Annotated in this window: 55 protein-coding genes, 1 tRNA gene and 1 pseudogene (2 of these 57 only partly in view); 18 read left to right on the top strand and 39 right to left on the bottom strand. The window is 73.1% G+C overall.

Annotation, left to right across the window (positions count from 1 at the left end; genetic code table 11):
- The 4 genes from AB0J08_RS06095 to AB0J08_RS06110 all read right to left on the bottom strand — a co-directional run.
- Positions 1–295 carry the 5' portion of a hypothetical protein gene (locus AB0J08_RS06095; RefSeq protein ID WP_360627609.1) on the bottom strand. 446 nt of this gene lie to the left of the window's left edge, so the window shows 295 of its 741 coding nt (coding positions 1–295); its start codon is at positions 293–295; its stop codon lies off the left edge, out of view.
- A 277-nt stretch (positions 296–572) separates the two neighbouring features.
- Positions 573–1,763 carry a winged helix DNA-binding domain-containing protein gene (locus AB0J08_RS06100; RefSeq protein ID WP_360627612.1) on the bottom strand — a complete coding sequence of 397 codons (1,191 nt, stop codon included), beginning with the start codon at positions 1,761–1,763 and terminating at the stop codon, positions 573–575.
- Positions 1,764–1,865: 102 nt separating this feature from the next.
- Positions 1,866–2,168 carry a co-chaperone GroES gene (locus AB0J08_RS06105; protein ID WP_360627812.1) on the bottom strand — a complete coding sequence of 101 codons (303 nt, stop codon included), beginning with the start codon at positions 2,166–2,168 and terminating at the stop codon, positions 1,866–1,868.
- Positions 2,169–2,358: 190 nt separating this feature from the next.
- Positions 2,359–2,700, bottom strand: a complete 342-nt coding sequence (locus AB0J08_RS06110) for a DUF3618 domain-containing protein (protein WP_360627615.1) — start codon at positions 2,698–2,700, stop codon at positions 2,359–2,361.
- A gap of 142 nt (positions 2,701–2,842) precedes the next feature.
- Here AB0J08_RS06110 and bcp point away from each other — a divergent pair, with 142 nt between their 5' ends.
- Entirely contained in the window at positions 2,843–3,319 is a 477-nt protein-coding gene (gene bcp / locus AB0J08_RS06115) for a thioredoxin-dependent thiol peroxidase (RefSeq protein ID WP_360627618.1), read from the top strand.
- A 131-nt stretch (positions 3,320–3,450) separates the two neighbouring features.
- Here the strand turns inward: bcp and AB0J08_RS06120 are convergent, their stop codons facing one another.
- Entirely contained in the window at positions 3,451–5,814 is a 2,364-nt protein-coding gene (locus AB0J08_RS06120; RefSeq protein WP_360627815.1) for a glycosyl hydrolase family 18 protein, read from the bottom strand.
- Between the two features lie 385 nt (positions 5,815–6,199).
- On the opposite strand from AB0J08_RS06120, the gene AB0J08_RS06125 reads away from it, so the two are divergent.
- Positions 6,200–6,283 (top strand) — tRNA-Leu (locus AB0J08_RS06125).
- Between the two features lie 69 nt (positions 6,284–6,352).
- Here the strand turns inward: AB0J08_RS06125 and rdgB are convergent.
- The 4 genes from rdgB to AB0J08_RS06145 all read right to left on the bottom strand — a co-directional run bounded on the left by rdgB (position 6,353) and on the right by AB0J08_RS06145 (position 8,892).
- The gene (rdgB, locus tag AB0J08_RS06130; RefSeq protein WP_360627621.1) at positions 6,353–6,958 is read right to left on the bottom strand and encodes an RdgB/HAM1 family non-canonical purine NTP pyrophosphatase; all 606 of its coding nucleotides are present in this window, start codon (positions 6,956–6,958) and stop codon (positions 6,353–6,355) included.
- Between the two features lie 20 nt (positions 6,959–6,978).
- Entirely contained in the window at positions 6,979–7,368 is a 390-nt protein-coding gene (locus AB0J08_RS06135) for a hypothetical protein (protein ID WP_360627624.1), read from the bottom strand.
- A gap of 169 nt (positions 7,369–7,537) precedes the next feature.
- Complete coding sequence (gene rph / locus AB0J08_RS06140) at positions 7,538–8,263, bottom strand: ribonuclease PH (RefSeq protein ID WP_360627627.1); 726 nt, start codon at positions 8,261–8,263, stop codon at positions 7,538–7,540.
- 242 nt (positions 8,264–8,505) lie between these two features.
- Positions 8,506–8,892, bottom strand: coding sequence for a PTS glucose/sucrose transporter subunit IIB (locus tag AB0J08_RS06145; RefSeq protein ID WP_360627630.1), 387 nt, complete (start codon positions 8,890–8,892; stop codon positions 8,506–8,508).
- A 250-nt stretch (positions 8,893–9,142) separates the two neighbouring features.
- Here AB0J08_RS06145 and AB0J08_RS06150 point away from each other — a divergent pair, with 250 nt between their 5' ends.
- The 4 genes from AB0J08_RS06150 to AB0J08_RS06165 all read left to right on the top strand — a co-directional run bounded on the left by AB0J08_RS06150 (position 9,143) and on the right by AB0J08_RS06165 (position 15,327).
- Complete coding sequence (locus AB0J08_RS06150) at positions 9,143–10,432, top strand: PTS transporter subunit EIIC (RefSeq protein WP_360627633.1); 1,290 nt, start codon at positions 9,143–9,145, stop codon at positions 10,430–10,432.
- 868 nt (positions 10,433–11,300) lie between these two features.
- Positions 11,301–12,578 (top strand): PTS transporter subunit EIIC, encoded by a 1,278-nt coding sequence (locus AB0J08_RS06155; RefSeq protein ID WP_360627636.1) that lies wholly within the window; start codon positions 11,301–11,303, stop codon positions 12,576–12,578.
- A gap of 407 nt (positions 12,579–12,985) precedes the next feature.
- Positions 12,986–14,050 carry an LLM class flavin-dependent oxidoreductase gene (locus AB0J08_RS06160; protein ID WP_360627639.1) on the top strand — a complete coding sequence of 355 codons (1,065 nt, stop codon included), beginning with the start codon at positions 12,986–12,988 and terminating at the stop codon, positions 14,048–14,050.
- A complete protein-coding gene (locus AB0J08_RS06165) occupies positions 14,047–15,327 on the top strand; it encodes an LLM class flavin-dependent oxidoreductase (RefSeq protein ID WP_360627642.1) in 1,281 nt (426 codons plus the stop codon). The genes AB0J08_RS06160 and AB0J08_RS06165 overlap by 4 nt, the downstream gene beginning before the upstream one ends.
- A 68-nt stretch (positions 15,328–15,395) precedes the next feature.
- Here AB0J08_RS06165 and AB0J08_RS06170 read toward each other — a convergent pair whose 3' ends face one another.
- Complete coding sequence (locus AB0J08_RS06170; RefSeq protein WP_360627645.1) at positions 15,396–16,403, bottom strand: helix-turn-helix transcriptional regulator; 1,008 nt, start codon at positions 16,401–16,403, stop codon at positions 15,396–15,398.
- A gap of 142 nt (positions 16,404–16,545) precedes the next feature.
- Between AB0J08_RS06170 and AB0J08_RS06175 the strand changes: the two genes are divergently transcribed.
- Complete coding sequence (locus AB0J08_RS06175) at positions 16,546–17,460, top strand: branched-chain amino acid transaminase (RefSeq protein WP_360627648.1); 915 nt, start codon at positions 16,546–16,548, stop codon at positions 17,458–17,460.
- A 4-nt stretch (positions 17,461–17,464) separates the two neighbouring features.
- On the opposite strand, the gene AB0J08_RS06180 is transcribed toward AB0J08_RS06175, so the two are convergent.
- The gene (locus tag AB0J08_RS06180; RefSeq protein WP_360627651.1) at positions 17,465–18,211 is read right to left on the bottom strand and encodes an MBL fold metallo-hydrolase; all 747 of its coding nucleotides are present in this window, start codon (positions 18,209–18,211) and stop codon (positions 17,465–17,467) included.
- Between the two features lie 181 nt (positions 18,212–18,392).
- Positions 18,393–18,584, bottom strand: coding sequence for a MerR family transcriptional regulator (locus AB0J08_RS06185; protein ID WP_360627654.1), 192 nt, complete (start codon positions 18,582–18,584; stop codon positions 18,393–18,395).
- A gap of 182 nt (positions 18,585–18,766) precedes the next feature.
- Between AB0J08_RS06185 and AB0J08_RS06190 the strand changes: the two genes are divergently transcribed.
- Positions 18,767–19,219, top strand: coding sequence for a type II toxin-antitoxin system PemK/MazF family toxin (locus tag AB0J08_RS06190; protein ID WP_360627657.1), 453 nt, complete (start codon positions 18,767–18,769; stop codon positions 19,217–19,219).
- 46 nt (positions 19,220–19,265) lie between these two features.
- On the opposite strand, the gene AB0J08_RS06195 is transcribed toward AB0J08_RS06190, so the two are convergent.
- The 7 genes from AB0J08_RS06195 to clpS form a co-directional block, all read right to left on the bottom strand.
- A complete protein-coding gene (locus AB0J08_RS06195; RefSeq protein WP_360627660.1) occupies positions 19,266–20,234 on the bottom strand; it encodes a cysteine synthase in 969 nt (322 codons plus the stop codon).
- Positions 20,235–20,315: 81 nt separating this feature from the next.
- Positions 20,316–20,594, bottom strand: a complete 279-nt coding sequence (locus AB0J08_RS06200; protein ID WP_030394231.1) for a MoaD/ThiS family protein — start codon at positions 20,592–20,594, stop codon at positions 20,316–20,318.
- A 102-nt stretch (positions 20,595–20,696) separates the two neighbouring features.
- The gene (locus tag AB0J08_RS06205; RefSeq protein WP_327677307.1) at positions 20,697–20,816 is read right to left on the bottom strand and encodes a putative leader peptide; all 120 of its coding nucleotides are present in this window, start codon (positions 20,814–20,816) and stop codon (positions 20,697–20,699) included.
- Between the two features lie 138 nt (positions 20,817–20,954).
- Positions 20,955–21,386: a M67 family metallopeptidase gene (locus tag AB0J08_RS06210; RefSeq protein WP_360627663.1), complete on the bottom strand. Its 432-nt coding sequence runs from the start codon at positions 21,384–21,386 to the stop codon at positions 20,955–20,957.
- Between the two features lie 88 nt (positions 21,387–21,474).
- A complete protein-coding gene (locus AB0J08_RS06215; protein ID WP_360627666.1) occupies positions 21,475–22,929 on the bottom strand; it encodes an amino acid permease in 1,455 nt (484 codons plus the stop codon).
- A gap of 185 nt (positions 22,930–23,114) precedes the next feature.
- Positions 23,115–23,699: a DUF2017 domain-containing protein gene (locus AB0J08_RS06220; RefSeq protein WP_360627669.1), complete on the bottom strand. Its 585-nt coding sequence runs from the start codon at positions 23,697–23,699 to the stop codon at positions 23,115–23,117.
- Between the two features lie 58 nt (positions 23,700–23,757).
- Positions 23,758–24,051, bottom strand: coding sequence for an ATP-dependent Clp protease adapter ClpS (gene clpS, locus AB0J08_RS06225; protein WP_329487840.1), 294 nt, complete (start codon positions 24,049–24,051; stop codon positions 23,758–23,760).
- Positions 24,052–24,203: 152 nt separating this feature from the next.
- Between clpS and AB0J08_RS06230 the strand changes: the two genes are divergently transcribed.
- Positions 24,204–25,520: a nicotinate phosphoribosyltransferase gene (locus tag AB0J08_RS06230; RefSeq protein ID WP_360627672.1), complete on the top strand. Its 1,317-nt coding sequence runs from the start codon at positions 24,204–24,206 to the stop codon at positions 25,518–25,520.
- Positions 25,521–25,681: 161 nt separating this feature from the next.
- Positions 25,682–26,272, top strand: coding sequence for an isochorismatase family protein (locus tag AB0J08_RS06235; RefSeq protein WP_360627675.1), 591 nt, complete (start codon positions 25,682–25,684; stop codon positions 26,270–26,272).
- Between the two features lie 19 nt (positions 26,273–26,291).
- Here the strand turns inward: AB0J08_RS06235 and AB0J08_RS06240 are convergent, their stop codons facing one another.
- Positions 26,292–27,323, bottom strand: a complete 1,032-nt coding sequence (locus tag AB0J08_RS06240) for a hypothetical protein (RefSeq protein ID WP_360627678.1) — start codon at positions 27,321–27,323, stop codon at positions 26,292–26,294.
- Between the two features lie 255 nt (positions 27,324–27,578).
- On the opposite strand from AB0J08_RS06240, the gene AB0J08_RS06245 reads away from it, so the two are divergent.
- On the top strand, positions 27,579–28,103 hold the full coding sequence (locus AB0J08_RS06245; protein ID WP_360627681.1) for a hypothetical protein: 525 nt from the start codon (positions 27,579–27,581) through the stop codon (positions 28,101–28,103).
- Between the two features lie 555 nt (positions 28,104–28,658).
- Positions 28,659–29,102, top strand: a complete 444-nt coding sequence (locus tag AB0J08_RS06250; protein ID WP_360627684.1) for a hypothetical protein — start codon at positions 28,659–28,661, stop codon at positions 29,100–29,102.
- Positions 29,103–29,184: 82 nt separating this feature from the next.
- On the opposite strand, the gene AB0J08_RS06255 is transcribed toward AB0J08_RS06250, so the two are convergent.
- Positions 29,185–29,835, bottom strand: a complete 651-nt coding sequence (locus tag AB0J08_RS06255) for a DinB family protein (protein ID WP_360627687.1) — start codon at positions 29,833–29,835, stop codon at positions 29,185–29,187.
- 191 nt (positions 29,836–30,026) lie between these two features.
- On the opposite strand from AB0J08_RS06255, the gene AB0J08_RS06260 reads away from it, so the two are divergent.
- Complete coding sequence (locus AB0J08_RS06260; protein WP_360627690.1) at positions 30,027–30,515, top strand: GNAT family N-acetyltransferase; 489 nt, start codon at positions 30,027–30,029, stop codon at positions 30,513–30,515.
- A 22-nt stretch (positions 30,516–30,537) separates the two neighbouring features.
- Here the strand turns inward: AB0J08_RS06260 and mycP are convergent, their stop codons facing one another.
- From mycP to AB0J08_RS06280, 4 genes are all read right to left on the bottom strand, one after another.
- Positions 30,538–31,782, bottom strand: coding sequence for a type VII secretion-associated serine protease mycosin (gene mycP / locus AB0J08_RS06265; RefSeq protein ID WP_360627693.1), 1,245 nt, complete (start codon positions 31,780–31,782; stop codon positions 30,538–30,540).
- Positions 31,783–31,902: 120 nt separating this feature from the next.
- Positions 31,903–33,351, bottom strand: coding sequence for a hypothetical protein (locus tag AB0J08_RS06270; RefSeq protein WP_360627696.1), 1,449 nt, complete (start codon positions 33,349–33,351; stop codon positions 31,903–31,905).
- 43 nt (positions 33,352–33,394) lie between these two features.
- Entirely contained in the window at positions 33,395–33,841 is a 447-nt protein-coding gene (locus AB0J08_RS06275) for a hypothetical protein (protein WP_360627699.1), read from the bottom strand.
- A gap of 126 nt (positions 33,842–33,967) precedes the next feature.
- Positions 33,968–34,696, bottom strand: a complete 729-nt coding sequence (locus AB0J08_RS06280; protein WP_360627702.1) for an endonuclease V — start codon at positions 34,694–34,696, stop codon at positions 33,968–33,970.
- 233 nt (positions 34,697–34,929) lie between these two features.
- Here AB0J08_RS06280 and AB0J08_RS06285 point away from each other — a divergent pair, with 233 nt between their 5' ends.
- The gene (locus AB0J08_RS06285) at positions 34,930–35,220 is read left to right on the top strand and encodes a hypothetical protein (RefSeq protein ID WP_360627705.1); all 291 of its coding nucleotides are present in this window, start codon (positions 34,930–34,932) and stop codon (positions 35,218–35,220) included.
- 35 nt (positions 35,221–35,255) lie between these two features.
- Here AB0J08_RS06285 and AB0J08_RS06290 read toward each other — a convergent pair whose 3' ends face one another.
- Positions 35,256–35,996: an RDD family protein gene (locus tag AB0J08_RS06290; RefSeq protein ID WP_360627708.1), complete on the bottom strand. Its 741-nt coding sequence runs from the start codon at positions 35,994–35,996 to the stop codon at positions 35,256–35,258.
- Positions 35,997–36,075: 79 nt separating this feature from the next.
- A complete protein-coding gene (locus AB0J08_RS06295) occupies positions 36,076–37,638 on the bottom strand; it encodes an RDD family protein (protein ID WP_360627711.1) in 1,563 nt (520 codons plus the stop codon).
- Between the two features lie 397 nt (positions 37,639–38,035).
- On the opposite strand from AB0J08_RS06295, the gene AB0J08_RS06300 reads away from it, so the two are divergent.
- On the top strand, positions 38,036–38,452 hold the full coding sequence (locus tag AB0J08_RS06300) for an SsgA family sporulation/cell division regulator (RefSeq protein WP_360627714.1): 417 nt from the start codon (positions 38,036–38,038) through the stop codon (positions 38,450–38,452).
- Positions 38,453–38,655: 203 nt separating this feature from the next.
- Here the strand turns inward: AB0J08_RS06300 and AB0J08_RS06305 are convergent, their stop codons facing one another.
- The 4 genes from AB0J08_RS06305 to AB0J08_RS06320 form a co-directional block, all read right to left on the bottom strand.
- Complete coding sequence (locus tag AB0J08_RS06305) at positions 38,656–40,059, bottom strand: glycosyltransferase 87 family protein (protein WP_360627717.1); 1,404 nt, start codon at positions 40,057–40,059, stop codon at positions 38,656–38,658.
- 175 nt (positions 40,060–40,234) lie between these two features.
- Complete coding sequence (locus tag AB0J08_RS06310; protein WP_360627720.1) at positions 40,235–41,842, bottom strand: cellulose binding domain-containing protein; 1,608 nt, start codon at positions 41,840–41,842, stop codon at positions 40,235–40,237.
- Between the two features lie 273 nt (positions 41,843–42,115).
- Positions 42,116–43,663 carry a HAMP domain-containing sensor histidine kinase gene (locus AB0J08_RS06315; RefSeq protein WP_360627723.1) on the bottom strand — a complete coding sequence of 516 codons (1,548 nt, stop codon included), beginning with the start codon at positions 43,661–43,663 and terminating at the stop codon, positions 42,116–42,118.
- Complete coding sequence (locus AB0J08_RS06320; RefSeq protein WP_360627726.1) at positions 43,660–44,385, bottom strand: response regulator transcription factor; 726 nt, start codon at positions 44,383–44,385, stop codon at positions 43,660–43,662. Before AB0J08_RS06320 ends, AB0J08_RS06315 begins: the two co-directional genes overlap by 4 nt.
- 190 nt (positions 44,386–44,575) lie before the next feature.
- Here AB0J08_RS06320 and AB0J08_RS06325 point away from each other — a divergent pair, with 190 nt between their 5' ends.
- Positions 44,576–45,127, top strand: a complete 552-nt coding sequence (locus AB0J08_RS06325) for a hypothetical protein (RefSeq protein WP_360627729.1) — start codon at positions 44,576–44,578, stop codon at positions 45,125–45,127.
- A 39-nt stretch (positions 45,128–45,166) separates the two neighbouring features.
- On the opposite strand, the pseudogene AB0J08_RS06330 reads toward AB0J08_RS06325, so the two are convergent.
- A pseudogene (locus AB0J08_RS06330) lies at positions 45,167–45,613 on the bottom strand (VOC family protein); the annotation flags it as partial.
- 373 nt (positions 45,614–45,986) lie between these two features.
- Here AB0J08_RS06330 and AB0J08_RS06335 point away from each other — a divergent pair.
- Positions 45,987–46,469 carry an Lrp/AsnC family transcriptional regulator gene (locus AB0J08_RS06335; protein WP_360627732.1) on the top strand — a complete coding sequence of 161 codons (483 nt, stop codon included), beginning with the start codon at positions 45,987–45,989 and terminating at the stop codon, positions 46,467–46,469.
- Positions 46,470–46,567: 98 nt separating this feature from the next.
- Here AB0J08_RS06335 and AB0J08_RS06340 read toward each other — a convergent pair whose 3' ends face one another.
- The 5 genes from AB0J08_RS06340 to AB0J08_RS06360 form a co-directional block, all read right to left on the bottom strand.
- The gene (locus AB0J08_RS06340) at positions 46,568–47,374 is read right to left on the bottom strand and encodes a S16 family serine protease (protein ID WP_360627735.1); all 807 of its coding nucleotides are present in this window, start codon (positions 47,372–47,374) and stop codon (positions 46,568–46,570) included.
- A 24-nt stretch (positions 47,375–47,398) separates the two neighbouring features.
- A complete protein-coding gene (locus tag AB0J08_RS06345; RefSeq protein WP_209416099.1) occupies positions 47,399–48,049 on the bottom strand; it encodes a helix-turn-helix domain-containing protein in 651 nt (216 codons plus the stop codon).
- A 396-nt stretch (positions 48,050–48,445) separates the two neighbouring features.
- On the bottom strand, positions 48,446–48,838 hold the full coding sequence (locus AB0J08_RS06350) for a DUF2752 domain-containing protein (protein ID WP_360627818.1): 393 nt from the start codon (positions 48,836–48,838) through the stop codon (positions 48,446–48,448).
- Between the two features lie 86 nt (positions 48,839–48,924).
- Positions 48,925–49,164 carry a TM2 domain-containing protein gene (locus AB0J08_RS06355; protein WP_360627738.1) on the bottom strand — a complete coding sequence of 80 codons (240 nt, stop codon included), beginning with the start codon at positions 49,162–49,164 and terminating at the stop codon, positions 48,925–48,927.
- A gap of 259 nt (positions 49,165–49,423) precedes the next feature.
- Complete coding sequence (locus AB0J08_RS06360; protein WP_360627821.1) at positions 49,424–51,256, bottom strand: DEAD/DEAH box helicase; 1,833 nt, start codon at positions 51,254–51,256, stop codon at positions 49,424–49,426.
- Positions 51,257–51,577: 321 nt separating this feature from the next.
- On the opposite strand from AB0J08_RS06360, the gene AB0J08_RS06365 reads away from it, so the two are divergent.
- Positions 51,578–52,051: an SsgA family sporulation/cell division regulator gene (locus tag AB0J08_RS06365; protein WP_360627741.1), complete on the top strand. Its 474-nt coding sequence runs from the start codon at positions 51,578–51,580 to the stop codon at positions 52,049–52,051.
- Between the two features lie 91 nt (positions 52,052–52,142).
- Here AB0J08_RS06365 and AB0J08_RS06370 read toward each other — a convergent pair whose 3' ends face one another.
- Together AB0J08_RS06370 and AB0J08_RS06375 are read right to left on the bottom strand one after the other, a co-directional pair.
- Positions 52,143–54,689 (bottom strand): DUF2156 domain-containing protein, encoded by a 2,547-nt coding sequence (locus AB0J08_RS06370; RefSeq protein ID WP_360627743.1) that lies wholly within the window; start codon positions 54,687–54,689, stop codon positions 52,143–52,145.
- Positions 54,686–55,162: the final stretch of an alpha/beta hydrolase-fold protein gene (locus AB0J08_RS06375; RefSeq protein WP_360627746.1), read on the bottom strand. The gene runs 849 nt beyond the window's last position; the window shows 477 of its 1,326 coding nt (coding positions 850–1,326); the start codon falls outside the window, past its right edge; its stop codon occupies positions 54,686–54,688. The genes AB0J08_RS06370 and AB0J08_RS06375 overlap by 4 nt, the downstream gene beginning before the upstream one ends.

The raw sequence follows: 55,162 nt of genomic DNA on the forward strand, positions 1-55,162 counted from the left end.
CGGCCCGGGGTGAGGTGGGCGGGGCGGCCGGTGCGGTGGCGCCGGACGCGCCGGACGTGGCAGCCGGGGCGACCGGGGCGGTGGCGCCCTGCGTCGCAGAAGTGGTGGGCGCGGCCGGCACGGTGGCGGCCGGCGCGGTGGCGACGGGTACGGCGGGCGTGCTGGCCGCGGTGGTACCGCCCGCGGCGGACGTGGAGCTGCAAGCCGTCGCGGCGGGGACGAGCAGAGCGGCTGCCAGGACCGTACCGGCCAGCGAGCGGACGGTGGTCGCGCGACGGGTCGTCAAGGGCGACATGCTGGTTCTCCTGAACGAAGTACGGGTGAGGGCCCGCGCCTTGCCCGTCCCCTCTCGTGCGGGAACCGCGAGGCAGTGCGGCCGCTTGCACGATCGAACCTAGTGCGAACAATCGACGGAACCGCGCATTCCGTGTCACCGCACGGCAACGCCCCCGACAGCGCCGTACCGGCCCACGCCGCAAGCCCACCCCACCGCTTGAGGAACCGACGGCCGGACGAGCCGAGCGGCCCGACGCCGGCCCCCGACCCGCCCGGACGATCCCCAGGAGAACGTCCTAGGCCACCAGCTCCCGCTCCAACGGCGTCCGGATCCGCGGCGTCACCCGCACCTCCCCCAGCCAGAGCGACAACCGCGCCGCCTCCGCCTCGATCGCCGACCGCCCCTCCACCCCGACATCCGTGAACAACCGCCACACCAGCTCGCCGTCGGGGCGCTGCGCCCAACCGCCGACCACCCGGCCGCACCACCAGAGCGTCGGCCCGGCGTTTCCCGCCCGGTCGAACAGCGCCGGCACGTCCTGGGGCCGCAGGTACCAGTCACGCCCGCGCCAGCCCATCATCGTCGGATCCAGCGCCGGCAACAGCGCCGCCCACGGCTCGGGCTCCTCCACCGGCTCCGTGTCCCCCGGCAGGACCAGGCCCGCCGCGCCGCCGGACAGCACCACGTCCACCGCGCCGACGTCCGCCAGTGCCTTGCGGACGTCCCCCAGCGTCCAGCCCGTCCACCACTTCACGTCCTCGACCGTGGCCGGGCCGTACGCCGCCAGCCAGCGCCGGACCACCTCGGCCTTCGCCTCCCGCACCGGCACGTCCGGCCACTGCGGCACCGGCGCCCACGGATAGCTGCTGCTCAGCCAGGAGCCGCGCGGCCGGCAGCGCCGCACATGCCCGTCCGAGGCCAGCAGCCGCAGCAGCCGGCTGCCCACGCTCTGCCTGGCCTCGTAGGGCTTGCCCTGCGACATCAGCATCGTCTCGCGCAACGCCGGTACGTCCACCGCGAGTTCGGAGGTCGTCGCCTCGCCGCGCACGGCCAGCGCCGCCAGCACGGCCCGCTCCGTCTCGGCCAGCCTCGGCTCGTCCCACCCCTCGGCGAACTCCCGCAGGTGCTTGAGCAGCGTGGCCCGCTCCTTGACCGCGATCGCCCGCGCCGCCGCCGAGCTGACGTACGGGGCGAACTCCTCCGTCACCGCGAATATCGTGCGCCGCATCGACAGCAGCTTCACCAGCGAGACGTCCTCGTAGAGCGCCCGCTCCACCTCCGCCGCCGACGGCTCGGCCAGCCGCGCGCAGGCCGAGAGGTAGACCGTCGCCGCGTCCGTGGCGTGCAGCCCGACGAGCGCGTCCGCCACCTGCTCCACCCGCGCCACGCGTCGGGAGGGCGCCAGCAGGTGCCGCCGCCCGGCCCGGGCCCGGCGCTGGTCGTCGCTGATCGAACGGACCCCGTTCGAAGGCACACCGTTGCTCATGCCGGGACACTACTGCCGGCCACCGACAGCGGCGCCGTCCGGCGCGGCGCGTGGCCGGCGGTCGGACGGGCGGGCCAGGTCAGAGCCCCGCCCGTCGGAGGTTCAGAGGTACAGCCCGGTCGAGCCCTCCGCGTCGCCGAAGCGCATCGCGGCCACCGCGTGCAGGTCCCGCTCGCGCAGCAGCACGTAGGTGGCACCGCGGACCTCCACCTCCAGCTTGTCCTCGGGGTCGTACAGGACGCGGTCACCGGGCTCCACCGAGCGGACGCTCTGGCCCACCGCGACGGCCTCGGCCCAGGTGCAGCGCTTGGACAGCTCGGCGGTGGCCGGGATGAGGATGCCGCCGGTCGAGCGGCGCTCGCCCTCACCGCCCTCGGTCTTCACCAGGACGCGGTCGTGCAGCATCTTGATCGGCAGCTTCTCGCCCAGCCGGTCGTGGCGCGGCGGCTCCTGCTCGGCGGAGGTGGTTCGCAGGGTCGGTTCGTCGTTCTTGCTCACGATCCCGAAGGTACCGTTCCCGGGCGCCCCGCGTGACGCCGGACCGGTATGCGGAAGGCCGGGTGCGGTGGCACCCGGCCCCGGCGAACCCCGTCGCTCAGCCCTTGCGGCGCTTGCGGGCCGAGGCGACCAGCAGAACCACGCCGACGCCGACCAGCGCGGCGGGCACGACCCGCTCCTTGCGCGGCCGGCCCTGCTCGTCCACGAACTTCGCCTTCGCCTGCTCGACCAGCCCGCTGGCGGCCACGTACACCCGGCCGGCCTTCACCTCCACCGAGGCCACGGCCTTCGCCTTCACCTGGGCCGTGATGGTGCTCGGGTGGACGCGCATGGCGAGCTCGTCCAGGGTCGCCGCCAGCTGGGTGCGGGTACGGGAGATGTCCGCCTCGATCTGGGCGGTCGTCCGCGCCGAGTTGTCCTTAGTGCTCGCCTCGCCCACGCGGGCCACCCCAATTCACTGATGTTGTCCTGTGCGACTGACCCAGTTTGTCAGTTGCCGCCCCGGCCCGCGCGGCCCCACCCACCATCGGAGGTAAGTTGGCCGTGGTACGACCACCGTCCACGCACCAGGAGAGTCCCCCGTGAGTGAGCGTCTCCAGCCCGGCGACACCGCGCCCGCCTTCAGCCTGCCCGACGCCGACGGCAACCAGGTGTCCCTCGCCGGCCACCTCGGCCGCAAGGTGATCGTCTACTTCTACCCCGCCGCGCTCACCCCCGGCTGCACCAAGCAGGCCTGCGACTTCACCGACAGCCTGGAGGTCTTCGCCGGCGCCGGGTACGACGTCATCGGCATCTCGCCGGACAAGCCGGAGAAGCTCGGCAAGTTCCGCGAGGCCGAGGACCTCAAGGTCACCCTGCTCTCCGACCCGGAGAAGAAGGTGCTGGAGGCCTACGGCGCGTTCGGCGAGAAGAAGCTGTACGGCAAGACCGTCACCGGCGTGATCCGCTCCACCGTGATCGTCGACGAGCAGGGCAAGGTCGAGCACGCCCTGTACAACGTCAAGGCCACCGGGCACGTCGCCAAGCTGCTGCGCGACCTGAAGGTCGAGGCGGCCTGACCCCCGGCGCCGGGCGGCGGACCCGCCGGGCGCCGTAGGGCCACGACGAAGCGGTGGCGGCGCACCCCCCGACCGGGTGCACCGCCACCGCGTCTCTCACCTCACTGGGCCACGCTCATCGGATCTCCCGATCAGCAGGCCCCGAGGTCGCTCCAGACGCCCCACGAGCCACTGGCACTGGGGTCGTCGCCCTTGGTCCACCACTTGTTCTGGTAGTAGTGGCCCTTCCAGGACACCTTGGTGGTGGACGCGTAGGTGGCACCCGCGTCCCAGCTCGGCGCGCCCGTGCAGGCCCCCGAGGTCGGGGTCGCGGTCGGGGTCACGGTGGGCGTGACCGTCGGGGTCACGGTCGGCGTGACGGTCGGGGTGACCGTGGGCGTCGCGGTCGGCGACGCGGTGCCGCCGCCCGTGCTGCCGCGGGTCAGGTCGCCCTTCAGGCCGTACAGCGTGCCGGCGACGTTGACCGTCCAGTTCGACGGCGTCGAGACCGGCAGGTAGTAGACGAAGTCCATGTCGATCGACGCACCGGGCGCCAGCGACTGCCAGCCCGGCAGCTTCACCGAGACGCGGTTGTAGGTGCCCTTGAGGCCGCCCACGTTGCCCGGACCGGGGTTGTCCTGCTTGATGACGGTCAGCCCGAAGCCGGACTGGTCCTTGGCGTTGCCCGGAGCCGAGTTGCTGTAGTCGAACTGGAACTCGGTGCCGCCCGGCAGGGTCAGCGTCGAGTTGTTGACGATGTGGATCTTCGGGTTGATCGGGTAGTTCGAGTCACCCAGCGCGAAGTTGGTGAACGACACGTCGACCGGCAGGGTCTGCTGCGGCAGCGCGGTGGTCGAACGGACCGCACCGTACGGCGCGGCCGCCTTGAACCTGTCGTACATCAGCGAGGTCAGCGTCGAGCCCGGCACGTACTGGCCCTTGCCGCCGTTGGCGGCCGCGTCCCACTTGTAGTCGCCCGCGAGCTCCCAGATCATCGCGCCGCCGGCACCCTGGTTGACGATGTAGTCCGCCTTGGCGGCCACCGACTGCTCGTCCTCGGTGGAGAGGAACACCTTCTTGGTGTCGTTCCACAGCCACGGCGCCACCAGGGTGGAGCTGTAGTTGCGGGTGTAGGTGCCCTGCAGGGCGGTGTCGGTCACGCCGTACTTGGAGAGGTAGTCGGGCACGACGCCCTTCTCCAGGTTCTTCGCGTGCCACATCGGGTTCGAGCCCGCCGGGGACTCCTTGCCCGCGTCGTCCTTGTCGTTCCAGATGTTGTCGATGCCGACCGCGCCGTCACCGCACGCCGTCAGACCGGCGCCCACCGGGCAGGTGGTCGCGGACGCGGTGCCCCAGAGGCCGTTGGTGCCACCGGTGACGTTCTTGAACCCGCGCGTGTAGTACGGCAGGCCGACGTTGATCCGGCCGCCCGGCATCGAACCGCGGAAGTAGTGGTACGACCAGTCGGCGTTCAGGTAGCCGATGCCGCCGTACTGGCCCGTGCCGTACACGTTGGCGGCCGCCAGCTCGCCGTCCTTGCCGTCGTCGAACAGCGAGGCGTTCGGGCCGACGTACTTGTTCCAGGCGCCATGCAGGTCGTACGACATGATGTTGACGTAGTCCAGGTACTGCGCGATCTGGAAGGTCTCCATGCCGCGCAGCAGGTAACCGGACGACGGCGCCGCGACCGAGAGCAGGTAGTGCTTGCCGTCGGCGGCGCCGGCCCGGTCCAGCTTCTCGCGCAGCGTCTTCATCAGCGCCGCGTAGCCCTTGGCCAGCGAGGCGCGCTTGCCGTTGGCGAGCTGCCAGTCCAGCGGGTTGCCCGCGTCCTTCATCGAGGTCGGGTACTCGTAGTCGACGTCGACGCCGTTGAAGCCGTACTTCTTGATGAAGTCGACCGAGGAGTTGGCGAAGGTGTCGATGCCCGCCTGGTTGACGCTGCCGTCCGGGTTGACGGTCATCGAGTAGAAGCCGCCGGAGTTGACGCGCTTGCCGTCGTCCCCGAAGTACCCGCCGGTCTCGGTCCAACCGCCCACCGAGATCATGGTCTTGACGTTCGGGTACTGCTTCTTGAACTTCGTCAGCAGGTTGAAGTGGCCCTTGTACGGCAGCGACGGGTCCAGCTCGGCGCCGGGGACGCCCGGGAAGGAGATCCCGGTGGCCTCGTTCTTGTCGTTGTCGGTGCCGACGGAGATCTTGTTGTCGCCGCCGACGTGCCCGAACGCGTAGTTCAGGTGGGTGACCTTGTCCCAGGGGACGTCGCTCACCAGGTAAGCCGGGGTCCCGTCCTTGCCGGTGCGCCAGCCGGTGAAGTAGCCGATGATGCGGCGCTGGTGGTCCGCGCCCATCTTCTCGCGGCCCTCGGTGTCGTAGACGCTGCAGTACGGGACGTCCACCCCGGGAGTCTGGTGCATGCCGTCGGGCCGACAGGCCGCGTTGTCGACGGTGGCGGACGCCTGCGAGGGCGCCGCACCCAGCGTCGCCATCAGCAGACCGGCCAGGCTGGCGACCGCCAGCGAGGCCGTGCCCGCCCGGGCGGCCGGGTTCTTGGAGCGGCGGGCAGCGGTGGGACGCTGCCCGGCCGTGCTTCGGATCAACACTCGGTCCTCCGGGAGAGAGTGTCGGCGCGTACCTGTGGGGGAGCACGCACGTGGGGGAATGCAGATTGGCGCTGAAGCTATGTGGTCTGAACCACATAGGTCAATAGGTCTGTACCAATTGGCAATCAAATCCCCAAGAACACCGGCCGAACGGCCGATACCCGCCGGGCTCACCTCCCCCACCGGCGCGCTCACCAGATCCAGTTCGACAACCTGCCGCTCCACCCGGACGACCAGGACGGCACCACGACACGGAATTGCAGTGTTCCAGCGCCGGGCAAGCCCCTAGACTGGAGGCCATGCGGCCTTGGCGGAGCAGGCAGACGCGCGGGTTTTAGGTACCCGTGGGAGTAATCCCGTGAGGGTTCGAATCCCTCAGGCCGCACTAGCCTTAGAAACGAAGGCCCGCCCGGAGATGATCTCCGGGCGGGCCTTCGTCGTTCCCGATGGCCCGTCAGCTCAGCAGTTCCTTCACCACCGGCACCAGGGCGCGGAAGGCCTGGCCGCGGTGGCTGATGGCGTTCTTCTCCGCCGCCGTCAGTTCGGCGCACGTGCGGGTCTCCCCCAGCGGCTCCAGGATCGGGTCGTAGCCGAAGCCGCCCTCGCCGGCCGGGGCGGTGCGCAGGGTGCCGAGCAGCCGGCCCTCGACGACGCGCTCGGTGCCGTCGGGCAGGGCCAGGGCGGCGGCGCAGAAGAAGTGGGCACCGCGGTGGGGGGTGTCGATGTCGCCGAGCTGGGCCAGCAGCAGGTCCAGGTTGGCGCGGTCGTCGCCGTGCTTGCCGGCCCAGCGGGCGGAGAAGATGCCGGGGGCGCCGCCCAGCACGTCGACGCAGAGGCCGGAGTCGTCGGCGACGGCGGGCAGGCCGGTGGCCCGGGCGAGGGCGTGCGCCTTGAGGAGGGAGTTCTCGGCGAAGGTGACGCCGGTCTCGCGGACGTCCGGGATCTCCGGGTAGGCATCGGCGCCGACCAGTTCGACGTCGAGGCCGGCCTCGCCGAGGATGGCGCGGAGCTCGGCGACCTTGTTCTGGTTGCGGGTGGCGAGAATCAGACGGGTGGGCATGAACCCACCCTAACCGGACGTCAGCCGGTGCAGACCTGGGTGAGGTTGCCGGCGGCGTCGCCGAGCGGCTTGAGGTCGGGGGCCTGCTTGTTGTTGACGGCCTGCTGGACCTTGTCGACCTGGGTGTTGAGGTCGGTGATGGCCTTGGCGACGTCGGTGTTCTTGGAGTTCTTGCCGAGGTCGTCGAGGTCGTTCTTCAGCTTCTGCAGGGCTTGTCCGGCGGCGGCCGAGTCGTTGCTCGCGTTGTTGAAGGCGGTGGTGACGTCGCTGATGTCACCGGTGATGCGGACCGCCGTGTTGCCGCAGTCGAGTGCCTTCTGGGCGGCCGAGCAACTGACCGCGCTGAGCGGGAGGATGGCGATCAGGCCGGCCACGGCGAGGGTGGCGGGGCGGGCGATGCTCGGGGGCATCCGGTCCTCCTGGGTGCGCGGGTTCCGTAACGGAAGGACGCGCGCCGAGGGTGCGCGGTTCCCGCAACGGGGGTGCTGCGGGAACCGTAAGGGCTCCGGGCCCGGCCTGTACAGCGGCGGCGCCGCGGTTCGGCCGTGCGCCGGAGCCCTTCGGGCACCGACGAGGGGTTCAGCCCTCCAGGGCCTTGCGCTGGATCTCGTCCAACTCGGCGCAGCCGAGGGTGCCGAGGTCGAGGAGCTGGTCGAGCAGGGCGCGGTCGAAGGGGGCGCCTTCGGCGGTGCCCTGGACCTCGACGAAGCGGCCGTCGGAGGTGCAGACGATGTTCATGTCGGTCTCGGCGCGGACGTCCTCCTCGTACTGGAGGTCGAGCATGGGGACGCCGTCGATGATGCCGACGCTGACTGCGCTGACGCCGCCGGTGATGGGCTGGCCCTTGGCGCGGAGGATCTTCTTCTCGCGGGCCCAGGAGACGGCGTCGACGAGGGCGACGTAGGCGCCGGTGATGGCGGCGGTGCGGGTGCCGCCGTCGGCCTGGAGGACGTCGCAGTCGAGGACGATGGTGTTCTCGGCGAGGGCGCGGTGGTCGATGACGGCGCGCAGCGAGCGGCCGATGAGGCGGCTGATCTCGTGGGTGCGGCCACCGATGCGGCCCTTGACGGCCTCGCGGTCGCCGCGGGTGTTGGTGGCGCGGGGGAGCATGGAGTACTCGGCGGTGACCCAGCCTTCGCCGCTGCCCTTGCGCCAGCGCGGGACGCCTTCGGTGACGCTGGCGGTGCACAGCACCTTGGTGTCGCCGTAGGAGATGAGGACGGAGCCTTCGGCGTGCTTGCTCCAGCCCCGCTCGATGGTGATGGGGCGGAGCTGGTCGGGGGTGCGGCCGTCGATGCGTGACATAGGCACCGAGCGTAGCGGTTTCGGTGGGGTGGTCCCGGTACGCCCCGACGGACGCGTGGGCGGTGCCCGGTGGGTCGGTGGTGCTGCCCGGTCGGGCCGGTGCGGTGCCCGAAGGGGCGGGCCCGGCGGCGGGGTCCGGATCGGGAAGGGTTCGGGCCGGGAAGGGTTCGGGTCGAACGGGGCCGGCCCGCCGTCCCTTGGGGGGCGGCGGGCCGGCTGGTGGTGAGCCTGGTGGGCTCAGCTCACATCATGTCCTCGATGTCGGCGGCGATCGGGTCGGCGTCGGTGCCGATGACGACCTGGATCGCGGTGCCCATCTTGACGACGCCGTGGGCGCCGGCGGCCTTCAGCGCGGCCTCGTCGACGAGGGAGGCGTCCTTGACCTCGGTGCGCAGGCGGGTGATGCAGCCTTCGACCTCTTCGATGTTGTCGATGCCGCCCAGACCGGCGACGATCTTCTCAGCCTTGCTGGCCATCTGTTTCTCTCCCTCTGTCTCGGCCCGTCGGCTGCTCTGCCGGGTGCCGTCCTGCGCTGTGCCGGGGTGCCCCCGGCCGATGGCCGGGGAGGTCGCTGCCGGTGCTGACCCGGATTCAGCTGCCGTCGCGCTGCGCCACAGCGCGACCAGCATCACCCGGGTTGGACCGATCTGCCACGTTAGTCCACTTTTGGCCCATTCCGGCGCGCATGCTCTGGATCTTCGCCCGAGGATGACGATCAGCGGGGTCTCTGCCCCGGTGCGCGCGGCCTGCCTCCCAAGGTGGTCTACACCAATATATGTGTACTCCGATGAACGCGGGAAGCGCCCCGGGTGTTCCTGGCCCCCGTCCGAGGGTCCCCCGGGGGGCCACCGGTCGGCAACTGCTCCCGGAGGGCGAAGGATGAGTTCGGCAGGCGCCACAGCCCCGCAGACCACGTGGTGGCACACCTTCTACGGCGGACTCCAGAAGATGGGCCGCTCGCTCCAGCTGCCGGTCGCGGTGCTGCCGGCGGCGGGCATCCTCAACCGGCTCGGGCAACCCGACGTGTTCGGCAAGGACGGGCTCGGCTGGGACGACGTCGCCAAGGTGTTCGCGGCGGCGGGCGGCGCCCTGCTGGACTCCTCGCTGGGCCTGCCGATGCTGTTCTGCATCGGTGTCGCGATCGGCATGGCCAAGAAGGCGGACGGCTCCACGGCACTGGCGGCCGTGGTGGGCTTCCTGGTCTTCTACGCGGTCCTGCACGCCTTCCCGGAGGACTGCAAGCCGCCGACCGTCCTGGTCGGCTCACAGTGCGTGGACTTCACCTCGGCGAAATCGGCCGCCGCGACCTATCAGAACCCGGGCGTCCTGGGGGGCATCCTGATCGGCCTGCTGTCGGCCTGGCTCTGGGTGCGCTTCCACCGCACCCGGCTGGTCGACTGGCTGGGCTTCTTCAACGGCCGCCGCCTCGTCCCGATGATCACCGCCGTGGTGGGCATGCTGCTGGCGGTCCTCGCGGTCTGGGCCTGGCCGCCGATCGGCCGGGCCTTCAACGACGTGAGCCAGCAGTTGGCCGACCTGGGCGCGGGCGGCGCCGGCATCTTCGGCGTCGCCAACCGCGTGCTGCTGCTGATCGGCATGCACCAGTTGCTGAACACCTTCGTCTGGTTCCAGTTCGGCGACTACACCAAGGCGGACGGCGTCGTCGTCCACGGCGACATTCCGCGCTTCCTGGCCGGCGACCCGACGGCGGGCCAGTTCACCTCCGGCTTCTTCCCGATCATGATGTTCGCGCTCCCGGCCGCGGCTCTGGCCATGGCACACGCGGCCAAGCCGCACCGCCGCAAGGAGATCTACGGCCTGATGCTCTCGGTCGGCCTGACGTCCTTCGTGACCGGCGTCACCGAGCCGATCGAGTACTCCTTCGCCTATGTCGCCCCCGCGCTGTACGCGGTGCACGCGCTGCTGACCGGTGCGTCGATGGCGATCACCTGGGCGCTCGGGGTGCACGACGGCTTCAGCTTCTCGGCCGGCCTGATCGACTACGCGATCAACTGGAGTCTGGCCACCAAGCCCTGGCTGATCATCCTGATCGGGCTCTGCTTCGCCGCCGTGTACTACGTGCTCTTCCTGTTCATCATCGTGAAATTCAACATGAAAACTCCCGGGCGCGAGGACGACGAGGAGGTCGAGGACGTCACCAAGGCATAAACCGAGCGCCACCGGAGACTTTCCCGACAAAGGCCCTTGGACCATTGGTCCGAGGGCCTTCGTCATATCCCCGACAGGACATTCGCCCCGGCCGCATATCACTTCCCCGGCCGGCCCGGGAAATTCGACAGCCGGCCCGGGGCCCGGGATCCGGCGGCCCGGGCCCCGCCAGGACGGGGCTGCGGCGTTCTGCGGCCGCCGGGCCCGGCGGCCGTAGCGAAGGCGGCGCACCGGGTGGGGGGAAGATCACCGGCGCCGCGCGGATCACGGTCCGGCAATCCGCCGCCGCCGCCCACCGGCGCCGCCCTCGGTTTCTCCGGGCGGGCGGCAGCATCCGCCGAGTCGGGGCGCAATGAGCCGGCGAATACCCGGCGCCCGATCAGGGGGTCCGGAACATCCCGTCGGCCCGCCGCCGCGATCTCCGCGTCCGGCCGGCACAGCCCGCCCGCCCGGGCGCCCGGGGCAGCCGGCGGCGCCCCCGGGGCGGCGGCACCCGGCCACCCGCGGACCCCGCCGACCCACCGGTCGACCCACCCGTCGGCCGCCGACCGAGCGCCCACCGGCCCCTCGCCGACCCCTCGCCGACCGCCCGCCCGGGGGCCGCCGGCCCTGCCGTCGAAGGCCCCGGGCCTTTTTGTTGCGCAAATAGCCAAAATCCCAATCGCGGCGGGTAATCATGATCGTCGATCCGCAAGTAGGTTTCGATTTCATAGCGCTTCTCACCAGCGGCGCTTTCAGGGCTTCCCCCCCTTCTCCACCCGTGCTACAAAACTGGTCTACACCACGTGTGGTGTAGACCAGTTCGCGGTTCGGCCCCTCTGTGCACCTACCCCCGACCGACCCGCCCTGCCGTTAGGAACCCACCCCCATGAGTCAGTCTGCGCAGGCACCGGCGCCCGCTGCGGCTCCGGCCACGCCAAGCCCCACCAAGAAGTTCGGCCAGAACCTGCTGCAGGGTCTGCAGAAGATCGGCCGCAGCCTCCAGCTGCCCATCGCCGTTCTCCCGGCCGCCGGTCTGCTGCTGCGCCTCGGCCAGGACGATGTGTTCGGCAAGGACGGCCTCGGCTGGGACAAGGTCGCCGCGGTGTTCAACACCGCCGGTGGCGCCGTCTTCGACAACCTGCCGCTGCTGTTCGCCGTGGGCATCGCGATCGGCTTCGCCAAGAAGGCCGACGGCTCCACCGCCCTCGCGGCCCTCGTCGGCTTCCTGGTGTACAAGAACGTGCTGACCGCGTTCCCGGTCACCGACGCCGTGGTCGCCGACGGCAAGTACACCGCCGCCACCTACCAGAACCCGGGCGTGCTCGGCGGTATCGTGATCGGCCTGCTCTCCGCCGTGCTGTGGCAGAAGTACCACCGCACCAAGCTGGTCGACTGGCTGGGCTTCTTCAACGGCCGGCGTCTCGTCCCGATCCTCATGGCCTTCGTCGGCACCGCCGTCGGTGTCGTGTTCGCCCTGACCTGGGGCCCGATCGGCGACGCCATCAAGAGCCTGAACGACACCCTGATCGGTGCGGGCGCCGTCGGCGCGGGCGCGTTCGGCCTGGTCAACCGCGGTCTGCTGCCGGTCGGCATGCACCAGTTCGTGAACTCCTACGCCTGGTTCCAGACCGGAGACTTCACCAAGCCCGACGGCACCGTCGTGCACGGCGACCTGACCCGCTTCTTCGCCGGCGACCCGACCGCCGGACAGTTCATGTCGGGCTTCTTCCCGATCATGATGTTCGCGCTGCCGGCCGCCGCGTTCGCCATCGCCCACACCGCCAGGCCGCACCGCCGCAAGGCCGTCACCGGCATGATGCTCTCGCTGGCGCTGACCTCCTTCGTCACGGGTGTCACCGAGCCGATCGAGTTCTCCTTCGTCTTCATCGCCCCGCTGCTGTACGTGATCCACGCGCTGCTGACCGCCGTCTCGATGGCCGTCACCTGGGCACTCGGCGTGCACGACGGCTTCACGTTCTCCGGTGGCCTGATCGACTACCTGCTGGCGTGGAACAAGGCCACCGACCCGTGGATGATCATCCCGCTGGGTCTCGCCTTCGCCGCCCTGTACTACTTCCTCTTCCGCTTCGCGATCGTCAAGTTCGACCTCAAGACCCCCGGTCGTGAGGACGACGAGGAGATCGAGGACGTCACCAAGGCCTGACGCCGAGGAACGACCCGCAGCACCCCCGGCCCCGCCCCGCCGCCCGCTCCCCCGAGCGGCGGGGCGGGGCCGTCGCGCGTCCCGGCGCGGCCGCGCGATCACGGACCGCCCGGTGGGACGACGGTTGACGAACCGGCGACATCGCTGGTCAACTGAAGCGGTGAACGCGCCGCGCATCCTGGTCAGCCGCTGCCACATCGACTTCGGTCGTGTGTGGTCGGCCGCGTGTTGCGCCTGAGCCGTCCGTTCCCCGCGCCGCCGCCCGGCTGACCCCCCGCCGCGCCCCGGCCCCCGCTTCCCCGCCTCCCGTGTCAGCCCGTACCCGGGCCACCGCCACGTAGCCAGCTGCGTTCCGCGCGCGACGACCTGAAGAAGCGCGCACGCACGAGGAAAGTCCAGGCCCCGCCATGCCGCGCCAGTTGCACCTGTCCGCCGCCCTCGACAGTCCCGGCCGTTTCGACGCCGGGCACTTCACCGCCCTCGCCCGCCTCGCCGAGCGGGCCACGCTCGACTTCGTCACCCTCGACGACTCCTACGCGCCCGAGCCGCGCCGGCTCGACGCCCTCGCCACCTTCGCCCGGCTCGCGCCGCGGACCCGGGGGCTCGGCCTGGTCCCGACCGTCACCACCACGCACACCGAGCCGTTCCACACCTCGACCTCGGTCAACACCCTGGACTGGGTGAGCGAGGGCAGGGCCGGCTGGCTGATCGGGATCTCCGACACCGAGGCGCAGGCCCGCGCCTTCGGCCGCAAGGGCGTCGCCCCGGCCGACGAACTCTGGGCCGAGGCCGCCGACGCCGCCGAGGTCGCCGCGCGGCTCTGGGACAGCTGGGAGGACGACGCGGAGATCCGCGACGTGGCCACCGGCCGGTTCATCGACCGGGACAAACTGCACTACATCGACTTCGAGGGCCCGCACTTCTCGGTGCGCGGCCCCTCCATCACCCCGCGCCCGCCCCAGGGCCGGCCGGTCATCGCGGTGCCGGTCGCCGCCGCGGACCTCGCTCCGGGCGCCCCGGCCGGCAGCCGGGCCCGGGTGGAGACCGCCTCCCGGTACGCGGACGTCGTCCTGCTGGACGCCCCCGGCCCGGCCGCCCGGCTGACCGCCGCCACCGAGCTGAGGCTGCGCGCGGGCGAGAGCCTGCGGATCCTCGCCCGGCTCACCGCGGACCTCCCCGACAGTGCCGCGATCGAGGCCCTGACCAGGGAGATCACCGAGGGCGGCGGCGGCGTCGACGGCTTCCACCTGGTACCCGCGGAGCCGGCCCGGGACCTCGCCGCGGTGGCCGACCGGGTCGTCCCCGCCCTGCGCGAGCGCGGCCTGTTCCGCGTCGGCTACACCGGCGCCACCCTGCGCGACCACCTCGGCCTGGCCCGCCCGGCCAGTCGCTACACCCCCGCCGCCGCCGTTCCCCGCCCGGCTGCCGCTCCCGCCGCGACCACCACCGCCCATGCCGAGGTGACCCGATGACGGACCGACCGCTGAAGCAGATCCACCTGGCCGCGCACTTCCCGGGCGTCAACAACACCACGGTCTGGACCGACCCGGCGTCCCGCAGCCAGATCGAGTTCGCCTCCTTCCGCCACCTCGCCCAGACCGCCGAACGCGGCCGGTTCGACTTCTTCTTCCTCGCCGAGGGCCTGCGCCTGCGCGAGGTCAACGGCCTGATCCACGACCTGGACGTGGTCGGCCGACCCGAGTCGATCACCGTCCTCGGCGCGCTGGCCGCCGTCACCACCCACCTCGGGCTGGCCGCCACCGTCAACGCCACCTTCAACGAACCGTACGAACTGGCCCGGCGGTTCGCGTCGCTCGACCACCTCTCCGGGGGCCGGGCCGCCTGGAACGTGGTCACCTCCTCGGACGCCTTCACCGGTGCGAACTTCCGCCGCGGCGGCTATCTCGACCACGCCGACCGGTACACCCGCGCCGCCGAATTCGTCCAGCTGACCAGGGAGTTCTGGGACGGCGAGGACGTCCGGCACCGCGGCCCGCAGTTCGACGTCGAGGGTCGGCTCCCGCTGCCGCGCCCACCCCAGGGCCACCCGGTGGTGATCCAGGCCGGGGACTCCGACGAGGGCCGGGAGTTCGCCGCCGCCGCGGCCGACATCATCTTCAGCCGGCACTCGACCCTCGCCTCCGGCCAGGCCTTCCACGCCGACGTCAAGCGCCGACTGGCCGCGTACGGGCGCAAGCCGGACGAGCTGAAGATCATGCCCGGCGTCACCTACGTCCTGGGTGACACCGAGGACGAGGCGACCGAGCGCGCCGCCGAGATCCGCCGCGCCCAGGTCGGGCCGCAGACCGCCATCGCCTTCCTGGAGCAGGTCTGGGGCATCGACCTGTCCGGCCACGACCCGGACGGCCCGCTGCCCGCGGCCGACCCGGTGGCCGACAGCACCCTCGTGCAGGGCCGGACCAAGCTCGGGGACCCGCTGGAGATCGCCGCCCGGTGGCGGGCGGTGGCCGCCGAGAAGCAGCTCACCAGCCGTGAACTGGTGATCGAGGTGACCGGCCGGCAGTCCTTCATCGGCACTCCGGCGACGGTCGCCGCGCAGCTCGACGCCTATGTGCAGAACGATGCGGCGGACGGCTTCATCCTCGTCCCGCACCTCACCCCGGGCGGTCTGGACGACTTCGTCGACCAGGTGGTGCCACTGCTCCAGGAGCGCGGGGTGTTCCGTACCGAGTACACCGGGACGACGCTGCGCGACCACCTCGGCCTGCCCGTGCCCGGGCGGCGCTGACCGGCCGGCAAGCGCCGCCCGGCGGTGCCGAGTGGCCCGGCGCCGCCCGGCACGGCCCGGGAGCGGCCTCAGATCCAGCCGAGGAGGGCCGCGTGGACGCCGGCCTGGAAGCGGCTCTCCGCACCCAGGCCGGCGGTCAGCTCGGCGACCAGCCGACGCACCGTCCGCTCGGAGACCTCCAGCTTCCGGGCGATCGCCGCATCGGTCAGACCGGCCGCGAGCAGCCGCAGCACCAGATCGTGACGTTCCGTCATCCTGCCGCTACCGGCGAGGAGTTCCGGCGGCGTCCGGGCCGCCGACCAGAAGTACTCGAACAGCTCCGCCACCAGGGCGACCAGAGCCGGCTCGCGGACCACCACGGCCGCCTCGGCGACCGGGGCGTCCCCGCCGGGGCCGGCGCCCGGCGCGGGCAGGATCGCCAGCCGGGCGTCGACCACGATCAGCCACAGCGGCAGCGAGTGCGCGGTCCTGATCCGGGCGCCGGCCGCGGTCAGTTCGCGGACGTGCGCGAGCACGGCGGGCCGGCGCAGCGCGGCGGCCGGGTAGATGGTGCGCAGGGTGGCGCCGTGGGCGAGGGCGAGCCGTTCGCGGGCGAGTTTGCCGGCCAGGGCGGGGCCGGAGAGGTCCTGGCCGGGCCGCAGGGAGAGTGCCTCGGTGCGGGCGCCGCGGGCGGCGTCCTCCAGCAGGGCGGCGATCCGGTCGGCGCCGCGGACGAGTTCGAGGGCGGCGTCGGTGTGGTCGCGGTGCTGGATCGGCAGGTAGTCGGTGTGCAGGCGGTCGACGGCGTCGCGGGCGCGGCCCAGGGCGGCGACGAGGTCGGTGACGTGGGCGTCCGTGTCGAGCAGGAGCTGGCGGACGGCGGTGTCGACGGAGACGGCGGCGTGTCCGCCGGCCTCGGCGGCGGTGGGCTGGAGCAGGCCGAGGGTGCGGAGTTCGGTGGTGGCGGCGGCCAGGCGGTGCTCGTCCCAGTCGGGACCGGGTGCGGCGGGCGGGTTCCCGGGGTCGGCGAGCAGGCGGGCGTAGAGCCGGGTGGCGTCGCTCCCGGCGGGGTTCCCCGCGTTCTCCGTGCGCTCCATCGGCGCAGCGTAGTGAGGCCGGGCGCGGGCGGGGCGGGGCTTCCGAGGGGCGAGACGGCGTCGCTTCCGCTCCCGGTCATGGCCGGTTCCGGCAGTGCCGGGGTGGCTGACCGGCGGCGCGGCGGTGGTCAGGATGGGCGGCATGGCTCTTCCCGAGGCTTCGACGATCTGGTTGGACGGCGCGCTGGTGCCCTGGCAGCAGGCGCGGACGCACGTGCTGACGCACGGCCTGCACTACGGCACGGGGGTGCTGGAGGGCACCCGGGTGTTCGCGACGGCGGACGGTCCGGCGGTGTTCCGGCTGCCGGAGCACCTGCGCCGACTGGAGCGCAGTGCGCGCATGCTGCGGATGGAACTTTCCTACAGTGTGGAGGATTTGACCAAGGCGACGGTGGCCCTGGTGCGGGTGAACGGTCACCGGTCGTGCTATCTGCGGCACTTCGCGTTCCTGGGGTACGGCTCGATGGGTCTGGACATGCGCTTCTCGCCCACCACGACGGCGATCGCGAGCTGGGAGTGGCATTCCCAACTGCCGGACGGAGGTGGGGGGATCAGGGTGAAGACGAGCAGTTGGCGGCGGAACGACCCGAACGCGGTGCCCCCGGCGGCGAAGGCGACGGGGCCGTATCTGAACTCGGTGCTGGCCCGCCGGGAGGCGACCGACGCGGGGTACGACGAGGCGCTGCTGCTGGGCCCGGACGGTTCGGTGAGCGAGTGCACCGGCGAGAACGTGTTCATGGTGCGCGACGGGGTGCTGCGGACACCGCCGGCGAGTGCGGGGGCGCTGGAGGGGATCACCCAGGACACGGTGCTGGAGCTGGCCGCCGGCCTGGGGGTGCCGGCGCGGGTGGAGGGTCTGCTGCGCTCGGACCTGTACGCGGCGGACGAGGTGTTCCTGTGCGGGACGGCGGCGGGTGTCGTCCCGGTCCGCTCGCTGGACGACCGTGAGTTGCCGGCCGCGCCCGGTCCGGTCACCGGCCGGTTGCGGGAGGCGTACGAGGCGGCGGTCTCGGGTGCCGATGCCCGCTACCGGCGCTGGTTGACGCCGGTCTGCTGAGTGTTCAGAGCTCGTAGACGGCGCCGGCCCGGGCGATGTCGACCGGGCCGGTGAAGGCGGCGGCGGCGTCCCGGCGGTTGTGTTCGGCGTCGGTCCACGGCGGGATGTGGGTGAGGACGAGGTGGCGGGCGCGGGCGGCGGTGGCGTGTTCGCCGGCCTCGCGGCCGTTGAGATGGACGGCCCGGTAGGTGTCGCGGCCGTCGACGTAGGCGGCTTCGCAGAGGAAGAGGTCGCTGTCGCGGGCGAGTTCGACGAGTGCGGCGCTCTCGCCGGTGTCGCCGGAGTAGACGAGGCTGCGGCCGGCGTGTTCGAGCCGGAAGGCGAAGGCGTCGACGGGGTGGTTGACCTGGGCGACCTCGATCCGGAACGGGCCGAGGTCGAAGGTGCCGGGGGTGAGGGTGCGGAAGTCGAAGACCTCCTTCATGCCGGGGTTCTCGGGCATGTCGTAGGCGCGGGCCATCCGTTCGGCGGTGCCGGCCGGTCCGTAGACGGGCATCGGGTCAGGGCAGCCCTCGGCCCGGTAGTTGCGGGCGACCCAGTAGGCGCAGAGGTCGACGCAGTGGTCGGCGTGCAGGTGGCTGAGCAGCACGGCGTCGACCTCGTAGAGGCTGACGTACTTCTGGAGGGCGCCGAGCGCGCCGTTGCCGAGGTCGAGTACGACGCGGTAGCCGTCGGCCTCCACGAGGTAGCTGGAGCACGGCGAGTCGGCGGACGGGAAGCTCCCCGAGCACCCCACCACGGTCAGTTTCATCCGAGCCCCTCCGCCCCGACACGTCCTGGCTGCTGGTCAATGGCAGTACCGGCCGGTGAACCGGCGGGTAGCACTGCGTTCGCGTGTCGAGAGTAAGGGCGGAGGGGCACTTTGCCCCCGTCTCCGTGCCGCGCTGTGGCTGGAATCACCAGAACGCCGGGAGCGGGGGCGGTGCGGTGGTTCAGCGGTGGCCGGGGCGCCGGCGGGCCCAGGCCTTGATCGTGTCGGGGTACCAGCGGGGGTGTCCGCTGCCGTCGATGACGTCGGGGTCGGGGAGCAGGCCGTGTCGGCGGTAGTTGCGGACGGTCTCCGGCTGGACGTTGATGTGGCGGGCGATCTCGGCGTAGGACCACAGGTCGGTGCTGCGGCTCACGGGTCACCTCCGGCTGCAGGGGGACGTGCGTGATCAGCTTTCCGGGCTCCGGGACGGGCTTGAGCGCGGAACGGACTCTGTGGTCATACCGTGACGAACCGGGAGCAGGGAACGGATAAATGCTCAACGGTCACAGCCGTCACGGTGGTGGGGGCGGCCGCGTGCCGGGTACGGTCTGGCGCATGACTGGCTTCTGGGTGTTCCTGGCCGTGGCGGGTGTCGCGGTCCTGGCCTTCGTCGCGTCGGTGCTGGTCCGGCGGGCGCGCGGCGCGTCGGCGCCGGCCGTTCCGGAGCCCGGGCGGCGCCCGGCGAAGGGACGTTCGGGCCCGGCGGCGCAGGAGATCTGGTGGGCGGAGGTGCCGTTCGAGGACGGCCCGGGGGCGAAGGACCGCCCCTGCCTGGTGCTGCGGGTGAACGGGCGCACCGCGACCGTCGCGAAGATCACCAGCAAGCACCACGCGGAGCGGCCGGGTGTGCTGCCGCTGCCGCCCGGCTCGGTGGGTGACCGCCGGGGCCGGACCAGCTGGCTGGAGACCGACGAGCTGCGCGAGGTACCGCTGTCGGCGTTCCGCCGCCGGGCCGGTGTGGTGGACCGGCAGATCTGGACGCGGGCCCGGCAGGCGGTCCGGGGTTAGCCGGTAGGGGCGGAGCCGGCCCGGCGGGCGGTCGCGGGGCTGCGGGTCAGGCCCAGAGCTGGCCCTGCAGGGCCTCGACCGCGGCCTCGGTCGACTCGGCGGTGTAGATGCCGGTGGAGAGGTACTTCCAGCCTCCGTCCGCGACGACGAAGACGATGTCGGCGCGCTCCGCGGCCGCGGCGGCCTTGCGGCCGACGCCGATGGCGGCGTGCAGGATGGCGCCGGTGGAGACGCCGGCGAAGATGCCCTCCTGCTGCAGGAGTTCGCGGGTACGGCGGACGGCGTCGGCGGAGCCGACCGAGAAGCGGGTGGTGAGCACCCCGGCGTCGTACAGCTCGGGGACGAAGCCCTCGTCGAGGTTGCGCAGGCCGTAGACCAGGTCGTCGTAGCGGGGTTCGGCGGCGACGATCCGCACGCCGGGCACCTTCTCGCGCAGGAACCGGCCGACGCCCATCAGGGTGCCGGTGGTGCCGAGGCCGGCCACGAAGTGGGTGACGGAGGGCAGGTCGGCGAGGATCTCGGGGCCGGTGGTGGCGTAGTGGGCGCCGGCGTTGTCGGGGTTGCCGTACTGGTAGAGCATCACCCAGTCGGGGTGCTCGGCGGCGATCTCCTTGGCGATCCGCACCGCGGTGTTGGAGCCGCCGGCGGCCGGTGAGGGGATGATCTCCGCGCCCCACATGCGCAGCAGTTCGCGGCGCTCCTCGCTGGTGTTCTCGGGCATCACGCAGACCATGCGGTAGCCCTTGAGCTTGGCGGCCATGGCGAGCGAGATGCCGGTGTTGCCGCTGGTGGGCTCCAGGATGGTGCAGCCGGGGGTGAGCAGCCCGGCGGCCTCGGCGCGCTCGATCATGTGCAGCGCGGGGCGGTCCTTGATGGAGCCGGTGGGGTTGCGGTCCTCCAGCTTGGCCCAGAGGGTGACCAGGCCGTCGGTGTTGCCGGGGACGGCGGCGGAGAGTCGGGGCAGGCGGACCAGCGGGGTGTTGCCGACGGCTTCGAGCGGGCTGTCGTAACGCAAGGGGTGCCTCCGGCAACGGCGGTGAGGGTCGGGTGCGGCGGCCCTCCCGCCCGCGCGGCCGGCGGGCGGGAGGGCCGGAGGTCAGCGGGCGCCGCCGGCGACGGCGGGCAGGATGGTGACGCTGTCGCCGTCGGCGAGGGCGGTGGAGATGCCCTCCAGGAAGCGGACGTCCTCGTCGTTGAGGTAGACGTTGACGAAGCGGCGCAGCTCGCCGCCGTCCAGCAGGCGGGCGGCGATGCCCGGGTGCCGGGCATCGAGGTCCTGGAAGAGTTCCCCGAGGTTGCTGCCGGTGCCCTCGACGGCCTTGGCGCCGTCGGTGTAGGTGCGGAGGATGGTCGGGATGCGGACCTCGATGGCCATGGGTGCGCTCCTGTGCGAGTCGTGAGTGGGTGGGCCGCAGCGGGCGCGGCAGGGCGGGTCGGGCCCGGTGCGCAGGGCGTGCGGCGGGCCTGGTCGGGCGGCTCAGCGCGAGCGCGCCGGCGTGCCGGGACAGATCGCGCTGGCGAGCCGGCACAGGTCGACGTGCAGGCGCGCCACGAGGCGGGTGCCCGGGGCCTGGGTGCTCACATCGACGGAACGCATGGGCTCATCGTATAGATTCCCGGGCTCGCTCCGACATGCCTGTCTCGGGATCCGGATGTTTGCGTTTCTGCTGTTGAGACGACACCGGCCCGCCGCCGTCTCCGGGACGGTGGCGGGCCGCGCCCAGGGGGGTGCGGGTCAGGGCTGGTGGGCCTCGACGACCTGGACGTCTTCTTCTGTGATCGCGCCGTCCACGATGCGGAACGAGCGGAACTGGTACGGGTCGTCCGGGCCGTTGCCGTCGGCGGTGGAGACCAGGACGTAGTGGGCGAACGGCTCGGAGGCGTAGCTCACGTCGGTGCGTGACGGGTAGGCCTCGGTGGCGGTGTGCGAGTGGTAGACGATGACGGGCTCCTCGTCCCGGTCGTCCATCTCGCGGTAGAGCTTCAGCAGGTCGCCCGAGTCGAACTCGTAGAAGGTGGGCGAGCGGGCGGCGTTGAGCATCGGGACGAACCGCTCGGGCCGTCCGCTGCCGGCCGGTCCGGCGACCACGCCACAGGCCTCGTCCGGGTGGTCGGCGCGGGCGTGGGCGACGATGGCGTCGCGCAGTTCTCGGGTGATGGTCAGCATGCGGTCAGGATAGCCACGCCCCGGCGGGTGTCCGCCGGGGCGTCCGGGGCGTGGTCGGCGCCGGCGGGCGGCGCGTCCGGTGGGCGGCTCAGTGGGCGTCGCCCGCACCGTTGCGGGCGTGCAGGTGGTCGTGGGCGACGGCGTGGACGGCCTGCGGGCGGCGGCGCTTGAGCACCTGGTAGCCGACCACGAGCACGACGGCCCAGCCGGGGAAGACGTACAGCGAGATCCGGTTGTCCTTGTCGAGCGCGATCAGCACGATCACCAGGGCGAGGAAGCCGAGCGCGGCCCAGCTGCTCCAGGTGCCGCCGGGTGCCTTGAAGCTCGGCGGCGGCAGGTGCCCGCCCCGCCAGGCCTTCCGGTAGCGGATCTGGCAGATCAGGATCATCGACCAGGTCCAGAGGCCGCAGACGGTGGCCACCGAGGTGATGTACTCGAACGCCTTGGCCGGGACGAGGTAGTTGAGCACCACGCCGACGCCCATCAGCAGGGCGGAGAGGGTGATCGCGACGGCGGGGCTGCGGTGGGAGTTGAGCTTGGTGAGCCGCCCGGGGGCCTGACCGCGCAGGGCGAGGTCGCGCAGCATCCGGCCGGTGGAGTACATGCCGGAGTTGCAGGAGGAGAGCGCGGCGGTGAGCACCACGAAGTTGATGATGCCGGCCGCGGCGGGGATGCCGATCTTGCCGAAGGCGGCGACGAACGGGCTGACGCCGGGCTGGAATTCGGTCCACGGGACGAGCGAGAGGATGATCACCAGGGCGCCGATGTAGAAGAGCGCGATCCGCCAGGGCAGCGTGTTGATGGCGCGCGGCAGGGTCTTCTGGGGGTTCTCGCTCTCGCCGGCGGTGACGCCGACCAGTTCGACGCCGAGGTAGGCGAACATCACGATCTGCAGTGTCATCACGGTGGCGCCGATCCCCTTGGGGAAGAAGCCGCCGTCGTCCCAGAGGTTGGTGATCGACGCGGTGTCACCGGCGTCGCTGAAGCCGAGGGTGAGCACGCCGATGCCGATCAGGATCATGCCGATGATGGCGGTGACCTTGACCATCGAGAACCAGAACTCGATCTCGCCGAACAGCTTCACCGAGATCAGGTTGGCCCCGTAGAGGATGACCAGGAAGGTGAGCGCGCTGAGCCACTGCGGGATGTCGGGCTCCCAGAACTTCACGTAGACGGCGGCGGCGGTGGTCTCGGCCATGCCGGTGACCACCCAGAACAGCCAGTACGTCCAGCCGGTGACGAAGCCGGCGAAGGGGCCGAGGAACTCGCGGGCGTACTCGGCGAAGCTTCCGGAGACCGGACGGTAGGTGAGCAGCTCGCCGAGGGCCCGCATGATCACGAAGATCACCACGCCGGCCACGGCGTAGGAGAGGATCAGGCTCGGCCCGGACTTGGAGATCGCGGTACCGGCGCCGAGGAAGAGCCCGGTGCCGATGGCGCCGCCGATGGCGATCATCTGGATCTGGCGACTACCCAGACCCCGTTCGTAGCCCTCCTCGTCCGGTTTGGTGTCGACCACTTCGTCGTAGATCTGCTCGGCCATGATGCACCGTCCTGGGTGGGCTCGTGGGGTGGAGAAGTCGTACCACGCAGGTTCCGGATATCGGTGTTCATCTGAGCGATATTTGAGCATGTCCTCATATGATTCCGCCCGTTTTGAGCGGAAAAGCCGTGACCCCCCGTCCAGCATGCGGACGGGGGGTCACGGTGGCCCGGGAGCGGGCGGGATCAGTCCGCGATCGCCTCCAGCAGCGACTCCTGCAGGGCACCCAGCCACAGGTAGGCCATCACCAGCGGCTTGCGCTCGTCGGTGTCCGGCAGGTCGTACAGGCCCTGCTCGTCCTCCTCGGCGACCTCCAGCCGCACGCCCAGGGTCAGCCGCAGGTCGTTGAGCGCACCCAGCCAGCGCAGGCAGTCGGCGGCGGCCAGCTTGAGCACGCCGCCCTCGCCGCCGAGCCCGTCCAGCGCCCGGACCACCTGCAGCGCGTCCTCGCGCTTGCGGGCCCGCAGGTCCAGTTCGGTGTAGCGGCGGAACTCCCGGGCGGCCTCCCTGGTCTCGGCGGTCTCGGCGTCGTCCGGCTTCTCCGGGTCCCCGTAGGCGTCGGGGAAGAGCCGGGCCAGCGCCGGGTCGGCGGGGGCCTCGCTCGGCCCTTCCGCGAACAGCGCGGCGAGCGGGTCGCTCGTGTCCCCGCCCGGGCCCGGTCCGATCAGCTCCAGCATCTGCACCTCCAGGGAGCGCAGGATGGAGGCCTCCAGCTCGTCCAGCGCGATCGCCGCGCTCCCGCCGCCGGCACTCTCGAACAACCCAGCCATCTGTATCGGTCAGCCCGTCTTCGTCGTCTTCGGTGGGGTGCGGGGCGCGGTTCGCGGGTCAGTCGTGCTGCAGCGTGGCCCAGAGGCCGTAGCCGTGCATCGCCTGCACGTCGCGCTCCATCTCCTCGCGGGATCCGCTGGAGACCACCGCCCGGCCCTTACTGTGCACCTCCATCATGAGCTTCCGGGCCTTGTCCTTCGGGTAGCCGAAGTAGGCCTGGAACACGTACTGGACGTAGCTCATCAGGTTGACCGGGTCGTTGTGCACGATGGTCACCCAGGGCGTGTCCGGCTCCGCCACCGGCAGGCCTTCGACCTCCGGGCGCTCGATCTCCACGGGCGCGACACTCAACGCTGGGTCCTCCTCGCCGTTCTTCCCGCACATACCCCTTCAGCCCCCATGCTGCCATCCGGGGGACCTCCGGGCGATTCCGACCCGGGGGGCGCGAAGGCCCGCGACGAGAAATCGTCAATCTGACGCTAAGTGGTAGTAGCATCATCCCCATGGACGCCACTTCAGTGCGCGCGGCCGGTTCGACCGCGCTCCTCACCGACCGCTACGAGCTCACCATGTTGCAGGCCGCCCTGCGCAGCGGAGCCGCGCACCGCCGCTCCGTCTTCGAGGTGTTCACCCGCCGCCTGCCGAGCGGCCGCCGCTACGGCGTGATGGCCGGCACGGGGCGGGTCCTGGACGCCGTCGAGAACTTCCGCTTCACCAGCGCGCAGCTCGACTGGCTGGCCGGCCAGGGCGTGGTCGAGGACGACACCCTGCGCTACCTGGCCGACTACCGGTTCACCGGCGACATCCACGGCTACCCGGAGGGCGAGGTCTACTTCCCCGGTTCGCCGCTGCTCACCGTCGAGGGCAGCTTCGCCGAGGGGGTGATCCTGGAGACGGTGATCCTCTCGATCCTCAACCACGACTCGGCGATCGCCGCCGCCGCCTCCCGGATGACCGCCGCCGCCGGCGGACGCCCGTGCATCGAGATGGGCGCCCGGCGCGCCCACGAGCAGGCCGCCGTGGCCGCCGCCCGCGCCGCGTACGTGGCCGGCTTCACGGCCACCTCCGACCTGGAGGCCGGCTTCACCCACGACATCCCGACCACCGGCACCGCCGCGCACGCCTTCACCCTGGTGCACGACACCGAGCGGGACGCCTTCCGGGCCCAGATCGCCTCGATGGGCCGGGGCACCACCCTGCTGGTCGACACCTTCGACCTGCGCGAGGCCGTCCGCACCGCCGTCGAGGTGGCAGGCCCCGAGCTCGGCGCGGTACGGATCGACTCCGGCGACCTCACCCTGCTGGCCCACCGGGTCCGGCGCCAGCTGGACGAGCTCGGCGCCCACAAGACGAAGATCATCGTCACCTCGGACCTGGACGAGTACGCGATCGCCGCGCTGGCCGCCGCCCCGGTGGACGGCTACGGCGTCGGCACCAGCCTGGTCACCGGCAGCGGCCACCCGACCTGCGCGATGGTCTACAAGCTGGTCGCCCGCGCCGAGGTGCCGCAGGGCCCGCTGGTGCCGGTCGCCAAGCGCGCGGCGGGCGGCAAGACCAGCGTCGGCGGCCGCAAGTGGGCGGCCCGCCGGCCCGACCAGGACGGCGTCGCCGAGGCCGAGGTGGTCGGCACCGGACCGGTCCCGGCCGAGCTGGAGCCGCACCTCCTGCAGGTCCCGCTGGTGCGGGCCGGCGAGCTGGTCGGCCGGGAGCCGCTGGCCTCGGCGCGCGAGCGGCACGTCCGGGCCCGCGCGGGGCTGCCGCTGTCGGCCACCCAGCTGTCCAAGGGCGACCCGGTCCTGCCGACCGAACTGATCGTCTGACCGCCGCTCGGCGCGGGCCCACCGGGCCCGGGGCACAAGGCCCGGGGACGCCCCGGGCCTTCCGCCTCCGGGTGCCACTGCCTACAGTCGACCGTAGAGTTCCCACCGGACGCGCGGAGCACCAGCGCACCGCCCCCACCAGACAACCGAGGATGCGAGCCATGCACCGGGCACTGATCGTCGTCGACGTGCAGAACGACTTCTGCGAGGGCGGCAGCCTGGCCGTCGCCGGCGGGGCCGAGGTGGCCGCCGCGATCACCGACCTGATCGCCGAGTCCCACGCCGGCTACCAGCACGTCCTCGCCACCCGCGACAACCACATCGATCCGGGCGACCACTTCTCCGACACCCCGGACTACGTCAACAGCTGGCCGGTGCACTGCGTGGCGGGCACCGAGGGCGTCGGCTTCCACCCCAACTTCGCGCCCTCCGTCACCTCCGGCGCGATCGAGGCGGTCTTCGACAAGGGCGCCTACGCGGCGGCGTACAGCGGCTTCGAGGGCTTCGACGAGAACAACCGGGGCCCGATCGAGTGGCTTCGCGAGCGTCAGGTCACCGAGGTCGACGTGGTCGGGCTCGCCACCGACCACTGCGTCAGGGCCACCGCGCTGGACGCCGTCCGGGCCGGCTTCTCCACCCGCGTCCTGCTCGACCTGACGGCCGGTGTGGCGCCGCAGACCACCGCCGCCGCGCTGGAGGAGCTGCGGGCGGCCGGCGTCGAACTGGTCGGGACGCCGATGGTGCGGGGCTGAACCCCGGGCCGGGGCCGGCTCACCGCTCGGTGACCACCAGCTCCACCACGTCGGTGCCGCCCAGTCGGAAGGCCTCGCGCAGCTCGGCGCCGACCACCTCCGGCTCGGCGGCCAGCCGCGCACCGCTGACGTGGACCAGCCGCACCCCGAGGTACTCCATCCGGTGCTGGCCGCCGCGCACCCAGGCGGCCTCCCCCTCGCTGACGCAGCGCAGCTCCGAGTCGACCTCCACCGCCACCCCCACCGTCGGCCAGTAGAGGTCCGGGACGGCGATGTAGGTGCCGCCGCGCATCCGCAGCTCGGGTCCGGTCAGCGGGACGGGCAGCAGCCACTCGTCCAGCAGGGCGCCGAGCCGCTCCAGCGCGGCGTCCCGCTCGGCGGCCAGCAGCTCGTCCAGGGCGGCCCGCACCCGCAGGTCGGCGGCCAGCCCGGACTCGGTCAGCTCGGCGACCAACTCCCGGACGGTGCACGGGATGTCGGGGCGCTCCACGGCCTCCCGCAGCACCGCGCGGACCGGCAGCGCGGCACCCTCGCCGAAGGCCGGCGCGGCACCCTCGGCCGCCCACTCGCGCAGCGCGTCGGCCACCGCCCGGGCGACCGGGGCGCAGGCCAGGCCGTGCACCGAACTGGCCACCAACTCCCGCTCGGTGCGCCGGATCCGGACCTCACCGGCGTCCTTCAGCCGGCGCTGACGGGGCACCAGGACGTCCACCCCGGTGACGGCGGGCAGCCGCGGCACGGCGGCGAAGCCGTAGAGCGCGAGCGCGGCCGTACCGGTGATCACGGCGCCTTCCCCGCGGCCCTCCTCGCACCCGTTCTGCGCGGCGTAGAGCAGGGCCGCCCACATCCGCTGCTCCGGGGTCGGCTCGCCGGACTGCAGGAGGTAGACCCTGGGCAGCAGCCGCTGCCAGGGGCCGCCACGGCGGCAGTACCCGGTGACCACCCGGGCCGGCACGCCCCGGGCGCGCAGCTGACTGGCGGTGATGACGTTCTGCTGACGCTTCGCCAGCTCCTCCAGGGAAGGTGGCGGCGAGGGAATCCGGTAGCTCATGCCGACACCATCCCCAACAGCCCGGACCGACCATCGGCCACCTGACGCACTGTTACCCAACCGTCGTGAAACCGGGACCAGTCCGCACTAAAGTCCTCATACCCTCACTCATTCGGCGTAATGGGTGATCATATGCTTGTCACAATTGATCGAAGCCGAGCGGCCACCAGGGTGTCTGACCGTGAGTGACCAAGGGCATACGCCGAAGCTCCTCCGGAAGTCACTCCCACTCGCCGGATTGCCTACCCTTGGTGCATGTCACGTGACGAGACCGCCGGCCTCCGCGCGGCCCAGCTCCGCCTTGGCCGCCTGCCCGGATACGTCCGCCGGCCGGACCCGGCCCGCCGCAGCGGCGAACAGGGCCATACGTACAAAAAAGGCTGGGAGGTTCGCTTCACCGCCCGCAGCGAGGCGGAGATAGCCGAGATCCGCGACCTCGTGGTCGCGGCCGGATTCGCCCCGGCCCGGCCCTTCTTCAAGGGGCACCAGCTGATCCAGCCCGTGTACGGGATGGCCGCCGTCCAGGCCTACCTGGCCGCGAGACAGGCGGCCGAGGACCAGGCCGCCCGCACCGCCGTCGGCCGCGAACGACGGACCGGCGACCCCACCGGACCGGAAGGGGCCGCCGCCGTGAGCGCCGCGGAGGCCGCTGCCACTGCCGCGGCCTCGGCGGCCGAGCTGGCCCGGCGGCGGGCCGTCGACGCCTTCCCCGCCCAGCTCGAACGGACCACCGCGGCGGACGACCGGATCACCTCCACGGAGGCCCGGCCCACCGGCTGACGCTCGAACAGGCGGGATACCGCGTCGCGCAGTCGCCCACCCGTCGGGCGCCCGGGCGCGACCGGCACGGACAGGGGCGGCCGGAGGGGGCCGGACCGACCCCGGCCCACCGGCCCGGCTCCCGCCCCGCCGCCCCGGCGGCGCGAGCGCACCACCCCTCCGCAGACCACCGCCGGGACCGTCCGAACACCTGCCCCGACCCTCCGCGCGCGCGACCGGTAGCGCGGGCGCGGCTTCACGCCGAGGGCGTGGACGCGAGCCGCCGAACCGCCTACGGTGGCTCATCAACTGTCCTGCGAACCCGCAGTCCCACTCCGCTGACCGGCCACGACGCACTCGCCTCCGCGCCTACGGCTCCACCGTGTCCCACTCCACCACCGGCCCGCGCCACCCCGCCGCCCGCCTGCCCACCGCCGGCCACCGCCGGAACCGGCCGAGCGACGGTGCCTTCCGGGCATTCAATCCGATTGGTAACCCAGCGCACCGAGCGCCTACCGTAGAGTGAGCGCAGATGATCGACCGTCAGAAGCCCATCTCACTCGCCGAGAAGCCGAGATGACCAACCGTCATGACAGCACCGCCGAGCCTCCCCTGGGGCCCGGCGAACCGCCTGCCGTACCGCTGGAGTTCGCGGCGTTCTGCGAGCTGCACCGACCGCGGTACCTCAGCTACGCCCGGGTGTGGCTGCCGGACCAGACCGAGGCGGCCGGCGCCGTCCACCAAGCCTTCGCCGAAATCGCCGTCCACTGGCGCGAGTTGCTGGGCAGCTCCAATCCCACCGCACACGCCTGGCAGATCCTGCGCGACACCGTCAGCGACCACACCCGACAGGCCGGACCGCCGGCCCTGCCCCACCACCCCGCCGAAGACGACCTCGCGATCCTGCACTACGTCGTCGGCCTCGCCGCACCCGAGATCGCCGATGTCATCGGCACCGACACCGCCAGCGTGGCCGGCCGACTCCGCCGCACCATGCTGCGCGAGGCCTCCGGCTGGTGACCCCGGCGAAGCCCTCGCGCCACCCCGGGGACCGGGACCCACGCCCGCGTCGGCGTCCGCGTCCGCGTCCGCGTCCGGTGGATCAGACCCGCTCGCCCGTCACGTCGTACAGGTGGTGGACCGGGTCGTGGACCAGGTAGCGGGAGAACGACTCCACCGTGAAGCGCGCACCGTCGCTGCGGTTGCCGGTGCGCTGCCACTGCTCGCCCGCGACCCGCTCGAAGGCGTCCGCCAGGATCCGCCCGGCCTCGGCCAGCTCCACCGCGACGGCCGACGGCTGCTGATCCCCGTAGCGTTCGGCGACGGCGGTCTCGTCCTGGTCCCAGTTCGGGAAGTCCGGGCCGTCCTGGTCGAGCATGAGGTTCAGCCGGACGTGGAACAGCCGGAAGACGTCCCGGACATGGCAGGCGTACTCCAGGGCCGACCAGACCTCCGGGCGGGGCCGGCGGCGCAGCGCGCCCTCGTCGCCGCCCAGCACCGCCACCCAGGCGTCCGCGTTGGCCCGGATCAGCCCGGGGACGGACCCGCGGTCCACGGCCGCGGAGTCCAGGCCGCAGTCCGGGCAGGCCCGCTCCAGCACCCAGGTCCAGTCCTTGGTGTCCGGGACGATGGCCTCGGCGGGGTCCGTGACGGCGGTGAGGTCGGTGGCCCCGGCGGGGGCGCCGGCGGCGGCCGGGGCGCCGGCGGCGGGCTTAGAGGCGGGCGTGGCGACGACGTTCTCAGGACTGGTCATGCGTCCAGGATGGCCGCGGCCCGGCCGCTCCCACCAGCGGCCCGAGCGCCAGCGGCCGCCGAAATACTGCCAGGACCGGCCGGTCCTCGGCGAGCGGATCGCCGGCGCCGCGTAGCCGGGGCGGCGCCGCAGCGCCGGGGCCGACCGAAATCCCTGGCCGGGGCAGGGGGCCTCGGTCCATGCTGGGCACCATGCTCATCCGCGAAGCCACCTCCGCCGACTGGCCGGCCATCTGGCCCTTCCTCCGCGAGATCGTCGCCGCCGGCGAGACCTACAGCTGGGACCGCGACACCACCGAGGACCGGGCCCGCGCACTCTGGTTCAAACCCGCCCCCGGCCGCACCTTCGTCGCCGTCGACGAGGACGGCACCGTCCTGGGCACCGCCGAAAGCCACCCCAACCAGTCCGGCGGCGGCGCCCACGTCGCCAACGCGGGCTTCATGGTCGACCCCCGCCACAGCGGCCGGGGCGTCGCCCGCGCCCTCGGCGCCCACGTCCTCGACCAGGCCCGCGCCGACGGCTACCGCGCGATGCAGTTCAACGCCGTCGTCGAGACCAACGACCGCGCGGTGGCCCTCTGGAAATCCCTCGGCTTCGAGATCCTCACCACCGTCCCCGAAGCCTTCCGCCACCCGCGGAAGGGCTACGTGGGCCTGCACATCATGCACCGCCGGCTCTGACGACGGCCCCCGCGCGACCGGCTCACCGGTAGGGCGGCTGCTGCGGCGGCGGACCGTACCCCGGCGGGTACGGGGACGCACCCGCCACGGCTGCCCGCCGCCGCTTCCGCGCCCGCGCCATCAGCCCCGCTCCCACCCCGGCGACCACCAGCACCAGCAGACCGCCGGCCCCCAGCAGGGTGTACGTGACCCCCGCGTTCCCGCCCGCCCCGGCCACCGGCGCCGCCATCGGCGGCACGGAGGCGTCGTCGGTGGGCTCCGCCGCGGAGCCGGCCGAAGCCCCCTGCGACTCCGCCCGCCCGAGCAACGGGTTCGCCTTCGCCCCGCCGTCCACCGCGGCGTTCGGCTCCAGCGCCCTGGCGGGGTCAACGACCCCGTACCCGTAGTGGGCGTTCGGCACCGCCGACCCGTCCCCCGGCGGAGTCGCACTCTTGATCATCCGATTGATGACCTGCCCGGCCGAGAGAGCGGGGTACTTGGAGCGGATCAACGCAGCGGTGGCGGAGACGTAGGCGGTGGCGTCCGAGGTGCCGTTGCCGACGTTGTAGCTCGAAGTAGAGGTGACTGACGCGTGGTAGATCCCGACGCCCGGCGCGGCGATCGTGGTCTCGGGTCCGAACGTGGACTTCTCCCACACCCTGTTCTGCTCATCGACCGCCGCAACGGCCACTACTCCCGGAAAGGCTGCTGGGTACTCGACAGGAGAGGACTTGTTTCCGCTGTTCCCGGCTGACGCCACAACGACGATGTCCTTGGAGGCCGCGTACTTGATGGCATCCCGCGTCAGGGCGTCCGCGCCCGAATACCCCCCGAGGGAGACATTGATGACCTTCACCCCCTGATCGGCGGCGAATCGGACGGCCTGTGCGAGGTCGGACTGCTGGGCCTCCGGCAAGCCGTCGACACTCCTGACTCTGACCGGAAGAATCTTCGCCTTCGGCGCGAGGCCGATGACCCCCGCCGAAGCCCCGTGTCCGGTGCCGGCGATCAGGCTCGCCATCGCGGTTCCGTGGCCGTCGCTGTCCACCCGCCCGTCCGTCCTCCCTCCGGAGAAGTCGGCGCCGGGCAGCACCTGGCCGACGAGGTCCTGGTGCTCCTGGCTGACGCCACCGTCCACCACGGCAACAACCACACCGTCGCCTTGGCTGATCGGCCAGACTCTCGCCTCAGCGGCGAACTTCTTCAACGGCCACTGGGCATCCCTGATCTGGTCCGCCATCGCCGGCGTGTGGACCGTCCCCCACACCAGGGCTCCAACAGCGAGCACGGCTGCTCCACGCCCCACCCGACCGCCCGTCACGCCTGGTCACCTCACTCAGCGATTCGTCCCCTGGGCCAGCGACCCAGGGGACGACCGATCATCGGCCTGTCCGCCTACGGACAGGGGTCATTCCACCACGTTCGGGTTGGCCGGCTTGTCCGACGCCCAGGTCTCCTCATCCTCGACGAGGTAGTCAGGGCGCTTGCCCTCCTTCTCCCCGTCCTTCTTGCGCCGGTGTGCATCACCGAGTGGAACGCCCGGCGCCATCCCGCCGCCGACGCTGGCGCTCGGCTCCCCTCTGCCGCGGCTCCGAGCGCCGAGGCCTGACCCGCCTTCGGTGAAGGCCTCCTTCGCCCCGGGGCCCGATCGCCCACCCTTGCCGACGAGGCCGCCGGTGCCCCCTGGTAGACCGCTGCTCGGTCGGGACCCTCCGGTGCCCCGACCACCACTGCCGAACCCGCCCTCGAACACCTCGCCCGTGCCGAACGCCTTACCCCTGCGGGCCGCGGCCTCGCCGGGAGCGGTGGTCCGGCCCGGGACGTCCCTGTTCGGTGTTCCCACCTTGTCCCGGCTGCTGGCCGACGCTCCCGGCCCTTCCCCAACCGGCCCGGCACTGGTGCGAGCCCTCTCGTAGCCGCCACCCGTCGGCCCGCTCGGGAGCCCCGTCTGAGGTCCGGGGTTGGTGCCGGAGCTGCCGGAGTTCGGGAGCGACGTGCTGGTCGCGGATGTCGTGGGAACACTGGCCTTCGTACCGTCGATCCCAGTGCCCGGCCCGTAGTTGGTGACAGCCGGCGGCTTCGGCGCTGCCTGCGCGGTGCCTCCCTTGATACCCGAGTCGACCGGTGGGGCCGGTACGGCCGGTGCCGCTGTCGCCGGGCGATTCCGCGCGGGCTCGCCGGTCGTTCGCTGAGGAGGCGGCGTGGAGCTGCCAGGGGTCGGCGACGTTGTCACGCTGCTGTAGCTGGCACCGGCCATAACGGCGCTGATCGTCGAAGCCCCCGACGACTCATCAGGCGAAGGAACATCCTGATAGTCGTCGCCGCGACGCTTGTTCGGCCCCGGCTGCAACGGCGGTGGCGGCTTCAGCATCGGGGCGGCGACGCGGTAGTGCATGGCGAGGGTCTGCATGACGGCGGCGGCTTCGAGTTTGCGCTGTTCGGCGATGGCGGTCTTGGTGTCCTCGTCGTCGCCGCCGAACAGGGACGAGACGGTGTCCCCGACGCCGTCCTTGAGCTGGTCCCAGCCGCTGGGCTCCTCGGGCATGTCGTGTTTGGCCTTGGCGATGGCCTCGGACATGGCTTTGAGGGTGTTGGCGGCGTCGTTGGCGTAGGAGGCCGCGTTGTTGATGGTGGCGGCGAGGTTGAGCATGCGACTGTGGAAGGCGTCGCTGGTGGTGCCCTCCCAGCTGACGGCGGCCTCGGTGCTGGCCCGGGTGAGGGTGGCGCGGATGGCTTTGAGGGTGTCGGCCGCGCGGCGCCAGGGGTCGCCGGCGGCCATCACCTCGCCGGGGTTCAGGGCCTGGGCCATCTTGCGGAGCTCGGCGTGGCTGTAGTCGTTGAAGTTGGTGTACGTCATCGGCGGCCGCCTCCGTTCCGGTGGGACTGTGCCCGTTCGGTGGTCATCGTTCGGACTTCCCGCCCGGCTGCCGGGGCGGGGCCACCGTCCGGGTGTACGCGGCGGTGCTGGTGGCGGACGGCGCGGCCACCGACCAGCCGTCGTCGCCGAGCTTCAGCTTGCCGGCGGTGCGGTGTTCCTGCTCCTGGTAGTTGGTGGCGGTGAGTTCGGCCTTCTTCTGGGCCTCGTCGACGGCGTCCTGGAGCTGGTTGAGCACGTCGCGCAGCCCGTCGCGCATCGTCTGGTACCGGCCGTGCAGTTCGGTGGCCTCGGCGAAGGTGCCGAAGGAGGTCTTGCCGACGGCGCTCTGTCCGTGTGTCCGGGTGCCGTCGGCGTGGCGTTCGAACTCGGCCAGCAGGAGCCTCACCTGGGCTGCGAAGGCCCGTAGTTGCTCGACTTCGACGCGGTAGCCGCCGCCGGCTCCGCCCGTCGATCCGGTCCCCGTTGCCACGTCCGGCGCCTCCCCCGTGCGTCCGCCCCGTGCTGCCGTGCACAGCCTCGGGAGACTCATGTCTAACACATGGGCCGGGCGAGCAGAACGGCGCTCACGGCGAACCGTCGACTACCTGCCGGGCCGTCAGTTCACGGGTGTCTCCCGCTGGAGTGCGGCGAGGGCGCGGCGGCAGAGCGAGTCGGCGTGGCGGGTGGTTTCGGGCAGCCGGTAGTGCGGGGCGAGGGCCAGGGTCGTGTCGACCGCCTCGGACAGGCCGATGCGGTGGCCGACGGAGACGAACACCGGCTTGACGCCGGGCCGGGTACGGACGGCGCGGCCGACCTCCTCCCCGGTGGCGGGGTCGGTGAGCGGGGTCCAGGCGCCGCGGGCGGCGTCGGGCTCGTGGTGGTCGAAGACGAACGGGGTCTTGGCGACGCCGAGCGTGCGCAGGCCGGTGAGCACGCCGAGGTGGCTGGCCAGGCCCAGGCGGCGCGGGTGGGCGAGGCCGTAGCCGTCGCAGACCACGGTGCCGGGGGTGCGGGTGAGCGCGGCCAGGGCGTCGAGGACGGCGGGGAGTTCACGAAAGGCGAGCAGGCCGGGTACGTAGGGGAAGGCGATCCGGCCGACGGCGGTCGACTCCTCGACGACGGCCAGGGTGTCGCGGTCCAGGACGACCGCGGCGGCGACCACGAGGTCCCGCTCGTCGTCGTAGGCGACGTCCACACCGGCGATCAGCGTGTCGGCCTCGGTGTCGCCGTCGGTGTCGGAGCCGGCGCCCGGGCCCGGGCCGTGGGGCTGGACGAGCGGGCGCAACCGTTCCTGTTCGGCGAGGGCCTCGGCCTCGGTGGCGGGCCAGTCGGCGGGGATGGGCACGGAGGTTCCCTTGGGCGTCGAGCGTCGATGGATGAGTCCCGACCACCGTACCGAGTCGGGCGGACGACCCCGCAGTGAGCCCGTGCGCCCCCCGTGCCCCGGGCCCGGCGGCTTAGGCTGCACTTACCGAACTCCTGTACCGGGTAGGAGTCCTGGACAGGAATCCCAGCCCCGGCACCGCCCCACCCCGCTTCGCCCCGCCCGTTCCCCCGACGTGCGAAGGACCGATCGCCATGCCGCGCCCGACCACCGCTCAGTTCTGCCTCGGCACCTGCACCGTCGTCGCCGCCACCGTGGCGCTGCTGGCCGTCTCGGGCGCCACGGGCGTCCTGCAGGTCGCCGTACTGGTGGGCTTCGCGCTCGCCCTCGGGACGCTGGTGACGCTGCTGTCGCTGTCCACCGCCGCCCAGCGCCGCGCCGCCGCCACCGCCACCGCGCCGAGCCCGGCGGCAGCCCCGGCCGACGCGCCCGCGCCCGCGCCCGCGCCCGCGCCCGCCGGGCACGCGTACGCCCGGCAGCGCTGACGCGCCACCGGGCGGGACCGCGCACGGGGCCGGAGTCAGACCGTGGAGACCACTACGGTCTTCACGGCCTTGTCGTGGATGCACTGGCGGTACGGCTTGTCGAAGACGCCGAACAGGCCGTCGATCAGCCACCAGAGCGCGGCGCAGCAGATGACCGCCGGAAGGATGAAGACGGCGGACCTCGTCCAGGCGGCGGCCGGCGTCGGCGTGGTGCCGTCGATCAGCATCGCGACCCTGACCTTCATGGCCTTCTTGCCGAGGGTCTGGCCGTCCCGGCTGAGCATCACGCCGTCGTAGATCAGGAGCAGGCCGCAGGCCAGCCAGAAGGCGCCGGCCGAACCCGAGCGGTCGCCGAGGCTGGCGAAGGGCAGCACCACGATGATCGCCACGATCTGCACGAGCACGTAGTCGATCACCTGCGCGAGGATCCGGTTCGGCCAACTGCCGAGCGGCGGCATCCCGGGGATCGGTCCGGCACCGGGTGTGCCGTGCCCCGTGGGTCCGTATCCGGGCGGTGGCTGGCCGGGCGGCGGCCCGCCGTAGGGGCCCTGCCCGTACGGCGAACCGCCGGGGGTGCCGCCGTAGGTGCCGCCGTACGCGCCGGGCCGGTCGTCGTAGGGGCTGCCGGCCGGTGGCGGGGTCGACGGCGGCGGGTTGCCGGACGGGTCCGACGGCGCACCTTCCGGCGTGCCGCCACCCGGGTACGGGGGCTGCTTGTCGAAGGAGGGCTGGCCGCCCCCCTCCGGCTCGGAGCCTGAGGGGTCGTGGGTGCTCATTCCCCGAGTAGAACATCACATATTCGCTAAGTTCCGGATATTTAGTCCGTTTCGCCCCACGCCCCCCGTGTGACCGCGGTCAGTCCCGGACGACCCTGGTGCCCGCCATCCGGTCGTGCCAGCCGCGCCGGGCGGGGCGGTCGAACAGCGGCCAGACCAGGCCGAGCAGCAGAACCGCCGAGGCGTTGCGGACCAGCCAACGGGCCAGCGAGCGGGCGAAGCTCAGCCGGAGGCGGGCGGCCGACGGGGACGCGTCCACCACCCGGATCCGGGCCAGGCGCTTGCCGAAGGTCTGGCCGGTACGCGCGGTCGGCAGGACTTCGTAGAGCACGCCGACGAAGGCGAGGACGGCGAGCAGGACGGCGGCCTTGCCCACCACCACACCGTCGACCAGCCAGACGTCGACCTGCCGGCGGGTGAGGGCGCTGGCCATCCTGGCCTGGGCGAGCTTCTGCTGGAGGTGGGACAGCGCGGAGTTGCCGAGCGGGATGGCGGCCGCGGCGGCGACCACGGCCAGGACGGCGGTGTCCACCAGCCGGGCGGCCAGCCGGCGTCCCAGCCCGGCGGCCACGGGTGCGGGCGGACGGCGGCGGACGGCCGGCCGCGGTGCGGGTCCGGCCTTCGCCGCAGCAGCGACGGGTGCGGGCGTCACGGCGGACACGGCGGTGGCGGACGGCGCGGCAGCAGTGGACGGCGCGGTAGCGGCGGCCGGCTCCGGCGCGACCTCCGGCTCCGGCCCCGGTACAGGCCCCGGTCCAGGCGCGGACTCCGGTGCGGGCGCAGGTACCGATGCGGGCGCAGGTACCGATGCGGGCGCAGGCACCGGCACCGAACCGGGAGCACGCACGCCCACGGGCGCCGCGGACACCGCAGCCGCCACGACGGGCCCCACTCGCTCTGCGGGCTCCCGCTCCACGACCGCCCGCTCCACGGGTTCCCGCTCCACGACCACCGGCCGGACGTCCGCGGGCTCGACCGTGCCCGGCAGCGGCTCCGCCCCCGGGAGCACTCCCCAGGAGACCCAGCGCGGCGCCCCGCCCGTCTCCATCAAGCCGCGTTGCGCCCGCGGGTCGACCTGCCAACCGGAGGCGTCCGACTCACCCCCGGCCTCCTGCGCCACATCTCCCGCGCGCCCCCGCCCGGTCTGCCCCGACTGCCTGGCCCGCTCTGCCCGCTCTGCCTGCTCTGCCCCGAGGTCCGGCCGCGACCCGGGCCGGCGGAAGGCCGGCCCGGCCGCCAGGTGCGGCCCGACGCTGAACGACGCCCCGCCCGCCGTCTGGTCGAGGTACACCGGCCCGGTCTCCCCGGAGGTCTCGGCGGGCGACGGCGCGACGGTCTGCGGTACTACGGTCGGCGGCACCACGGTCGGCGGCACGACTTCCTCCGGTACGGCCGGCGGCGGCACGGAGCGCACCCGCGCCCCCGGCCCGGCTCCCGCGCCGCCCGCACCACCGCTGCGACGGGCCACGAACCGGGGCGGCTCCAGCACCTCGCCCTCCGCCGGGGCCGGACGGCTGGTGCCGGGCACCCAGGCGGTGCCGCCCCAGTAGCGGACGAAGCCGGGCACCGAGGGGTCGGGGTAGTACCCGGGGGTGGGGCCGACGGCCGTCTCCGCGCCGCCGGCGAAGGGCCGGTCCGTCATGGGGTCTTCTTTCCTGGCAGGGCCGATGCGGCGCACCCGGCGGCAGACCACGCGACGGCGACTCGGGCGGCACAGCCGGCTTCGCCGTCGGCGCGCGCGAGGACACCGCCTCACTGGCGGACAGTCGCGGGGCAGTCACAAAGGGTAGTACCTCGGAGGGTCGACGGAGGCAAGTTGCGCAATCGCCGGACAACCCGGGTCCGCCCGGGATAGGGAGGACGGCGCGCAACGCGTCGACACGCGCCCGCTCCCCCGCGTACCACCACTGCTCGTCCGCGCCTGCGGGAACTCCGGCGAGAAATCCCGGAAACGTGTGTAAGAGCGCCTGCGGCCCGTGCTCTCCAAGGTGACAGGGCCCGGAACCGGGCACCACGCGGAGGCAGAGAGGAACCCGATCATGGAGCGCGCGACGAGCGTGGTCGAGCACGAGCTGGAGCTCAACCTGGTGCTCTCCCCCGATCACAGCATCCCCGTCCCGGCCCGGCTGTCCTACGGCAGCCACGACCCGTACGCGGTGCACATCACCTTCCACCTGGACACCGGCTCGCCGGTCACCTGGGTGTTCGCCCGCGAGCTGCTGGTGGAGGGCACCTTCCGGCCCTGCGGCCAGGGGGATGTGCGGATCTGGCCGACCCGGTCGGGCCGGCGCAGCGTGCTCTGCCTGGCGCTGAGCTCGCCCGCCGGGGACGCACTGCTGGAGGCTCCGCTGCCGGTGGTGGCCGCCTGGCTGGAGCGGGCGCACCGGCTGGTGCCGCCGGGCAGCGAGCTGGCCGCGCTGGACATGGACGGTTCGCTCGCCGAACTGCTCGCGTGAGCGACCGCGCCGCTCGGCGCAGCCCCCCACCGAGCACACCCGAACGCCCCGGCCCGGGACGCCCAGGCCCCGGGCGTGACGGCCTCCGGCAGCACACCCCCGGACAGCCCGCGCCCGAGCGGAGCACCCCGGGCGGAGCACCCCTGAGCGGAGCACCCCCGGCCCGTCCATCCCCGGGCTCCCGGCCAGGGAGCCCCGGCGACTCAGCGGGCCGCGGGGGCCTGCTGACGGTCGCGCGCGGGGCCCGGACGGCCGCCGCCGCTGCGCTGCCCGGGCAGCGCGGCGAGGGGGGCGCCGGCGGCCCGCCGCCGAGCCCTTATGCGTAGCGCCGCGGCCAGCAGGAAGCAGATCCCGACGAGCGGGTAGACCGAAGCCGGGATCTGGCTGACCGCCGACAGGTGCAGGTCGAGGTCGCCGTGGTGCGGCACGACCCACATCCCGAACGAGAAGAAGGCGACCAGCGTGGCCCCGAACGCGGCGCGCCAGCGCATCCGGCGGACGGCGGCCGGACGGGCCTGCTCGACCGCCGCCTCGCAGGCGAGCAGGGCGAGCACGGGCACGCACCAGACCCAGTGGTGGGTCCAGCTGATCGGCGAGATCAGCACCGCGGTGACTGCGGTGCAGCAGACGCCCCACGCCTCGGCGCGCGGCAGCCAGCGGGAGCTGGAGGCCGCCCAGGCGGCGACGGCGAGTCCGGCCACCGCGACCAGTCCGGCGGCCAGGGTCGCGAGGAGCCCGGGGTCGGCGCTGTGCAGCAGCCGGGCGACGGCGCCGCGCACCGACTGGTTGTCGACGATCTCGGTCTTGCCGACCCGCGAGGAGTCGTAGAGGTACTTGGTCCAGAAGCCCCAGGTGGCGTCGGGCAGGACGAGGCCGCCGAGCAGGAAGGTCCCCAGGAAGGTGAAGCCGGCCACGAAGGCGGCCCGGATCCGGCCGGTGAGCAGCAGGTAGACGGCGAAGAGCCCGGGGGTGAGCTTGATGCCCGCGGCGATGCCGATCGCGACGCCCTTGCTGCGGCGGCCGTCGGGGCGGGTGAGGTCCCAGAGGATCAGGCAGGCCAGGGCGAGGTTGATCTGGCCGTAACGCAGCGTGGTGAAGACCGGTTCGAGCCAGACGCCGCCGCCGGTGACCAGGATCACGCCGAGCGGGCGCAGTTCGCGGCGCGGCCAGCCGACCAGCTTGAACGACAGATGGGTGAAGAGCGCGAGCAGCCCGAGGTTGCCGAGCGTGATCGCCACCCGGAGGAACGGCACCGGGAACCAGGTCGTCGGCACGAACAGCATCGCGGCGAACGGCGGGTAGGTGGCGGGCAGGTTCCACTCGGTGACCCGCAGGCCGTAGAGGTCGGTGCCGTCGGCGACGGCCCCGCCCTCCGCCCGGTAGACGATCATGTCGACCATCGAGGTGTGGACGAAGTGCCGCACGACGGCGTAGACCACCAGGGACAGCAGCGCCACGGCGGAGACGGCCAGCAGCGGGCGGCGCGGCGCCTCGCGCAGGGCCCGGACGGGCGCGCCGAGGGCGTCCTTCAGGCGGTTCGACAGGGGCCCGGGCGCCGGGTCCGGTGCGGTTGGCACCGCGCTGCGCTCGTCTTGCACCGCTGTCACTGTTCGCTCCGTCCACCGTTCGGCCAACCAGCGACGATACCGGATGCCCGCCGACCGGGCCCGATCAGAACGGTCACGGAGCGTGACCGGTCGGATCGGAGAACACTCCGGCCGGCCGTACTCCGTTGCGGGCGGAGCACGGACGGCCGGGGTCCCGGGGAGGGGTCGAGGGGGCTCAGCCGGTGTAGGCGCCGAGGGCCCGGGTGAAGTCCAGCGGCTGCTGGAGGATGCTGCTGCAACTGGCGTCGGCGTACGCCTTGGCGCCGCCCTCACACGCCTTGTCGCGGGTGCCGGACCACATCGCCAGCCAGGCCAGGTGCTTGGTCCCGGCGAAGTCGGCGAGCTGCTTGGCGTCGGCGACGGTGAAGATCTCGCTGGCCACGTCGTTGACCCCGATCATCGGGGTGACCGCGACCTTGCGCCAGGCGGCGGCGTCGTCCAGGCCGAGCACGCTCTTGACCTGGGCCTGGGTGGCGGTGGCCGCGGCGATGGCGTACTTGCCCATCTGGCCCTGCGGGTTCGGGGCGACGCCGTCACCGAAGTCCATCGCCATGATGTTGACCGCGCCGATCGCGACGCCGTTCTTCTTGGCGTCCGCGACCAGGTCGACGCCCTCCTGGGTCAGGCCGGAGGGCAGCGCCGGCAGGGTGAAGGAGACGTCCAGGGCCCGGCCCTTGGCGGCCGCGTTCTTCTGCAGCTGGGCGACGGCCTGGGCACGGCGGGTGTTGGCGGCGGTGTCGGCGATCGCGCCGCCCTCGACGTCGAAGTCGACCTTGGTCAGCCCGAAGGTGTCGACGGTCTTCTGGTAGACGGCGGTCAGGTCGGCCGTCGTGGTGCAGGCGAGCGCCAGTTCGCTGCCGTTGGCACCGCCGAAGGAGACCCGGACGTCGCCGCCGACCGCCCGCAGCGCGCCGATCTGGGCGGCCACCGCGTCGGCGGACAGGTCACTGACACCGCCCCACTTCGGGGTGCAGCCGCCGCCGGAGACCACGAAGGCGAGGGTGAAGTTCTTGACACCGGTGGCCTTCGCGGTGGCGACGAGGTCGTACGGCGGGTAGAGCGAGGTGTCCACGTACGGCGCGAAGCCGGCGCCGGTGACCGGGGCGGGAGTGGCGGTGGCGGTGGCAGTGGGCGTCGGGGTGGCGCTCGCGGTCGGCGCCGGGGTGGTCGGCCTGGTCGTGACGGTGGGGCTCGGCGACGCGCCGGTGGGCTTGGCGGTGGCCGTGGCGGTCGGCGACGTGGTGGGTGCGGTGGGCGCCGTGGTCGCGGTGGGCGAGGCGGTCGGCGCCGTGGTCGGGCGGCCCGAGGGAGTCGGCACGGTGCCGTCGCCCGCCCGGCAGGAGGCGTTGTTGATCAGGCAGTTGCCGGGCTCCGCCTGGGCCGCGCCCGAGCCCTGGGCGACGAAGCCGACCACCAGGCTCCGGCCGGGCTCCAGTCGCTTGCTCCAGGGCTCGGGCTTGACGGTGACGTGCTGGCCGTCGGCGCTGAAGGTGGCGTTCCAGAGCGAGTCGATCCTCGCTCCGGCCGGCAGGTCGAAGCTCAGCGTCCAGTCCTCGATCGCGCTGCCGTCCGGGTTGGTGACCAGGTACTGGCCGGTGTAGCCGGACTCCCAGGTGCTGGTGCGGGTGTAGACCGCGCCGAGCGAGGCGGCGCTCGCCGAGGAGGCGAGGACGACGACACCGCCGGCGACCAGCGCGGCGGCGACGGCCGAAGCCCCGAGGACGACTCCCTTGCGGCTGCGCCGGCGGCGGCGGCCCGGGCGGCGGTCGGGCTGGGTCGTCATGGGCGTACCTCCGTGGGGGCGCCTCCTGCCCGAACGGTGCGGGAGGCGGCTGGGCCGGACGGGGCCGCGACGGCCCGGCGCGGGTCCGTGGACCCGTCGCGGGCGGCGTGACCCGGCTCGGTCGGGTGACCGGCGCGGATGACGCTAGTGGTGCCGGACGGCCGAAACCGGCCTGCTGAGCGAGGGGTACAGCTCCCTTAGGGCCTGCTTAAGAAAGAGGAGGGACGGCTGTGACGCCCGGCCCGGTCCGGCGCCGCGCGGCTGCGCCGCCGCTCAGCGCTGGAACAGCGTGTTGCGGGTCCGCCGGCGGCTGACGCGGGGGGCGACGCCCGCGGGCCTGGCCTGCAACCTCAGCTGGATCTCGGCGCCGCCGAGCACCGCCGAGCGGCCGAGCGCGAGGTCGCCGCCGGTGACCTCGGCGAGCTTGCGGGCGATGTCCAGGCCGAGGCCGGTGGAGCCCTCGCCGCCGTGGCCCTGCCCGCGCTTCAGGGCGGCCTCGGGGTCGGTGAAGCCCGGTCCGGCGTCGCCGACCAGCACGATGACCGAGCTCTCGGTGGCGAGCACGTCGACCGAGAAGGCGGTGCCGACGGCGGTGTGGCGGAAGACGTTGCCGAGCAGCGCGTCGACGGCGGCGGCGAGGTCGCCGCGCTGGACGGACACCGGGGCGGGCCGGTCCGCGCCGGCCATCTGCCAGCGGCGGCCCTCGTCCTCGGCCAGCGCGGACCAGAAGCCGACCCGCTCCTGGATCACCTCGGCGGCGTCGCAGCCCACGGTCACGGCGGGGGCGTCCTCGGGTGCCCGGCGGGCCGAGCGGATGATCTGGTCGACCTCGCGCTCCAGTTGGGAGACGGCGTGCCGGGTGGCGTCGGCGGCATCGCCCTCGCCGAGTGAGGCGGCGTTGAGCCGCAGCACGGTGAGCGGGGTGCGCAGCCGGTGCGACAGGTCGGCGGCCAACTCCCTTTCGGCGGCGAGCAGGTGGACGACCCGGTCGGCCATCGCGTTGAACGCGTGGGCGGCTTCGCGCAGTTCCTCCGGGCTTCCGGCGCTCTGCCGGTCGTCGACGGGCACCCGGACGGCGAGGTTGCCGCCGCCGAGCGAACGGGCCGCGGCGGCCAGCCGGCGGGCGGAGGCGACGATCCGGGTGCCCATCCGGTCGGCGACCAGTACCGAGATGGCCACCAGCGCGAGCGCGACCGCCGACAGCACCAGCCAGGCGGTGGAGACTCCCCTGGTGAGGTCGCCGTCGGCCACGAACACCTCGACCACGGCCGTCCGGCCGGTGTCCACGGCGACCGGCTGCAGCAGGGCGAACCCGCCGGGCACCTCGACGGTGAACGAGCGGCCCTGGCCACCGGCGGTGCCCACGTCGGCGGCGAGCGCTCGGGCGTCGCCGATGGTGGCCCCGCCGTCCGGCCCGATCGGCGCGGCCACGGCGGAGGGCGGCTCGGACGGCAGGACGGAGGGCGGCGCGGCCGGCCCGGTGGGAGCACCCGCCGGGGCTGTCGATGCCCCGCCCGCCACCGCCCCCGTCGTTCCCCCGCCCGCCACCGTGCCCGGCACCGGCAGATGGACCGCCATCCGCCCCTGCGCGCCCGCGTCGGTACTGGCCAGCGCGCGGGCGATGGCGCCCTGGTCCGTGGTGATGGCGAGTGCCGGGCCGAGCGCCGCCGCCTGCCGCTCGGCCGCGGTGAACGCCCGGTCCCGCGCGGTCTGTTGGACCATCAAGCCGAGCGGGATGAGGAAGGCCAGCGCGACCATGGTGGTCCCGGCCACGGCGGCCTTGATCAGAGCCCAGCGCAGCGAGTGGCCGAACCGCCTCATGTCCGGCGCTCCGTGGGGGCGGGTCCGGGCTCCGTCGGGTGCCCGGTCGCCTCCAGTCGGACCCCGACGCCGCGCACGGTGTGCAGGTAGCGGGGGTTGGAGGCGGTCTCGCCGAGCTTGCGGCGCAGCCAGGAGAGGTGGACGTCGATGGTCTGGTCGCCGCCGTAGGTCTGGCGCCACACCTCGGCCAGGATCTCCTTGCGCGGCACGACGACGCCCGGGCGGGCGGCGAGGAAGGCCAGCAGGTCGAACTCGCGGCGGGTCAGGTCGAGCGCCCGGCCGTCCAGGGTGGCCTCGCGGCGCTGGAGGTCGATGGCGAGCCCGCCGACCCGGAGCACCTGGGTGACCGGGGCCGTTCCGCCGCCGAGCCGGCGCAGCACGGCGGCCATCCGGGCACTGAGGTGTTCCCCGGAGAAGGGTTTCACCAAGTAGTCGTCGGCACCGGCGTTGAGCAGCCGGACGATCTCGGCCTCGTCGTCCCGGGCGGTGGAGATGATGACCGGCACGTTGGTCAGGCCGCGAATCATCTTGAGCGCCTCGCCGCCGTCCAGATCGGGCAGGCCGAGGTCGAGGATCACCAGGTCGCAGCCGACCTGGGCGACCTCGCGCAACGCCTCAAGTGCCGTGCCCACACTGCGGACCGCGTGACCACTGTCGGCCAGATGCCGGATGAGGGCGGAGCGTACGAAGGGGTCGTCCTCGACCACGAGCACTGTTGCCATGGGGCTGCACGGTACGCCATCGGCGTGCGGTGGTCTGTACCTCGGGGTGGGTCCCGGGACGGGCCCCGGACCGCCCGCCGGGCAGGTCGGGACCGATTCGCTCCGTCCCCTGGTGTTTTGTGCAACTTGCCTGCTGAATAGCAGGGCTGCCCACCTGCGGCGGCCCCGAATACGGCAGGATGTGCGCACGATGCGGAACGGACTGGTACAGCTCGGCGCCTGGGCGGCGGCCACCGGGGCGGCGGTGGCGCTGTCCTGGTTCGGCGTGCACACGGTGCTGACCGGCGCCGCGTTCGAGCAGCCGACGGCGCTGCCGCTGCCGTCCCCGGCCGCCGGCGGCGCCCGGCCCTCGACGACGCCGGCGCCGACCCGGGAGCCGACCCAGGAGCCGTCCGCGCCCCGGCCGCAGGACTCCGGCCCGACGCCCGCGCCGGCCGCGTCGACCACCCAGCGCAGTGCGGCGGCTCCCGGCGCCCCGCCCTCCTCGCGCCGTCCCGCGCCCACCACCGACACCACCACGTCCTCGGTACGCAGCTATCCGGTCCCGGGCGGCAGGGTCGCGCTGGACCTCCGGCCGGACACCGCCTCGCTGGTCTCCGCCACCCCGGATCCGGGGTGGCAGATGCAGGTCTGGAACGGCCCGCAGTGGATGCGGGTGGACTTCACCAGGGGCGAGCAGGCCAACTCGGTGTTCGTCGCCTGGAACGGCCACCCGCCGAGTGTGGAGACGGTCGTCCGCTGACCGGTGTGGCCCGGCCGCCGGTCACCAGCGGTCGAACGGGACGTAGCCGGGCAGATAGGGACCGCGGTAGCGGGACCGGTCGACCAGGGTGTGCCTGGTCCCGCCGGGTACCCCGATGGCGGCGAGCACCACCACGCCGTACCGGTCGTGCACCTCGTAGGGCTCGGCGAGCGAGCTGGCATCCCGGTCCACGGCGTAGTCGTACGCGTAGTGGACGTCCGGCACGGCGACGGCGAGGTCCACCACCCCGTCGCCGTGCCGGGCCAGGTGGCCGGCCAGCTCCCGGCCGCGCGGCCCGATCACCTGGACCAGCGAGGTCAGCACGAAGCGCGTCCCGGGCGCGCGCAGGACGTACGAGACGGTCTCCGGCTCGCCGGTGTCGGGCCCAGCGTAGGCGGTACAGCGCAGGCCGAGCGCAGTGGCGTAGCGGCGTGCCGCGCGCTCGGCGTCGCCGACCGCGAAGACCACCGCGTCGGCGTGCCCCATCGGGACGAGGTCGGGCTCCTCCAGGCCTGCGGTGAGCAGCGCGGGTTCGGCGGCGGTGTCGGTCATGACGGCCCTCCCGGTGGGCGTACGGGACCACGGTCTGCCCCCTGGGCGGGCCCCACAGGCCGAAGGGGCGTGTGGGGCCCGGCTCACGGGGTTGTGGCTGGAGGGTGGCGCCGGGCCGACCGGCGCGCAACTGTTCCGTTTCCTCCTGGTCAAGGTGTGCGCCGGGGCGGGAGAATCGGCCGCACCGCTGTACAGAATGCCCACCGGAGGACGGAGCCCCGCGATGCCCCACGCCCAGTCCCCGAGTTCCCCGAACTCCACCGAACCACCCAACTCAGCTGTCGGGCCGGGCTCTTCGGCTCAGCCGGTGGGCACCGCCAACGACGCGATCGACGTGCTGGACGGCCGGCTGATCCGGCTGCTGGCGGAGGAGCCGCGGATCGGGGTGCTGGAGTGCTCGCGCCGCCTCCAGGTGGCCCGGGGCACCGTCCAGGCGAGGCTGGACCGGCTCCAGGCCAAGGGTGTCATCGGCGGCTTCGGGCCCGAGGTGAACCCGGCGGCGCTGGGTTACCCGGTGACGGCCTTCGCCACGCTGGAGATCTCCCAGGGCCAGGGCTCCGACGTGCGGGCGCACCTGGCCGCGGTGCCGGAGGTGCTGGAGCTGCACACGATCACCGGACGCGGGGACATGATGGTGCGGATCGTGGCCCGGTCCAACGCCGATCTGCAGCGCGTGATCGACCGGGTGGTGGGGTTCGACGGGATCGTCCGGTCCTCGACGGCGATCGCGCTGGAGAACCCGGTGCCGTACCGGATCCTGCCGCTGGTGGACCAGGCCGCCGCCGAGTAGGGCGGTAGCCGTCCGGCACAGCACCACACCCGCCACACCCGCCACACCCGCCACACCCGCCACACCCGCCACACCCGCCACACCCGCCGGGCAGGATCTCAGCAGGCGGGGACGGTACCGCCGTTGCGCAGCGCGTCCAGTGCGGAGATCGACTCGCCGAGCGTGCCCACCGGCACCAGCCGCAGACCCCCGGGCAGGTTGACCTTGGCGTCCGCGCACTCGTCCTTGGGCAGCAGGAACACCGTCGCACCGTCCCGGGCCGCCGCCTGGGTCTTCAGCGGCACGCCGCCGACCGGGCCGATGACGCCCTGGTCGTCGATGGTGCCGGTGCCCGCGACCTTCACGCCGCCGGTGAGGTCACCGCCCTTGCCGTCGCCGGCGAGCTTGTCGACGATGCCCAGCGCCAGCATCTGGCCCGCACTCGGGCCGCCGATGTCGCCGAGGTCGACCTTCACCTTCACCTGGGCCGGCGAGAGGTGGAGGTAGGAGAGCGCGGCCGTGGTGGCACTGTCCTGCGACTCGGTCATCTGCTGGGCGGTCACCTCCTCGGCCTTGGCCGGATCGTCCTGGGGGTAGACCGTCTCGGTCGGCCGGATCGCCTCGTCCTGGTCGAACCAGGCCTTCAGCGACCGCCAGAAGGTGGTCTTCTCGCCCGGATTGGTCGCCGAGATGGTCACCATCCGCAGCTCGCCGTCGGTGGTCCGCACCGGCGCCCCGGTGATGGTCAGCACCGGCGCGCCCTGGTAGCTGCCCAGGGTGTCCGCGGTGACCCCCGGCCAGGTGAGCGTGTACGGCAGCGGGACGAAGGCCGCCACACCGAAGAGCGCGGCGACCAGCACCCCGCACAGCGCCAGCGCACGGGTGCGGGGGGCGGTCAGGGCTTTGGGCAGCTTGGTGTCGGACACAGAGGCATCCAAACACACCCGGCGCTATCGCAGGGCGTCGGCGACCTCCGTCGCCGCCTCCACCACCCGGGGGCCGACCCGCTCGGGGACGAGCCCGTTCAGCATCACCACGCCGACGCTGCCCTCGATCCCGCTCAGCCCGACCAGTGCGGCGGCCGCGCCGCTCGCGCCCGACTGCTCCTCCGCACGGGTGATCACGAAGCCCTGTTCCGGACGGCGCTGGCTGGGGAAGCCGCGCGCCTCCAGGATCGCCCGTCCGGCGGCGCTCTCCCCGAGCGGGTGGCGCAGCCCGGTCCGGTAGGCGACGTGGAAGTCCGTCCAGCTGGGCTCGACCACGGCGACGGCCAGCGCCTCGTTGCCGTCGACCAGGGTGAGGTGGGCGGTGGCGCCGAGGTCCTCGGCCAGGCTGCGCAGGGCCGGCAGCGCCGCCTCGCGCAGCAGCGGGTGCACCCGGTGGGCCAGTCGCAGCACACCCAGGCCCACCCGGGCCCGGCCCCCGATGTCCCGGCGGACCAGTCCGTGCTGTTCCAGCGTGGCCAGCAGCCGGTAGACGACGGTCCGGTTGACGGCGAGCCGGGCGGCGAGCTCGGTGACGGTGAGCCCGCGCTCGGAGTCGGCGAGGAGTTTGAGGACCCGGACACCACGGTCCAGGGTCTGGGAGGTCTCTGCAGTCACGACGCGCAATTCCTTTCCGCGGCGGGTCGCCGGAGGCGGCGGCGCCGGTCCGGGACTCAGGTGTCGCGCGCAGGTGGGTGGCCGCGCTCGGGCCGCGGTATGTCGTCCTTGACGTCCTGGCGGTCCTGCGGCGCCCTTCCCTCGGGGGGTTACCCGGCGGGAGAGCGTGTGGGAAAGGTAGTGAAGGAATTGTCGTGGCGGAAGTGGTTGTCCAAAATTCGGTCATGATCAATTTCGCCACGCGTGACGAATACGGGCAAACACCAACATTCCGCAGTCGATAGGTGTGCACAGGTTCGACCACAGTCCGAAGTCCGGACAGCCCCCGCCCGCGCGGGGCGCCGCCCGCCGGCCCGCCCCGCCGGACACCCGGCGGACACCCGGCGGCCCGGCGGGTCAGAGCAGCAGGTTGCGCAGCACCGTCCAGGCCACCGCGGTGCCGAGCACCGCCGCCGTGCCGCCCCGCCCGAGGGTCGGCCGCCAGCTCCGGCCGGCCAGGCCGTGCCGCAGCCAGGTGAGGTAGAGCAGCGCGACCAGCGGCAGCGAGAGCAGCAGCGCCGCGTTGTCGTGCCAGGCCGTCGCGAAGTCGCCGTGCAGCAGGTCGTACGTCATCCGGGTGCCGCCGCAGCCGGGGCAGTCCAGCCCGGTGACCTTCCGCCAGGGGCAGAACGGCAGCATCTGCCCGGGCAGGTGCGGATTGCGCGTCCACAGGTACGCGGAGCCGGCCAGGCCGCCGGCGAGCACCGCCAGCGGCGGCCCGGCGGTGCGGAGCCGGGCGGGGAGGGGCAGCCCGGCGAACCGGCCGCCGGCCCGGGGCACGGCGAAGCCGCCCCGGCCGGAGCCGGGGCGGCGCGCCGCGAATGGCCTGCGCAAGGTCAGCTGCGCAGCAGACGGCCCTGGGCGTCCGTGCGGTCGTCGCTGGTGAGGAAGAGGATGCCGTCGATCAGCGACCAGACACCGAAGCCGCCGCAGGTCAGCAGCTGGGCGATGCCCAGGCCGATGTGGCCGGTGTAGAAGCGACCGACGCCCAGGCTGCCGAGCAGGATCGTCAGGATGCCGGCGACGATCTTCGACTTGTCGGACAGCTCGGGCTGGGCGTGGGGCGGGTACGACACGTTCGGTGTGCTCCTTGTGACGGCATGTTCGAGGGCGCGACGACGTGGTCGCGTCCTCGACTGGTGAGGTTTGCCGGCCCGGCTCACCGGGGGCTGCCGCAGCCGTCCGGACGGGACGGTACGCAGCCGTGACGGCCCGGAGGCGGCGCGGCACGCGGAACACTAGCCGATCATCACACCGGCTGTCTCTACAGAATCTTCTCGTATGCCTTACCGTCACATGACCTCAAGGGGCGCCGGACGATTCCCCGAGGTCCCGTTACTTCGCCCATTCCCGGATCCGGTCGATCCGCGCCTTCAGCTGATTGACCGTCGCCTGCGCCGTGAGCGGGCCACCGCACTGACGCCGCAGCTCGTTGTGGATGGTGCCGTGCGGCTGACTCGTCCGGTGGTGCCAGGCCGCCACCAGCGCATTCAACTCCTTGCGCAGCTCGCGCAGTTCCTGATGGGTCACCACCGGCCGCTGCTCGGCCGGCAGCTCCAGCAGATCGGCCTCCTCGGCGGGCTTGGCCTTGCTGCGCTGGATCTGCCGGTGCTGGCGCTTCTGCAGCAGCATCTGCACCTGGTCCGGCTCCAGCAGGCCCGGGATGCCGAGGTACTCCTCCTCCTCCTCGCTGCCCGGGTGCGCCTGCATGCCGAACTCCATGGCGTTGTACAGCACCCGGTCGAAGACCGCGTCGGAGCCGATCGCCTCGTAGGAGAACTCCTCGCCACCCGCGCCGTCCGGGCCGTCGTTGGCCCGCTCGGCCTCGGCGAGCAGCCGGTCCTCCTCGTCGAAGAGGCCCTCGCCCTCCTTCTTCGGCCGGTCCAGCACGTGGTCGCGCTGGAGCTCCATCTCGTTGGCGAAGCCCAGCAGCGTCGGGATGGTCGGCAGGAAGACGGACGCGGTCTCGCCGCGCTTGCGGGCGCGCACGAAGCGGCCGACGGCCTGCGCGAAGAACAGCGGGGTGGAGATCGAGGTGGCGTACACCCCGACGGCCAGGCGCGGCACGTCGACGCCCTCGGACACCATCCGGACCGCGACCATCCAGCGCGAGTCGCCCGCCGCGTAGTCGGAGATCCGCTTGGACGCCTCCGCCTCGTCGGAGAGCACCACGGTGGCCTTCTCCCCGCTGATCTCCCGCAGGATCTTGGCGTAGGCGCGCGCGGTGTTCTGGTCGGTGGCGATCACCAGGCCGCCGGCGTCCGGGATCGCCTTGCGGACCTCGCTCAGCCGGCGGTCGGCGGCCTGCAGCACGCTGGGGATCCACTCGCCCTGCGGGGCCAGCGCGGTGCGCCAGGCCTGGGCGATCAGGTCCTTGGTCATCGGCTCGCCGAGCCGCGCCTCCAGCTCGTCGCCGGACTTGGTGCGCCAGCGCATGTTGCCGCTGTAGCTCAGGAAGATCACCGGCCGCACGACGTGGTCGGCCAGCGCGTGCCCGTAGCCGTAGGTGTAGTCGGCGACCGACTTGCGGATGCCGTCGCCGCCCGCCTCGTACTGGACGAACGGGATCGGGTTGGTGTCCGAGCGGAACGGCGTACCGGTCAGTGCCAGCCGGCGGGAGGCCGGCTCGAAGGCCTCGAAGCAGGCCTCGCCCCAGGACTTCGAGTCACCGGCGTGGTGGATCTCGTCCATGATGACCAGCGTCTTGCGGGCCTCGGTGCGGTTGCGGTGCAGCATCGGGTTGACCCCGACGCCCGCGTAGGTGACCACGATGCCGTGGTACTCGCGGGAGAGCGGGCCGGAGGAGTAGGCCGGATCGAGCTTGATGCCTATCCGGGCGGCGGCCTCGGCCCACTGCTTCTTCAGGTGCTCGGTGGGCGCGACCACGGTGATCTGCTGCACCAGGTGGTTGTGGAGCAGGTAGGAGGCCAGGGTCAGGGCGAAGGTGGTCTTGCCTGCGCCCGGGGTCGCGACCGCGAGGAAGTCGCGCGGCTGGTTCTCGATGTACCGGTCCAGCGCACCCTGCTGCCAGGCCCGGAGCTTCCCGGCGGTACCCCAGGGGGCCCGGCCGGGGAAGGCCGGCGACAGGTGGTGCGAAGCGGCCGACGCGCCTTGGCCGGCGGCCCGGGCGGGCGCGTGCGGCTCCTGCACGTCGGAGAAGAGGGGCATCGAGGAGGCGGCGGCAGTACTCACGGTCTCCGAGGGGGATCATCGCAGGTCAGAGGCTGTTTTGCGGCCCCGGCCCGCGGTCGGGCGGCAATCGGACAACCGGTCCAGCGTACCGGTCCGGCGCCGTTCGGGCGGCCAGGCTCGACCTCCGCTGCGCCCGGACGGCCGGAAACCGACGTGACCCGGATCACGGAAATCCGCCCGCCGAACCGCGTAAGCACGACGCCCCGTCCGACTCTCACCAGTGAGGCCGCCCCTCCCTCCCCGGCCGCCACCCCGGCCTCACGCCACCGAGAAGGCCCCACCGAGAAAGGACGCGCCGTGCACGCCGCCGTCGAAGAGACCGTCCAGGCCCGCTTGATCCTCTCCACCCACCGCTCGGCCCGCTTGCGGGTCATCCTCGCCTACCGCCCCCAGGACCCGCTGGCCGTCCGGATGGGCTTCCCCGCCGAGTTCTCGCTGGACGAGCCGGCCGACGACCACGGCCCGGACGCCGGCCCGGACGCCGAGCGGGACCCCGGCCCTGGCACCGGCCCGGACATCGAGTGGGTCTTCGCCCGCCAGCTGCTGACGACCGGCCTGGAGCTGGCCGCCGGCGTCGGCGACGTCCATGTCCGGCCCGCGGCGGGCCGGCGCACCATGGTCGAGCTGCGCGCGCCCGAGGGCACCGCGCTGGTCCAGTTCGACACCACCGACCTGCGGCGCTTCCTCTGGCACAGCCGGCTGGCCGTCCCCGAGGGCGAGGAGCACCTGTACCTGGACGCCGACCGCGCCCTCGCCGAGCTCCTGGGCTGACGCGCACCGGTCTCCGGAAGGGCCCTGCCGCCGCACCCGGTCCGTCGGCGGCCGCCCGGGGCCGAGCCCGGGCGAGCGCCTCAGGAGGGCCTCAGGAGGACAGCCGGCGCATCAGCCGCACACCCTGCGCCGCCGTCAGGTGCGGCAGGTACGCCTTGCCTATCGCGCGGGTGATGCTGGGCAGTGCCGCCGGGTCGGGGTAGGCCATGTACATCGGCCGGTACTCCGGCTGGAACTTCGCCTTGAAGGCCAGCAGCGAGCGGAACCCGTACACCGGCTCCAGCACCCGGCCCATCCAGTCGAGCGTGCGCTGCAGCCCGGTGGGCGGCGTGTCCTGCCCGGAACGCGCCAGCGGCGCGCCGGAGAGCGAGAGGAAGCGCGCGCCCTCGTCCTTGAAGCCGAGCGCGGCCGAGGCGATCAGGAACTCCGTCACCCCGCGGAAGCCGTCCGAGCGCCGGCGCATGAAGTCCAGCGTCCAGCCGACCGGCGCCCCGTCCTCGTAGACCGGCATCCAGCTGGTCAGCCCGTGCACGGTGCGCTCGCCGTCGACGGCGACCAGTATCCGGACGGCCGGGTCGTCCAGCTCCTCCAGCCCGCCGAGGGTGAAGCCCATCTCGGGCAGGCCCTTCTCGGAGACCCACTCCTCCGAGATCGAGCGGATCTGGTCCCGCAGCGCGAGCGGCGCGTCCTGGTAGGCCCACCACTCGGCGGTGATGCCCTGCTTGCCGGCCTTGTTGAGCGCCGTGCGGATGTCCTGCCACTTGCGGCCGGTGAAGGCCAGGTCGGGCAGGGCGACCACGGTGTCCTCCGCCACCTGGAGCGAGCGCCAGCCGAGCTGCCCGGCGGCGGCCCGGGTCTCCGGGGTGACGCTGTAGAAGCACGGCGTCCAGCCGCGGGTGTCGCAGTACCGGGCGAAGCCGGCCACCGCCCGGCGGCGGGCCTCCGGCTCGCCGAACGGGTCGCCGGTGGTCAGCGCCACGGTGGAGAGCACCCGGTAGGCGACGGCGGCCCGGCCCTCCTCGTCGAACCAGTAGTGGTTGCCGTCCCAGGTGGTGATGAAGGAGAGCGTGCCACCGCCGTGCGCGGTGAGCAGCGCCCGGGCGCGGGCGGCGTCCGCGGCGTCCGCGTGCACCACCGGCCGGCGGAAGGCCACCAGCAGCGCGGTCAGCGCGACCCCCCAGAACACCAGGCCGCAGTACGTCTCCAGCAGGCGGGCCAGCGGGCCGACGGCGATCGGGTAGTCCGGCAGCAGGTCGTTGTAGGCGGGCGGCAGGAACTGCGCCGGCAGCCCGGCGACCAGGCCGCGCACGCCCGCGCCCGGCTCGAACTGCCCGGCCGCCAGCCGACCGAACCCCACGTACGCGGTCGCGGCGACCAGGGCCGCCCCGCCGAGGACGAGGGCGAGCCGGCCGAGCACCGCGCCCGGCAGCCGCAGGCCGAACCGCTGCCGGGTGGCCAGCAGCAGGCCGGTGGTGAGCAGCGGCAGCAGCAGCGCCTCGACGAAGTACTGCACCACGTCCCCGGCACCGGTGCCGGTCTCGGTGAACAGCCAGAGCAGCAGCGCGACCCAGAGCAGCTCGGTGGCGACGGTGATCCGCCACGCCAGCCGCAGGCCCCGGCGCAGGCCTTCGGCGAGGACCAGCAGCAGGGCCGGGAAGAGCGCGGCCATCAGCCGGGCCGGGGTGTCGAAGATCCGCTGGACGGCGTGCGCGCGGGCGCAGTCGTGGACGGAGAGACCACAGAAGTCGGCGACCTCGTCCGGGGTGAGCCGGTGCGAGAAGTAGAGCTCGGAGAAGGTGTTGAACGGCCCGGCGGCGTTGTCGTACAGCGAGGCGATCAGCGGGCCGAGGGCGGCGGCCACCAGGCAGAGCGCGACCAGCACGCGGGTCTCGGTGTGCGAGGAGCGGTGCGGGCGCAGCTGCCACCGGCCCCGGGCGAGCAGCGCGCCGATGCCGAGGCCGAGCAGCGCGCCGGCGCACCGCTGGACGCTCTGCAGATGGCCGACGTAGAGCGTCATCACCAGCGGGACGAGCACCACCAGCAGGTGCAGCCGGCGGCGCCAGAGCACGCTGAGGCGGTAGCCGAGCATTCCGGCCAGCGCGAACAGGCCGACGCCCGGGCCGACGGCGGTCTGGTCGGCGACGGCGGCCGTCCACTGCTCGCCGGCCCGCGCGCCGAAGGCGACCAGTCCGGTGCCGAGCAGGGTGCCCAGGACCTGCCCGCCGACCAGCACCAGCAGGGTCCGCCACCGTCCGAGCCGGCTCTCGGCGGCCGGCCCGACCAGGAGCAGCAGCAGGCTGGTGAAGACGTACGAGCCCGCGCTGGAACACCAGAACAGGGAGGTGACCGGCGTCCACCAGCGGCCCTCGCCGAGGGTGGGCAGGCCCACGCCGACCTGGGCCAGCAGGGCCCGGGAGGGGCCGTGGGCCAGGCTGGCGGTGGCGGCGCCGACCGCCCAGAGCAGACCGAGCAGCACGAGGGTCAGCGGCGCGGCGCGCAGCCGGGCGGCGAGCCCGGTGAGGGCCTGCCGGCCCGGCCGGGGGGACGGCTCGGGGGCGGTCGCCACCGGGACCGGGTCGACACCGAGGTCGCGTTCGCGGGTGGCGACCAGGGCCGGGGCCGTACCGAGCCGGATCACCGGATCAACCCCGTCTGCTGGGCCAGCCACGGCAGCTGGTCGACGATGCCGGGCCGGAACACCACCCAACCGTGCCCACCCGGCATCAGATCGAACCTCGCCTTCATCCCGGCGTTCTGCACGGCCTGGTAGACCTTCTCCTGTTGCGGGCGGAACTCGCCGTCGGTGCGGCCGACGACGATCGCCGCGGCGGTGTCGGGGAACCGCTTGCGGCTCATCACCTGCAGCGGGTCGACGGCGTCGAACTTGGCCCCGTCGCCGTCGAAGGCCGCGGCGACGGTCTGCTCGCGGGTGCCCAGGGTGGGCTCGTCCTGCCCGGACATGTCGAGGAACGAGCCGTAGACCTCGGGGGCGTTGACGGCCAGCTGGAGCGCGCAGGTGCCGCCCATCGAGGCACCGCCGATCGACCAGGAACCGCGGCCCTTGGCGGCCTGGAGGTGCTGGTGCACCCAGTTCGGGACGTCCTCGGCCAG

Origin of the sequence: Kitasatospora sp. NPDC050463 (genome assembly GCF_040655255.1) — a bacterium.
Lineage (GTDB): Bacteria > Actinomycetota > Actinomycetes > Streptomycetales > Streptomycetaceae > Kitasatospora.

Excerpts from the sequence above, each read along its gene's own strand:
- AB0J08_RS06360 (WP_360627821.1), bottom strand. The coding sequence starts at position 51,256 with ATGCCCCTCTTCTCCGACGTGCAGGAGCCGCACGCGCCCGCCCGGGCC.
- AB0J08_RS06260 (WP_360627690.1), top strand. The coding sequence starts at position 30,027 with ATGCTCATCCGCGAAGCCACCTCCGCCGACTGGCCGGCCATCTGGCCC.
- AB0J08_RS06155 (WP_360627636.1), top strand. The coding sequence starts at position 11,301 with ATGAGTCAGTCTGCGCAGGCACCGGCGCCCGCTGCGGCTCCGGCCACG.
- AB0J08_RS06175 (WP_360627648.1), top strand. The coding sequence starts at position 16,546 with ATGGCTCTTCCCGAGGCTTCGACGATCTGGTTGGACGGCGCGCTGGTG.
- AB0J08_RS06230 (WP_360627672.1), top strand. The coding sequence starts at position 24,204 with ATGGACGCCACTTCAGTGCGCGCGGCCGGTTCGACCGCGCTCCTCACC.
- AB0J08_RS06240 (WP_360627678.1), bottom strand. The coding sequence starts at position 27,323 with ATGAGCTACCGGATTCCCTCGCCGCCACCTTCCCTGGAGGAGCTGGCG.
- rdgB (WP_360627621.1), bottom strand. The coding sequence starts at position 6,958 with ATGCCCACCCGTCTGATTCTCGCCACCCGCAACCAGAACAAGGTCGCC.
- AB0J08_RS06100 (WP_360627612.1), bottom strand. The coding sequence starts at position 1,763 with ATGAGCAACGGTGTGCCTTCGAACGGGGTCCGTTCGATCAGCGACGAC.
- AB0J08_RS06325 (WP_360627729.1), top strand. The coding sequence starts at position 44,576 with ATGCGGAACGGACTGGTACAGCTCGGCGCCTGGGCGGCGGCCACCGGG.
- AB0J08_RS06270 (WP_360627696.1), bottom strand. The coding sequence starts at position 33,351 with ATGACGTACACCAACTTCAACGACTACAGCCACGCCGAGCTCCGCAAG.
- AB0J08_RS06220 (WP_360627669.1), bottom strand. The coding sequence starts at position 23,699 with ATGGCTGGGTTGTTCGAGAGTGCCGGCGGCGGGAGCGCGGCGATCGCG.
- AB0J08_RS06285 (WP_360627705.1), top strand. The coding sequence starts at position 34,930 with ATGCCGCGCCCGACCACCGCTCAGTTCTGCCTCGGCACCTGCACCGTC.
- AB0J08_RS06300 (WP_360627714.1), top strand. The coding sequence starts at position 38,036 with ATGGAGCGCGCGACGAGCGTGGTCGAGCACGAGCTGGAGCTCAACCTG.
- AB0J08_RS06165 (WP_360627642.1), top strand. The coding sequence starts at position 14,047 with ATGACGGACCGACCGCTGAAGCAGATCCACCTGGCCGCGCACTTCCCG.
- AB0J08_RS06200 (WP_030394231.1), bottom strand. The coding sequence starts at position 20,594 with ATGGCCATCGAGGTCCGCATCCCGACCATCCTCCGCACCTACACCGAC.
- AB0J08_RS06145 (WP_360627630.1), bottom strand. The coding sequence starts at position 8,892 with ATGCTGGTCGCGCTGTGGCGCAGCGCGACGGCAGCTGAATCCGGGTCA.
- AB0J08_RS06105 (WP_360627812.1), bottom strand. The coding sequence starts at position 2,168 with ATGCTGCACGACCGCGTCCTGGTGAAGACCGAGGGCGGTGAGGGCGAG.
- AB0J08_RS06210 (WP_360627663.1), bottom strand. The coding sequence starts at position 21,386 with ATGCTGACCATCACCCGAGAACTGCGCGACGCCATCGTCGCCCACGCC.
- AB0J08_RS06150 (WP_360627633.1), top strand. The coding sequence starts at position 9,143 with ATGAGTTCGGCAGGCGCCACAGCCCCGCAGACCACGTGGTGGCACACC.
- AB0J08_RS06250 (WP_360627684.1), top strand. The coding sequence starts at position 28,659 with ATGACCAACCGTCATGACAGCACCGCCGAGCCTCCCCTGGGGCCCGGC.
- AB0J08_RS06170 (WP_360627645.1), bottom strand. The coding sequence starts at position 16,403 with ATGGAGCGCACGGAGAACGCGGGGAACCCCGCCGGGAGCGACGCCACC.
- rph (WP_360627627.1), bottom strand. The coding sequence starts at position 8,263 with ATGTCACGCATCGACGGCCGCACCCCCGACCAGCTCCGCCCCATCACC.
- AB0J08_RS06245 (WP_360627681.1), top strand. The coding sequence starts at position 27,579 with ATGTCACGTGACGAGACCGCCGGCCTCCGCGCGGCCCAGCTCCGCCTT.
- AB0J08_RS06255 (WP_360627687.1), bottom strand. The coding sequence starts at position 29,835 with ATGACCAGTCCTGAGAACGTCGTCGCCACGCCCGCCTCTAAGCCCGCC.
- AB0J08_RS06135 (WP_360627624.1), bottom strand. The coding sequence starts at position 7,368 with ATGCCCCCGAGCATCGCCCGCCCCGCCACCCTCGCCGTGGCCGGCCTG.
- AB0J08_RS06295 (WP_360627711.1), bottom strand. The coding sequence starts at position 37,638 with ATGACGGACCGGCCCTTCGCCGGCGGCGCGGAGACGGCCGTCGGCCCC.
- AB0J08_RS06315 (WP_360627723.1), bottom strand. The coding sequence starts at position 43,663 with ATGAGGCGGTTCGGCCACTCGCTGCGCTGGGCTCTGATCAAGGCCGCC.
- AB0J08_RS06205 (WP_327677307.1), bottom strand. The coding sequence starts at position 20,816 with ATGCGTTCCGTCGATGTGAGCACCCAGGCCCCGGGCACCCGCCTCGTG.
- AB0J08_RS06180 (WP_360627651.1), bottom strand. The coding sequence starts at position 18,211 with ATGAAACTGACCGTGGTGGGGTGCTCGGGGAGCTTCCCGTCCGCCGAC.
- AB0J08_RS06235 (WP_360627675.1), top strand. The coding sequence starts at position 25,682 with ATGCACCGGGCACTGATCGTCGTCGACGTGCAGAACGACTTCTGCGAG.
- AB0J08_RS06190 (WP_360627657.1), top strand. The coding sequence starts at position 18,767 with ATGACTGGCTTCTGGGTGTTCCTGGCCGTGGCGGGTGTCGCGGTCCTG.
- AB0J08_RS06160 (WP_360627639.1), top strand. The coding sequence starts at position 12,986 with ATGCCGCGCCAGTTGCACCTGTCCGCCGCCCTCGACAGTCCCGGCCGT.
- AB0J08_RS06215 (WP_360627666.1), bottom strand. The coding sequence starts at position 22,929 with ATGGCCGAGCAGATCTACGACGAAGTGGTCGACACCAAACCGGACGAG.
- AB0J08_RS06290 (WP_360627708.1), bottom strand. The coding sequence starts at position 35,996 with ATGAGCACCCACGACCCCTCAGGCTCCGAGCCGGAGGGGGGCGGCCAG.
- AB0J08_RS06310 (WP_360627720.1), bottom strand. The coding sequence starts at position 41,842 with ATGACGACCCAGCCCGACCGCCGCCCGGGCCGCCGCCGCCGGCGCAGC.
- AB0J08_RS06320 (WP_360627726.1), bottom strand. The coding sequence starts at position 44,385 with ATGGCAACAGTGCTCGTGGTCGAGGACGACCCCTTCGTACGCTCCGCC.